We start from the raw sequence: 57150 nt of genomic DNA, 5'->3' as shown, positions 1-57150 counted from the left end.
AGCTTTTTCGATGCCCAAAACTCACCATATGTCGTAAAATGAACATCTGAATAAAAAAAGAACTCTGTTCTTTTTGGTGCATCAGGATCGGAATCCATTAGGGTACGAAGATTTAAAATATCAACGCCATAGGCGCAAAGAGAAGCCATAAACTCTTTACTAATATGCCCTGCAAAATACATGTTATCTGATAAAGAAAGCTTTTCATCTTTGTTAGGAATCTGAAGAAAAACTAAAGGTATATCATTTTCTGTACAATATTTGCTCAAAGAGAATATGCTTTTTTCAAAAGGTTCAGTATCAGGATAATTTCCAAAAACCTGCATAATTCCATCGTTATCTTTTACAAATTCGAAATTACCTATTATTTTTTTATTTAGTATGCGCATACATAAACCGTAAATATCTATTAACTTTGGTCTTCCACTAAATTGATTTTTAAGTTCACTCTCTACAGAAGATGTAGCTGACTTCCACGTCTGAAATGAAATATCCTGCTTATTAATTATTCGATTCAATTTTTCTAAGTTTAATATATTTCCAGCGCCAAGTATTATACAAAAAAAGATAATTAGAATTAAAGAAAGAATCTTATTTTTTTTAGATTGCGCCAGCCTTTTATGCTTTTCCTGCAAGACAAAAATTCCCCTTTAATTTAAAAATTAAAATATATAAATGGATCGTAGGCGGTATTAACTACATAAGATACGCAGACAATCAACATTATAACTTCAATAATATCTGTTGCACAGCGCACATTAAATAAATACTTTTTAGGAATATGATTCATTAGCGCTTTTAAAATTGGCGTTGCAGCAATAACGGAAATTATTATCGTGATGGCACTGTCGAAAAAAAGAAATTGTGAAAGGCTGTCGGAAATAGAGTTACCCATTAATCCAAACATACTACCAAGGTATCGAAATGCATTCCATGTGCCTGGAGCACGAAAAAACACATCGGCAATTAAAACAAGAAATAGTGTACGGCAAATTTGGATACCTTTAAACCAATAAGATTTTGTATTTATTTTAAGTTCTTCAGTAATCTTTTTTATAATAGGTTGAAAAATAAGCGAAAGTATTAATAAAAAGCCGTAAAAGCAACCCCAAATAATATACCCCCAACTTGCCCCATGCCACAGACCAGTTAAAAACCACACTATGGCGAGACCAACGACCGCAGGAACCACTTTGCCTGGAGTTCTTCCCCATTTTTGGCGAGCAAATTTTCCGAGGTTCATTGACCATCCGGAAATAGAGATAGGATAAAAAAGGTAGTCTCGGAACCAAGAACCCAATGAAATATGCCATCTTTGCCAAAACTCAGGAATGGTTTTGGAAATATAAGGATAATTAAAGTTTTCATTAAAATGAAAACCAAACATTAATCCCAAGCCGATAGCCATATCAGAATAGCCTGAAAAATCATAATAAACTTGAAAAGCATAAGAAACCAAACCTAGCCATGCCAAAGAAACCGTAAGCTGGGTAAAATCTGTATATCCAAATGCCTTATCCGCAATAATTGCAAGACTATTCGAGAGAATAAGCTTTTTGCAGAGACCGATAATAAACCGTCTTACACCAGTAGAAAAATCGTTTAAATTTTCTTGTCGTGAATTAATCTCCAGAGCAACAGTTTCATAACGGACGATCGGACCTGCAATTAGCTGTGGAAAAAAGGAAATGTATAAAGCGACATTTAAAAGATTTTTTTGAACTTTTCCTTTCCCGCGATAGACATCAAAAACATAAGACATTGCCTGGAATGTAAAAAAGGATATCCCAATTGGTAAAGCAATATTAGTTTGGGGGATTTTATCATTTAACAAAAAGTTAAGGTTTCGTATTGTAAAATTCAAATATTTAAAGACAAAAAAGAGGGAAAGATTAAACAACACCATAAAAGTTAGAATAACACGTTGATGAGGCTTATTTCCTTTTTCTCGATCAACAAGTAGCCCTAAAGCATAATTTATTACGATAGAAAACATCATAATAAAAACAAATTTGGGCTCACCCCAAGCATAGAATAACAAAGAAGCTATTAATAAGAATACATTCTTATAACGTCTATCGAGTAAATAGTAGCCTAATAAGGTTATGGGCAAATAGAAAAAAAGGAAAATCGTTGAGGAAAATACCATTTTTTCGTCCTACATTTCTTTATTTTTACTTGGTTAGCATTCTATTGATAAGGGCGTGTATCGATTTAGCCGAATTAAAATTTTTAGCTTCAATTTCTTCAACGGGAATAGTAACCCCGAATGCATCAGTTAGTTCGGAGATGATACTTACAATATCGAATGAGTCGATTAACCCATCATCAACTAAGTTTTCTTCTTTTTCAAAATTAACATCCGGAACAATTTCAGTCAAAATTTTTAAAAGCTTTTCCATATTATTATCTCCTTTACTTGGTTGGATCAAAAATTAATTTTTCCGATATCTTGCCATCGAAATTAAACCCTAAAGATAAATGTAACTTTTCAGAAGGTATATTCCCTTCATTAACCCATGCATAAGCACGTTGCACTCCCTGCTTTAAACCTAGATTGAGGCAGGAGTGTACCAATAGTTTCCCAAGCCCTTTTGAACGGTCGCTCGGTCTAACCCACTCATGCAAAGAAATCAAATATTTTTTATTGCAAAAAAAATGAATAAAAGCAATTAATTCTCCTTGACTGTTTATAAAACCAAATAACCGCTTATCTCCAATTGCCTGTTCCAGTTCCTGCTGAGTAGGAAGTTGATCTGTAATATGGTTAAAAGAGTCATAGAGATGCTCCGTAATTTCTGGTAAATGGTAGGATTTCAAAAACATAAAACCGTTGGGGAATTCAGCCAACTCAGTCTCCAAACAAAGTTGTTTTACCATACGCCGTGCTATTTTATTTTTATAAAATCCATTGTTAAACCAAAAATTACGTTCATATTCAATACGGTTGGATCCAATCTGATAAATCACACTAATTTGTACTGGTTTGTTCGAAACGATCTCAACTAAATCATTTTTTCTTTCTCCAATGTAATACCACATTTCATAATAAAAGTTGTTATTTTGAAAAAAGGCCAAACAATTTGAAGTTTGAATATAATAAAGCAATCCATCTTGAATTAGTTTTAGTATTTTATTGGGAAGCAATGAACAATTAGAGTGCGTCTTTAAATGATTGTTTTGAAAAGAGAGAACAAGACTATTATAAAGATCCATGCTGGATACTTTGTACATCACAGCATCCCCTTAAGTAATACTCGATCTATCTTCCCATTTCGATTCATAGGAAGTTTTTCCTTTTGTACTAACCTGTTTGGCAGCATATATTTGGGTAACAACCTTCGCAATGCAGTTAATATGTCCCGATCAATATTTTGGATTGCCTGATAGAAAAGAACTATTTTATCTTCTGCATCGTCGTATATGATGCAACCATTTTGAACATCTGGCAATGACAATACGGCCGTTTCAATTTCTCCAATTTCTATACGATGTCCCATATGTTTTATTTGAAAATCTTTGCGGCATAAATAAATCAACTCGCGATTTTCATTATACTTCACTATATCACCGGTTCGATAAATCAATTCAGGATAATGGGAATTCAAAGGATTCTGCACAAAAGAAGAAGCTGTTTTTTCTGGATTATTGTAGTAACCTAGTGCTAATGAGGACCCTCTAACACATAACTCTCCTTTCTCTTCACCTATGACTAATTCATTTTTATCATTTAAGACCAATATATCTGTGTTACGGCAGGGAATACCAATCGGCAAAGGTTCATTATCTTCCATTGGCCTGTCTACAATGAAAAATGTACAAGCGTCAGTAATTTCTGTCGGTCCATAAAGATTTGCATAGAGTGCTTCGGGTAAGGCTTTACGCCAAATATTCAGCTGCTTATTTGGCATAACCTCTCCACAAAAAAGAACCTTTTTTAAATGCTCAGGCTTCATCTTGTTAAAAACTCCTGAATTAGCAACGTAAATAAGGGCGGAAGGGACCCAAAATATAGTATTAATTCTTTTCTGATTTAAATACTCAATAAGTTTAATGGGAAACATGAATAGCTTTTCTGGTATTAAACACATGGTTGCACCAGTTTTTAAAGTGGAGTAAATATCAAGAATTGAGTTGTCAAAATATAAGGGGGCCTGATTACCAAAGACATCATTTTCCGAAATAGAAAATGTTTCGCATACCCATTCGATATAATCAATTACTGAACGGTGACAGATTGTTACTCCTTTTGGAGTTCCTGTGGACCCAGAAGTAAATAGAGTGTAAATTGGATCTGTATCCAATTTTCTATCTAAAGCATGTTTAATCATCAATTCGTCGTATGCTTCCAAAATTACTTTTTCATAAATTAAAATTTTTTCACTAGAGAAACCAATATCCTGGGCTTTTTTTACATACTTGTCACTGACTAAGATTGCTGTGGGATTAAGAACATCAACAATCTTTTTTAATCTTGAGACAGGAGAGGTCGTATCAAGAGGAGTATAAAAATTTGCACTATATGTTACTGATAAATATGCTTGAATCATATCCGCACTCTTATCCATTAAAATTGCTATGGGTTGATTTATCTTTTCTTTTACGCAAATAAGAATTTGTGTGGCAATATTCTTCCCTTGTAGTAATAGTTGTCCAAATGTAATTGATTTCTGTTCATCGACATAAGCCGGTTTATCCGGAAATCTATGGACAATATTTTCCAAGTACTCAATAAGATTATTCATAAAACTCTCCTAACATACAGTAAAAAGTTGCAAATTGTAAAATTTTACAAAAAATCAAAATATTATTTATGCGTAGCATATAATAACACAAAATAAAATATATCGCAAATATAATTTATATATTTGTAGGGTTTATTCGAATTTTAGCAATTAATTCGTTTTGCTTAGTATTAAGTACCCATTTTTTATCTGTATTTTTTTATGTTTACTTTTATAAACTCTAACAGCATCATGAATAACACCAAATTGGGGTTGGCAAGGTAAACGACTAAGTATTAATTTGACAACTATGGTTAAATCTTCCTTCTATAAATACTTAAAATATCTGGGTAATGAGAAATACCAGGGTCAGGATAAAACTACTATTTGCACTCTATCTTATATACCAATGATAACATCATGCTGCTCGTTATGGAAAAGAGCGTGTGCAAGTATATCTACTAATTTTCAAAATCACTATTTACTAATGACAGAATTTTTGTTAATATCCTCATTAAATATTTTATTATTGGGTTGACTTTGATGAACCGTATCAGTTTGAACCCGCAATTTACTCATTAAACTAATTATGTGCATAAAAAAAGCCGCGGCAATGCCGCGGCTTTTTTCGTTCTATTTGGGTATCAATGGTTCTTACTTGTGGTCGACCTTGTTCATGTGCTCGATGAGCATCAGGACCTTGTTGGAATAGCCCCACTCGTTGTCGTACCAGGAAACCAGCTTGACGAACTTGTCGGTCAGGGCGATACCGGCCTTCGCATCGAAGATGGAGGTGTGCGGGTCGGTGATGAAGTCGGAAGAGACGACCATATCCTCAGTGTAAGCGAGGATGCCCTTCATCTCGTTCTCAGAAGCCTTCTTGACCGCGGCGCAAATCTCATCGTAGGAAGCGGGCTTCGCGAGGTTGACGGTCAGGTCAACGACCGAAACGTCCAGGGTCGGAACGCGGAACGCCATACCGGTCAGCTTGCCGTTGAGCTCGGGGATGACCTTGCCAACCGCCTTCGCAGCACCGGTGGAGGACGGGATGATGTTGCCCGCAGCGGCGCGGCCGCCTCTCCAGTCCTTCTTGGAAGGGCCGTCAACGGTCTTCTGGGTGGCGGTGGTGGAATGAACGGTGGTCATCAGGCCGTCGACGATACCGAAGTTGTCGTTGATGACCTTGGCCAGAGGCGCCAGGCAGTTGGTGGTGCAGGACGCATTGGAAACCACGTCCATGCTCTTGTCGTATTTATCATTGTTGACGCCCATGACGAACATCGGGGCATCCTTGCTGGGGGCAGAGATGACAACCTTCTTCGCGCCGGCCTTCAGGTGGGCGGAAGCCTTGTCGATGGTGGTGAACACGCCGGTGGACTCCACGACGTACTCAGCGCCGCACTCGCCCCACGGAATCTCCTCAGGGTTCATCTTGTCAAAAACGCAGATCTCCTTGCCGTTGACGCAGAGCTTGTCGCCCTTGATCTCGGCGGTGCCGTCGAAACGGCCATGGATGGAGTCATACTTGGTCATGTAGACCATGTAGTCCAGCGCGATGAACGGATCGTTGACACCCACGACCTCATACACATCAGGCTGCGCCATTGCCGCGCGGAAAACAAGACGTCCGATACGGCCGAAACCATTAATACCAATTTTAATTGCCATTGGAATCTACCTCCCATATTTTAAGCTGATTCTATTCTATACCATATTTGTGAAAACTACAAGCCGATTGACAAACTTTTAACCTCTTTTTTAAAATTTTGTAATATCTGCGCAGCGCCGTCCCGGCCGCATGCAAGCGAAAAGATTGCAAGCCCGGCGCACATCATGTATAATGGGTTCCGGAATACATAAACAAATAGAGAGAAAAGCAAAAATCAACACTGTTTGGGGAAATGAAAATATGGGAATATGGGAGGACTGCCCGCATGCGCGGACGGTTATTGATCTGTATGACGACTCCAGCCAACCGACCGCGGTGGTGGACGAAGAACTGCGTATAGTCTGGACGAACAAACGCGCGCTCGCGCTCTACGGCAGCTTCAAGGTTCCGGACGGGCTTTCGTCCATGCTCTCGGCGGAGGACCGCCATCGGGTGGGCGAGGAGCTTTGCGCAGACCGCAGCGTGACGGTCAGCACCGGGCGGCTACCGCTGGGCACCACCGAGCTCTTCTTCGTGCCGTTTTGCACATTCGGGGGAACCCGATTTGCGCTCGTCCACCTCAGCCCGGCCAACGCGCAGGGCACCGCGCTCGACCCGCTGGGTGCCAACCGGGTGGTGTCCACCTTCTCCAACCAGCTGCGCGGGCCGCTCTCCTCCATCTTCGCCTCCCTCTCGGCCATGTCCCGGATGGAGGAGCTCAAAAAGGAGCGCTCGCTGCGCGAGCATCTGCTGCACATCAACCAGAACAGCTATAAGATTCTGCGCCACTGCGTGAATCTCACCGAATATACCCGCTTTACCAGCGCCATCAACCCCTTCGAGCCGGTCACGGTCGACCTGCGCGAGCTGCTGCGCCAGCTCGGGGATGCCGTCCAAATGCTGGCGCAGGACCTGGGAATCCCGCTGCACGTCTCGCTGCCCGAGAGGCCGCTGCTCTGCCAGTGCGACCAGGAAAAGCTGCAAAACGCCCTGCTCAACGTGCTCTCGAATTCGCTGCGCTATACCCGCTCGGACAACGAAATCACCCTCGCGCTCGAGGAGGTTTCCGGCAGCGCTCGGATCACCGTGACGGACCGTGGGCTCGGGATCGAGCCGGAAATCTACCCTTATATCTGCGACCCCTTCTTCAGCCACGATCCGACCGGCTACGAGGCCGCGGGCGGAGGCTTGGGGCTGACGGTGGCCAAGCTCTCGATGGCCGCCCACGGCGGGACCTTGATGATCGACTCGGTGGAGGGCAGCGGCACCAAGGTGGTGCTCACCCTCCCCCTGCGCCAGAAGCAGGAGGGCTTTTCGGGCGAGGGCGTGCTGCGCGCGCCGAACAGCGCCGACTATATTTGTGACCGCTTCTCGCCGGTGCACATCCTGCTCGCCGACGTCTGCCGCACCCCCGAGCCCTGATTTTGCCCGGCTCCTCTTGCAATGCGGTGGTGAATCCTGTATAATTCTGGTAGACGCTGCCGGATTTTAGGGGTAAGGCCCGGCGGCGCTTGGGGATAGGGCGGTGTCCGATGGGGGGATCGGTGGCTCCGCCTTCAAAATTGGGGGCAAAATTGCATATGCCGGCTGTGCCGTAGTATACGGCAGGCTTTGCCCATCCATGTTACCCGGTAAGATGGATGGGCTTTGTTGTCTTGCGCCTTGCCGGGCGCAGCGGCCGGTGGGCCGGGCCCGTCATGGCGGGCCCGGGTGTATGGTTTGTGCCACCAAACAAATTGGGGGCATTTTTATGTGGAAAAAACTTGGTTCGATTCTTCTTTCTCTCACCCTGGTCCTGGGAACGGTGTCCGTGGCGGGGGCCGCCGGGGAGACTGTCGGCTCCTCCATCGAGGTGGAGACCGCGCTGCTCGACGAGGAAACCCTGCCGAGGGTGCAGGCCTCCCCAAAAGCGCAGGCGCGTGTGGCCGCCGCGCTGCCGGTGCGCGGGCTGACGGTGCGCTTTACCGGGAGCGGGCATGCCGGCTCCTATACCTTTACCCTGCAAAGGAAGGGCAGCGGTACCATCCTCGATTCCGTCGAGACAAGCGGCGGCACCTCCGCCGTCTTTTTGCAGGCGGACTTTAGCCTGGCCGGGCCCGAAACCTTTGTCATCACCGCAACGGCCAACGTGCCCGCGGCGCAAAGCGGCTTCCATACCGCCGGGCGGATCACCAGGGAATACACCACCGGCTATGTCTGCGGGTGTGATTCCAGCGCTCAGGGCGGCTACTTTTTCGGGGACGGCTCCCCGGGCAATCCGTTTTTGATTGCCTCCCCCGCCCAGCTCGCACACATCGAGCAGCACAATGCCAGCAGCCTTAAGCAGGTACAGGACATCGCGCTTGGCGGGACATGGACGCCCATTTCGTCCTTTGGCGGCGTTTTCGACGGGAATGGTTGTTCCATCAGCGGCCTTCGGATCACCGACGCCTCCCTCTCCAGTGATGCCGCGGGGATGTTTGCCAGTGTCTCGGGAAGCGGCTGCATCGTCAAAAACGCCGCCTTAGTTTCCCCCTATGTCGCCGTGTCGTCCGCCCATGCCGGCTCCCTCGTCGCCCAGCTGAGCGGCGGCGCCGTCCTCCAGGATTGCACCGTCACCAACCCGACGGTACAGGCAAGCGGGGAATGGTATAAAGTGGGCGGTCTGGTATCCAATGTCTTTTCCGGCAGCGCCCTGCGGTGCAAGGTTATCGGCGGCACGGTGAAGCAGCTGCATACCTACGGCACCGCCGGGGGCATCACCGGTTACAGCAAGGATTCCTCCTTCGTCGAATGCGCCTCGTCCGCGGCCAACACCGCCGCCTACACCGGAGGGATTTCCGGATACGCGGAAGGGTCCATCGTCCTGCAAAACTGCCGCTGGACGAGCCCCAGCCACGCCGTCTATCTCTATGGTTACGGGAATTATACCCCCAACAGCGGCGGCAGCTTTGGCAACTCCCAGGTCAGCAGTATCGGTTAACCATCCCGCAAGGGGCCGCATAGCGCTGCTATGCGGCCCCTTGTTTTCGATTGCTATGAAAACAATGATCCGCTCATTCATTTCATAGTATATTGCGTTTTGAGAGCGGGCGAATTATGATTTCTACAGAAGAACGGAAAGGGTGGTGCTCCCATGAAAATCACAAAAATTGATCTGCTCCTCGCAAAACCGGTCGAGCTCGGCTGGACCCCGCCGCTCTGCCGCGTGTATACCGACAGCGGGATCTACGGCGACGGCGAGGCGGCCCTCTCCTACGGCGGCGCGCAGCGCGCCGCCTTTGGGATGCTGCAGGACCTCGCCCGGCGGCTGATTGGCCTGAACCCGCTCGAGCACGAGGCCGTCTGGCAGAAGCTCTACCGGGACTGCTTCTGGGGACGAAACGGCGGACCGGTCGTTTTCGGCGGGATCAGCGCCCTGGATATCGCTTTGTGGGACATCAAGGGCAAGGCCTACGGCGCGCCGGTGCACGAGCTGCTGGGCGGCAGGCAGCGCCAGAGCCTGCGCGCCTATGCCAGCCAGCTGCAAAACGGCTGGGACGGCAAGCCGGCCAGGAAGCCGGAGGACTATGCGCGCGAAGCCAAAGCCGCGGTGGACAAGGGTTTCGACGCGGTGAAGATCGATTTCTTCAACTTCAAAGAGGATGCGGGCCGCTTCACCGACGCCGAGCGCACCGGCCTGCTCGCCCCGCGCCAAATGCAGATGCTGCGCGCGCGCATCGCCGCCACCCGCGAGGCCGTCGGCCCTGGGGTGGACATCATCCTGGAGAACCACTGCTACACCGACGCGCAGTCCGCCGTGCAGATGGGCAACATGGCCAAGGAGTACGGGATATTCTACTTTGAAGAGCCCACCACGCCCCACGCCGAGCTGCTGCGCTATGTGCACCGGGAGACCGGGTTGCCCATCGCCAGCGGCGAGCGGATTTATTCGCGCTGGCAGTACAACAAGTGCTTTCGTCAGGACGCGCTGCAGATCGCGCAGCCGGACATCGGCACCTGCGGCGGGATCACCGAGGCGAAGAAAATCTGCGACCTGGCCTATATCTACGAGGCCGGCGTGCAGATCCACGTCTGCGGCAGCCCCCTGCTGACGGCGGCCTCCCTGCAGCTGGAATGCGCCATCCCGAACTTCGTCATCCACGAGTACAACGTGAACACCATCGGCCCCAGGATGCGCGCGCTGGCCGTTTTCGACTACCAGCCGGTGGACGGCCAATGCACCGTGCCCGACCTCCCGGGGATCGGCAACGAAATTTCCGATGCCGCCTTTCGGGACGGCGAGGTGGTCACCATCGGATGACCCGCCGCGAAAAGCCCTCCTGCCGGCATGCCGGCAGGAGGGCTTTTATGCTTTTTATGCGCGCTGCGCCTTTTTCATTTAGCGGATTCTCGACCCGTTGGGCACGTCATGGTCGATAAAGACCACCCGCACGTCACTGTCCCCGGCGTCAGCGGCAAGGATCATGCCGTTCGATTCCACCCCACGCAGCTTGGCGGACTTTAGGTTGGCCACCACGACCACCTTTTTGCCGATGAGGTCCTGCGGCTCGTACCACGGGTGGATCCCCGACACCACCTGCCGGCCGCCCTGCCCGTCGTCGAGCTCCAGACGCAGCAGCTTGTCGGCCTTGGGCACCGGCTCGCAGGCAGTCACCTCGGCCACCCGCAGCTCGACCTTCATAAAGTCGTCGATGGTGATGATCCCGGGGACTTCGGCCTTCGCTTCCTTCTCCCCGGGCTTGGCCTCTGCCTTGGGCGCTTCCAGCGCCGCCTTGGCCGCCGCCTTCTGGGCCTCCACCAGCGCGTCGAGCTCCTCGAGCTCCTTCTTCGCATCGATCCGCGGGAAGAGCGCCTCGCCCTTGCTGGTCGTCACATCGGGCGGCAAGAGCCCGAACTTCCCGGCGCTTTCCCAGGAAGAGATTTCCTCCCCGGCCCCGATCTGGCAAAGGATCCGGGGCCCTGTGGCGGGCATGCAGGGGGTGATCAGGACCGCGATGATCCGGATGCACTCCAGCAGGTTATACAAAACGCTCGCCAGCCGCGCGCGTTTCTGCTCATCCTTGCCCAGGCTCCAGGGCATGGTCTCGTCGATATACTTGTTGCAGCGGCTGACCAGCTTAAATATCTCGGTCAGCGCGACCGGGAACTGCATCCCGTCATAGGCCGCCTCGACCCGCCCGCACAGGCCCTGCGCCAGGGTTATCAGCTCGTCGTCCAGCGCGTCCGCTTCCCGCTCGGCGGGCAGGGTGCCGCCGAAATATTTCCCCGCCATCGACACGGTGCGGGACACCAGGTTGCCAAGGTCGTTGGCAAGGTCGGAGTTGATCCGCCCGATGAGCGCCTCGTTGGAGAAGACGCCGTCCGAGCCGAAGGGGATCTCCCGCAGCAGGAAGTAGCGGATCGCATCGGTGGAGTACCGCTCGCAGAGCAGGAACGGGTCGACCACGTTCCCCTTGCTCTTGCTCATCTTTCCCCCGTCCATCAGCAGCCACCCGTGGCCGTAGACCTTCTTGGGCAGCGGCAGGCCCAGCGCCATCAGGATGGCCGGCCATATAATCGCGTGGAAGCGCATGATCTCCTTGCCCACCAGGTGCACGTCGGCAGGCCAGTACTTGTCAAAATCATCGTATTTTTCGTTTTCGTACCCGAGCGCCGTGATGTAGTTGGAGAGCGCGTCCACCCAGACGTAGACCACATGTTTTTCGTCGAAGGTCACCGGGATGCCCCACTTGAAGGTGGTGCGCGAGACGCACAAATCCTCGAGCCCGGGCTTGATGAAATTATTGACCATCTCGTTAAAGCGGGCTTGCGGCTCCATGAAATCGGGGTGCTCCTCGTAGTATTTCACCAGCCGCTCGGCATAGGCGGACAGGCGGAAGAAATAGGCCTCCTCGTGCGCCTCGGCGACCTCGCGCCCGCAGTCGGGGCACTTGCCGTCGACGAGCTGGCTCTCGGTCCAGAACGCCTCGCAGGGGGTGCAGTACTTACCGACGTACTCGCCCTTGTAGATGTCCCCCTGCTCGTAGAGGCGCCGAAATATCTTTTGCACCGCTTCGACGTGGTAGTCGTCGGTGGTGCGGATGAAGCGGTCGTTGGAGATTTCAAAGCACTCCCAGAGCTTTTTGAAATTGGCGACGATCCTGTCGACATACTCCTTGGGGGTGACCCCGGCCTCCTTGGCCTTGTCCTCGATCTTCTGGCCGTGCTCGTCGGTGCCGGTGAGGAACATGACATCAAACCCCTGCATTCGCTTATACCTCGCCATAGCGTCCGCCGCGACGGTGCAGTAGCCGTGCCCGATATGCGGCTGCCCGGACGGATAATAGATCGGCGTGGTGATGTAGAATGTCTTGCTCATTTTACTTTCCTCCAAATTCGGTTTGATGCGGGGGCTGCTTGCAGCTGTTTTGTTATTTTACCACTTTTGCCCTGATAATACAACCTTTCCCTGACGGAAGGCGGCGAAATTCCATCCCCCGCCGGGAGGGCGAAAAAACAAAAAAGACCGCTAGCAAGGACTGCTTGGGGCCTTTTTTCTCGCCAATTTTTCCAGTTCCTTCATAATCCGATCCAGCAACTGGTAATGTTACTCTAATTATACCCTTTTCTGGCGGGTTTTGCAAGGAAAACGGCCAAAATCCACCCCCTTCCCGCCCGGTACAGACCGCCAGCAGTCCTTGCTAACGGTCTTTTTCTCTGCCCCAAATCAGGAGGGGTCCCCTTTGAAAAAGCTGATGATTGCCGTCTGCCTGCTGATCCTGCTCGCCTGCCCGGCGCGCGTCCACGCCGCGGCGGGCTTGAGCGTCGAGCTCCTATCGGGCGAAGAATGCGACTACGGGCTCAATATTCCTTTCACCCGCTCGCCGCGCACAAAGGACTACACCTTCGAGGTTTATCCCGGTGCCTCGGCCGCCGGCTCCCCCATGGTGCAGGCCCGGGTCACGATCACCGCCGCCGGGCAGGTCACGGTCCATCTCCCCTGCGCCGTCGATCCCGCAGGTCCGGCGGACTATACGCTGAAGGTCACCGCCCATGTCGCCCCCGGCCGCGCGGGGCTGGACCGAGAGGGGACGCTCAGCAAAACCTTCACCACCGCCCCCACCTGCGGCTGTGCCGCCGGGACGGCCGGGGCCTTCTACGCCGGAAATGGCACCATGCAAAGCCCCTACCGGGTCAGCACCCCGGCGCAGCTGCAGCATCTGAACCGCCACCTGGATGCGGGACTTTGCTTTTTGCAGATCAACGACATCGACCTTACCGGCTACGACAGCGACGGCAACGCCGCTAACGGCAACTGGACGCCGATCGGCATCTCCTCCGCCCTCTTCTCCGGCACCTACGACGGCGGCGGTTACACCGTCAGCCACGCCACCTGCTCCCTAACGCAGAATTATCCCGGGCTGTTTGGCCGCAACAGCGGGACTATCCAAAACCTCGGTGTGACCGACTCCTCCTTTTATACTTCCAGAGACAACGGCGGCGTCCTTTGCGGCCTCAGCACAGGCTCCATCGATCGCTGCTATGCTCAAAACTCGTCCATTACCGTCGGCGGCCTCACCGCCGGCGGACTGGTCGGCTATTATTCCGGTGGCCAGAAGGTCAGCGACTGCTACACCATCTCCTGCACCGCAAACAACTCGGGCAGCTTTTCTGGAGGGCTGGTCGGCGCAATCGACTCAGGCAGCATCCTGCGCTGTTACTCCTTAGGCTCCACCGTATCCGGCCCCGCTTCCGGCGGGCTCATCGGCGGCGTGCAGCCCAACAGCGGCGGGACCGCCTCCATTTCGGGCTGCTACTGGCAGAGCGCCAGCGCCTCTCACGCCTTCGGCCTGTCCAACGCCGGCGGGCTGGATGCGGGCTGTGTGCAGCTCGCCGCCTCCGGCTTCGCCACAGCCTCCAACCTGCCCGCCCTCTCCATCGGGCAGGAGGGCAGCGCCTGGGAGCTCCTGCCCGGGGCCTCCCACCCCACCCTCAAGGTGTTCCAGACCCACTGAACCGGGCTGAAACCACAAACCGCGCACGGCAGTATCCCCTGCCGTGCGCGGTTTTGTCAGGTATCGTTGCGGATAAACTCCCGGATGTTCTTGTTGCGGTACACCAAATCCTCACGGGACGTGAACCCGTTCGCCTCCCAGAACCGGTTGCCGTCCCGGTTGCGTCCGAACACGACGAGCGCGACCTTGTTGATCCCCTCGTGCTCCAGCGCATCGAACGCGGCGGCGAGCAGGGCGCTGCCGATCCCCTGCCGGCGCTCGGGGACGGCGACCGCCGTGTGGTAGATATAGCCCCGGCGCCCGTCATGTCCGCTCATGATCGCGCCGACGATCCGCCCCTCCTTCTGCGCGACGAAGCAGGTCCCGGGATTGCGCCGCAGGTACCGCTCGATCCCCTCGCGCGAATCGTCGAGGTTGTTGAGTCCCATTCCCGGCGTGTCCAGCCACAGCCGGTAGACTCCGTCGTAGTCGTCCGCCGTCATTTTCCTGATCTCCATGTTATCCACCCTCTCATTTCTTGACCGCCTTCTGAAAGCTGATCTCCCCGGCGAAGGGCGAGAAATAGATGCCGCTCACCTTTTTGGGGGTCACATAGTAGCTGGTCTGATAATAAAGCGGCACCAGCACCGCATCCTGATAAAGCAGCTCCTCAGCCTCCTTGCAGGCGGCGAGCAGCTCCTCCTTGCCGCGGGCCTTTTCAGCCCTCTCGAGCAGCGCGTCGTAAGTTTTGCTTTGGTACCCCGCCAGGTTGCGCCCCGAGCCCGAGCGGAAGTCCGCGAGCATCTCCTCGGGCCGGGAGGAGGCCGGGCGCATGGGCAGGATGGCGATCTGGTACTGCCCGTCCTGCACCAGGGCGCTCAGCTCATCGAGCGGGTGCTGCTCCATGTTGACCACCAGCGCCAAATCGTCCCGCCAGCTCTTTTGCACCGCCCCGGCGGTCATCGGGTGGGAGGAGCCCTCGGCAGTCAGCAGGGTGAGCACCGGCGGCTCCCCGGCCTCCTGCAGCGCCCTGGCCCAGCTCTCTTTGGCCTCCTTGGGCCGGTAGCTGCCCTCCCGCGTAAAGCCGGCCAGCTTGCGGTAGCTCTCCGAGTAGATCGTCAGCGATGGGGGCAGGAAGGTGGCCGAATCAATCAGGTCATTGCCCAGCAGCGGCGCAAAGGCGGCATGGTTTACCGCCCCCGCAAGGGCCTTGCGGGCGTTGCGGTTTTCTAAAAACGGCACCCGTTGGTTGAAGACCATCACCCAGACGGTATCCTCGAACTGCTCATAGTTTATCTGCTGCGTCCTCAGCTGCTGCAGCTCATCATAGCTGAGCACCGCCGCATCGGTCTTCCCGCTTTGGAAGCGCCGCAAATGCTCCTGCCCGTCTGTGACGCTGAGCGTCACCCGCGCGGGATAAGTCTCCTGCGGCGCGCGGTAATCATCGCTCTTGCGCAGCTGGATGTATTCCTCCGGCTCCCAGAGCCGCACATAGAAGGGCCCGTTATACAGCAGCATGTCCGCCGACAGGCCGTAGCGGCCCTTGGTCTCGGTGAAAAACACCTCGTTGCAGGGCATGGCGGCCGTCGAGCAGAGCAGCTCGGGCAGCTGGGGGGCGGGGTATTCCAGCGTGATTTCCAAGGTGTAGGTCCCCGTCGCCTTCACCCCCAGCGCGGAGGGCGGCATGCTGCCGCCGAGGATCGCCTGCGCATTTTTCAGGCAGAGGAAATCGTCGGCAAACGGGCTTTGATAGTCCCGGTTATAGAGGCGCTTGAGAGCGAATTCAAAATCGTTCGCAGTGATGGGGGTCTGCGCCTCGTCCGACCAGTGCATCCCCTCGCGCAGCTGGAAGGTGTAGACCAGCCCGTCGGCCGAAATCCCATAGCTCTCGGCGGCGGCGGGTACGGCTTTGCCCTCCTCGTCGTAGCAAAACAGCCCCTCGAAGACGTTGCGGATGACCATCTTGGCGTCCTCCCCGTCGGCGTACTGCGGGTCCAGGTTGGTAATCACCGTGGAAATATCATAACGCAAGGCGGCCCCTGTGCCGTCGCTGCAGGCGGCCAGAGGCAAGATCAACGAGAATATCAGAAATAAAGACAGGATTCTTTGCAGATACTTCTTCATGCCCTTATTATAGCATGCGGCTTGTCGAAAGCAATGAACCGATTGTTAAATCGGGTCGGACCGGCATGGTAGTTTGTGGGGACAGCGAGCTCCACCCTTCCGCCGGCCGCAGGCTGGGGTTCGCCCGTACAACGGCGCCCCAGCCCGCAGCCGGGCAAACCCTGCGGCCGAGGGGAAACCCCTTGATAGGGTTTCCCCTCGCAAAAACCTCCCACTGGGAGCTTTTTGCTCCCTTCCTGATCCTTGGAAAGATTTCGTCACGGCGAGTACCAACAATCCGGAAAAGTCACGGGCTCTGCCCTCACCCGCCCAAAGGGCATGGCGCCATCGGCGCCTTGGACCCTTGGAAATCCTATTTATCCGCCTTACTGCCACTCTTCCTGCGGCACCGGCTTCCCTTCCTCCAGCGAGCGGCGCACATCCAGCACCCGCTGGTTGCGGCTGCCGGCAAAGCGCTTTTCGAGGGTGCGCTCGGCCAGGATAAACCGTCCGTCGATCAGCACGTCGCAGAGCTCTAGGAGCTCTTTCACCGGCGGCCGGCTCTTCCCCATCTCCACCAACTCCTCAAAGGTGTACCCGCTGTAGGAGCAAAGGTGCAGCCCCTTCCCCTTGACCAGCTTCGCCAAGGGGAGCAGCGCCTCGGCCTGGCAGAAGGGCTCGCCGCCCGACAGGGTCACTCCCGAAATAAGCGGGTTCTTTTCCATGTGGTTGAAGATTTCCCCGGCGCTCAGCGCCTTCCCCCCCTCGAAGGGGTGGGTCTGAGGATTGTGACATCCCTCGCAGTGATGGGGGCACCCCTGCACGAAAACGGTGAAGCGCAGCCCCAGCCCATCCACGATCGACTCGGGCACCAGCCCCGCGACCATGATCTTCTTTTCCTCCATCCCTCTTCCTCCGAATAAAACGGGGCGGCCCGGCGCCCATGCGGGAACCCGGACCGCCCTCAATCATTTTTTTACAGGGCCACGCTGTGCTTGACCCGGTCGTGTTCCTCGGCGCGCTTGGCGTTGTTGAAGCGTTCCACCGTCCCGACGAGGTATCCGGTGATCCGGCGGATCCGCTCAAAGTGCGGGCCCTCCTCCTCGGCGCGGTGGCAGTGGGGGCACTCGTCCCCGATGATCCCGGTGTACCCGCAGACCGGGTCCCGGTCCACCGGATGGTTGATCGACCCGTAGCCCACGCCGCTCTCCTTCATGCAGCGCACGATCGCCTCGAAGGCGTCGAGGTTCTGCAGCGGGTCGCCGTCGAGCTCGACGTAGGAGATGTGCCCGGCGTTGGTCATCGCATGGTAGGGCGCTTCGATCTTAATCTTGTCAAACGCCGAAATTCCGTAATAGACCGGCACATGGAAGGAATTGGTGTAGTATTCCCGGTCGGTCACCCCTTCAATCACGCCGTAGCGCTCCCGGTCGAGCTTCACAAACCGTCCGGAGAGCCCCTCCGCCGGAGTGGCGATCAGGGTGTAGTTGAAGCCGGTCTCCCGGGTGTAGTCGTCCATACGCTTGCGCATGTAGCCCACGATATCCAGCCCCAGGTTCTGCGCCTCGGGGCTCTCGCCGTGGTGCTTGCCCACCAGCGCCTTGAGGCATTCGGCCAGCCCGATGAAGCCCAGCGTCAGCGTGCCGTGTTTGAGCACCTCGCCCACCGTGTCCTCGGAGCCCAGCTTATCCGAATCCAGCCAGACGCCCTGCCCCATCAGGAAGGGGTAGTTTTTGACCTTCTTGCCCGCCTGGATTTTGTAGCGCTCCATCAGCTGTTCGGCGATGAGCTGGATCTTGTCCTCGAGCATCTCGAAGAAGAGGTCCACGTTGCCCCCCGCCTTGATGGCCAGCCGCGGCAGGTTGACCGAGGTGAAGCTCAGGTTCCCCCGCCCGTTCACGATCTCGCGCGACGGGTCGTAGTTGTTGCCGATCACCCTCGTGCGGCAGCCCATGTAGGCGATCTCGGTCTCGGGATGGCCGGGGCGGTAGTACTGCAGGTTGAAGGGCGCGTCGAGGAAGGAAAAGTTCGGGAACAACCGTTTGGCCGAAACCTTGCAGGCGAGCTTAAAGAGGTCGTAGTTCGGCTCGCCGGGGTTGTAGTTGACCCCTTCCTTGACCTTGAAGATGTGGATCGGGAAGATGGCGGTCTCGCCGTTGCCCAGCCCCGCATCGGTCGCCATCAGGATGGAACGGATCACCAGCCGCCCCTCGGGCGAGGTGTCCATGCCGTAGTTTAAGGATGAAAAGGGGATCTGCGCCCCGGCGCGGGAATGCATGGTGTTGAGATTGTGCACCAGCGCCTCCATCGCCTGATAGGTCGCATCCTCGGTCTCGGCCTTGGCCTCCTTCTCGGTAAAGCGCAGCACCTTGCCGGCCATGCGCTCGTCGCAAAGCTCCGCGAGCTTTGCGAGCAGCAGCTTGCCGAAGCCGTTGCCGTTTTCCAGCAGCGGGCTCTTGCCGCTCTCCTCCTCGATGGCCCGGATCAGCTCCTTGGCCTTTTTATGCGGCTCCTCACAGTCGATCAGGATTTCCAGCGCCTTGCCGAGGTTCTGGATATACTGCTTGCGGTAGGTCTTCGCCACCCCCTTGGCCATGGCGTAATCGAAGTTGGGCACGCTCTGCCCGCCGTGCTGGTCGTTCTGGTTCGACTGGATGGCGATGCATGCCAAGGCCGCGTAGGTGCGGATCTCCCCCGGCTCGCGCAGGAAGCCGTGCCCGGTGCAAAAGCCCCCGGTAAAGAGCTTGTCCAGGTCGATCTGGGTACAGGTGGTAGTCAGGGTATAGAAGTCCATGTCGTGGATATGGATGTCCCCGTCCGCGTGCGCTTGGGAAAACTTGGGATTGATAATGAACATCTGATAGAACTGCTTGGCGCCCTCGCTGCCGTATTTGAGCATAGAGCCCATCGCGGTGTCCCCGTCGATGTTGGCATTCTCCCGCTTGATGTCGTTGTCCTTGGCGTCCTTGAAGGTGATGTCCTCATAGATTTTCATCAGCTTGGTGTTCATCTCCCGCACCCGCGAGCGCTGGGCCCGGTAGATAATGAACTCCTTGGCGGTGCGCGCATGGCCGCTGTCCACGAGCACCTCCTCCACCGTATCCTGGATATGCTCCACGCTCGGCGTGGTCGCCCCCTCCTCCTCGAGGCGGCGCACCACCTCTTTTGCGAGCTCCAGCGCCGTGTCAAAGTCCTGCCCGCCCAGCGCCTGCGCCGCCTTGAAGATGGCCTGCGCGATCTTCTGGATGTCAAAGAGCACCGTTCTGCCGTCGCGTTTCACAATCGTCGTAATCATTGCCGCAATTCCCCTTTGTCTTAGTAAAGCCGGTTTCCCCGTCTAAAATTCTCCAAATGATATTCTACCTCCCGGCACCTACTTTGTCAACGGACAAACCATACATTTTGATATTAAATTTTTATATAACCACAATATATTGTGGATAACAGCTATACGGCTGGTATAAAGCCCCTCCCATTTTATGTCTGCTCCCGGACGGGATTCGCCCCAAAACGGCATGGTATCACGCCGCGGGGCAGCTTCCACCGATAGCGGTCAACCGCAAAAAAATTTATCCCAACCACCATATCTTGGGGGTGTCCGTCATAGCCCTTCCAGCGCCCCGCCCTGCCGGCCTCCCGCGCCGTCCGGCGGCTCCCTTCTCCCGAATCCGTGCGGGAATCTACCCGCGGCAGAACCTGGCTGCCACAGGCAGCCCGGACGCGCCTTGCTGCCTGTTCGATTCCCGTACGGGCAAAAATAAAAAAGCCATCCGAGGATGGCTTTTTATTTTTGGTGACCCGTGCGGGAATCGAACCCGCGATACCGCCGTGAAAGGGCGGTGTCTTAACCTCTTGACCAACGGGCCATGGCGTCCCGCCATATCGGCAGGCATATATGAAAAAAACCGTTTGACACGGTTTTATTCGCATGGTAGCGGTAAGTGGACTTGAACCACCGACACTTCGGGTATGAACCGAATGCTCTAGCCAACTGAGCTATACCGCCATATGTTTGTCCGTTTTTCAGAACGAGTATTATTATACCCGAAAAAGCGCTTTAAGTCAACGTCTTTTTTACAAAAAATTTTCCAATCTTTTTTCGCTTTGTCCCAGCGTCAAGAGAGCGAAAACGGGGCCCTGCCGCGGCCCCGTTTACCCTGTGATCATATGCAGTACCAGGATCCCGATCACCCCCGGCACCCCATAGAGCACCGACGTGATTGCCGAAAAGAGGTTGAAGGTCACCCCCAGCGAAAAGGTGCCCGACAGGAGGCTCACCACCCCCAGCGAGCCCAGCCCGCTGACCGCGCTGAGCAGCAGCCCCCGCACCAGGATCCGCTGGCGGATCAGCGCGGTGAGCATGACGACTGCCGAGACCAGTAAAAATCCCCCAAGATAAATGGTGTCCAGCATGTTTTGCCTCCCCGTTGTCATTTTTCGTCTTTCAAAGGGTCACGCAGTCGGGCAGCCGCTCCCGTGGCACCGTGAGCCCGTCCTGCTTGGCCAGCTTGATCAGGTAGCGGTACCGCGCCATCAGCGCGTTCTGCTCGTAGATGATCGACTCGAGCAGATCGTCGTCGCAGACCAGGTCGAAGCGCGCGCTGCTCTCGCGCAGCTGCCGCAGCACCTCGTCGATATCCTCCAGGATGGGGCTGCGCACCACTCTGAGCCTGCCCGCCGCGTCCTTTGGCGTCCCCTCGCCCTTGGCGTTTAAAGAAACGAATCTCAAACAACAACCCGTCCTTTCGTTATCCATTCTATTTGCAGTTTTGGCATTTTATTCCGCCTTATGCAAATTTGGGATAAAATGGAAGTCTCATAGAAAGAGAAGGCTCTCCCGGGCTGACGCCCGCCGGGAGAGCCTTTGTTTTCTGCCTAGTCCAGCTAATCCAGCACATAGACGTTGACGTACCGCACCCCGTTGAGACAGCTTTCGGTGTAGCTGTCATAGAACAGGTCGAGGTCGATGCTGCCGTCGATCAGCCCGGTGCCGGTGTCCGCCGCGATGGCGTAGCCATAGACGAAGGAATTGTCGGGCGAGGCGATGTACAGCTTGGTGCCGTAGGGGATTACCTCGGTGTTCACCGCGACGTGGCCCGCCACGGCGTACCGCCCGCTGGCCGTCTTGGTGCCGGGGCGCGCGCTGTAGCCGGTGGCCTTCTGCTCGGTGAGCAGCCGGGTATAGCCGACCGGCGCGCCGCTTTCATCCATCTCATAGCCGAAATCCAGCGGCGAGACCGCCGCCGCGGCGCCGACAAGCACCTCCTGCGCGACGGGCTCGGCCACCACGCGGGTGGAGACCTCCTCCTCGCTTTGCAGCTGGCCGTCGCAGAGCTTCTGGGAGTAGGTGGTGACCTCCTTGCCGTCCTGCCCAGGGGTCAGCACCTTGGTCTGCCCGGGGCGCAGCAGGGAGGTTTTGGTCGCAACGGTCTCGAAGGGGATTTCCCGCTCCTCGACCCGGGTGGTAAAGTCCACCCGCTGCACGACGACATGGTCGTCCTCGCACAGCGCGCGCTTCATCGGCAGGTTTACCTTGTCGCTGCCGTCGAGGGTGATCCCCTCGCTCTGCAGCAGGTCGGCCACCGTCTTATCGGCCACCTGCAGGGTCCTGGTCTCCCCGTCGGCCGTCAGCTTGACCGGGAAGGCCCGCTTGATCTCGACCTCGGCCGTGCTCGAGGTGAAACCGGAAAACTCGACGACGTCGCTCCCCGAGACTTCAATCCCTTCCTTTTGCAGAAGGTCCTCAACGTCGTCGCTCATGGTGTAGGCGAGCGTGACGCTCTCGCCGTCGCGGATGTACACCGCGTGCGTCAAATCAGATATTTCATAGATTGTAAATGCCATTACTACCGCCAGCGCACCTACTGCAAAAGCACGGGAGCGCAGGGCCTTGCAGGCGCTCAGTGCTTTTCGTAATATGCTAACCATAAACCGCTCCTTTTTTGAAAGCAGCCTCGTTGGGCGCGCGCGGGCTTTCACCGCGCTTGCTTTCGCTCTTGTTGTGAATAATCTGTCCGGCAGGTTCTCCCGCTTTTGGATTTGGGAGCCCGCCACACTAACTATTTTTACCAAGGCAGTTGCCATTATATTCAACCCGCAAATTTTTGTCAAACTTCCGGTACTTGTCCGAAAACGGCATTTTGAGGGACACTTTGTCCAAAACCGGCCCAAATTCCAGAGAGATCACCAAAGGCTTTCTGTATGTGGCAAAAAAAATCATGAAGTTTTCACGAATTTCACAATTTGGAATATTTTAACATTTTCTTCCTTTTCGACCCGCACCTCCCGATTTCGCCAAAAGCTGATCACAAAGCCATTTAAGGTAGCCTGAACCGCCTCGATTTTTTCCAGTCCCAGTCGATTTCCAGTTCTTCGCGGACGAGCGCGGCTTGTACAGTGTCCGCCCTTTACGTACAAAGCGGCCCGGCCCCTGCCACCCAATGGGCGGCAGGGGCCGGGCCCTTACCTATATATATGCAATTTTCTACACAAAAAACGGACCCGTCAATGCGTATAGTCCAAAAGCCTAATGCCTTCCCCCAAATCTTTTGCGATCAATTCCTTCATCTTTTTGGCGAACGGGCAGGGGTAGCCGATCGGGGTCCCCTTCTGGACGCAGCTCGCAAAAGCGACCGTATCGGCTCCCCTTTTGACAAGCTCCCGCGCTCGCAGCACGGCTTTCTTCCCCGGGCAGCCGCCGCAGCCGATAAACCCGATGATTTCTATCTCCTCCGATACGCCTTGAAAGGCCCCGGTCTTTTCTTTGATTGCGCGAAAGTCCGTTGTACCCGGGCAGTAGTCCTCTGTTTGCAGGCACCGAATAATCCCCAGTTTCATGGTCCTATCCTCCTTTTTTGTTACAGCTCCCCGGCGGCAGCCGGGGCTTCCTCCTCTTCCTCCCGGCGCAGGTCGCTGCGCCCGAAGAGCACCAGCAGGCAGCCCAGCACGCACAGCAGGATGACCAGGATCAGCGGGTAAACCTGGTTGGAGTCGCTGAGCGCCCCGATGATCGACCCGAAGGGCGCCGAAACGCCCAGCACGATGACATAGAGCATGCCGAACACCTTCGAGCGGTCGTGCTTATCCACAAAGAGGGTGAGCAGCGCATCCTTGCGCGGCATGACGAAGGCGTAGGCCACCGCCTCGAGCGGGATATAGATGTAAAGGCCAATGAGGCTCTCGCGCGCCAGGATCAGGCTGACGAAGCCCACGATGTAGATGAGCAGCCCGATGATCATCACCGGCTTATAGGGCAGGGAGTTGATCCAGTGCTGCACGCCGAACATGAAGAGCAGCAGGATGGCCGCGCGCGCCAGCGGCACATAGCCCACAACGGCGTCGGACACGCCGAGGGTATTGGAGATGTAAAGGGAAAAGAAATTGTTGCACACCACCGTGATCACGTTGGCGATGATCACGATCGCCAGCAGCAGGAAGGTCGCGGGGGTCTTAAAGATGATCCCCAGCACCCCGCGGTAGCCGGCGAACATCTTGTAAAGCGGGATGTCGCGCGTCTCCGCCATACGGCGTTTGCCCATCTCGGTTTCATGGTCGAAGTGGTAGAGCAGCAGGATCTTCATGCTGATGGTCACGGTGGCGATCCCGTAGATGACCCGCATGGTGGGCACCAGGTCGTAGCGGTCGATGAAGAAGATGGCGATCGGCGCCAGGAAGGTGGTCAGCAGCTGGATGACCTGAAGTCCGCTGAAGACCAGCGAAATCTTGTCCGGCTCGCAGTCCTCGCCGATCAGCCCGTTCCAGGCGTTGTTCGAGGCCTGGAACAGCCCGTAAAACCCCTGGGCGATGACGAAGTACCAGAAGTTGTGGGCCACCGCCATCAACAGGGCCGAGGTGACGTAGGCCACCGCGTCGAAGAGCAGGTTGCTTTTTCGCCGCCCGATCTTGTCGGTGACCATTCCGCCGATGAAGGAGCTGGCCATCTGGGAGATCAGCCCCACGGTGACCACCGTGCCGATCTGCGAGTCCGAAAGCCCCAGCTCCTTCATATAGAGGGAGGCGAAGGGGGTGTAAAGGGAATAGACGATCATCTGAAACGGAAGGGTCAGGATACAGTACTTCGCGTTGCCTTCGATGCTCAGCAGCTCGTCGAGAAACCGGTTCCGGCGCAGCAGAGCGGAAATTGCCTTCATGTTGACCACCCTTTACCTAATAGAATTGTTCCATCGCTGGCGGGACCGCCGTCCCGAGCGCGGCGATGGCGATGAGCATACGCCCCTCCAAAGGTATCTAATCTTTTTATATCAATATAGCACATATTCTCCTCTGCGCCTATCACTTTTTCCAGCGGGATAAAAATTTTTCGCCTTTCCGCCGGGCCGCTCCCGGCAGATGACAGGGCGCGCGCGCAGTGGTATAATGGTGGCAGCAAGCCGCCGCTGCCGCGCGGCCAACATCGAAAATGGGAGGTAGGGTATCCATGCCGATGAAGAAACTGAGCCTGATCGACCCGCCCGGGGCCGAGGGCGTCCACCACAAGCTGCCGCCGGAGGCACAGAGCGACCTTTCGGTGGATTTTATCTGCGCCGAGGTGAGCGACAAGCCGGCGGAGCGCGCGCTCATCAAGAGCCTGCTGACCGGCAACCTGACGTCCGACCCGCGCGCGGTCGAATACCGCTGCGCCATCTTCGAGGACGTCTACCGCTTCCCGGGGCTCTGCGAGCGGGTGCAGGAGCTCCTGGACAAGATCGACTTTCTGCGCAGCTACGGCAGCTTCCTCAAGGAAAACGAGGAGGCCTCCAGCCTGTGGGAGCTGATCCACCGGCTCAACGAGATCGGGGACTATATCGTCTGCATCGAGGAGCTCTATGACTGCCTTTGCGGGGAGGAGCTGCGCTCCGAGGGACTCTGCCTGCTGCGGGACTATGTGCGGGAGATCTACGAGGACAGCGGCTTTGCGCATCTCAAGAAGGACATCGCCGCGCTCAAGCAGGATACCGAGCGGATCCGCAGCGTCACGCTGGGGGTCAACCTCAACGAGCGGTACGAGCCCAACGGGGTGGGGATCATCTCGGTCAACAGCCGCAGCTTTCAAAAGACGGGGATCATCTCCAACTTCTGCGACTTCCTGGGCCGGGAGGACGACATCCAGGATTCGCTGGAGGTGAAGCCGGGGGCCGCCATCCGCGCGGTGAAGGACGAGAACAAATTAAACCGCAAGAAGGTTTTGAAGCCCCTGATCCCCACCCTGCCCGAGGACCCCGAATCGGGGAATTTGATGAACGTGCTGGACCGGGTCGTCAGCCACATGCTCGCGGGGACCACCAAAAAGCTCAAGCGCATGCTCTCCGAGCATGTGGAGATCAGCAGCTATGTCATCACCTCGCTGATCCCCCAGTTCATGTTCTACGTGCGCTTTGCCGCGTACATCCGGAAATGCCGCTCGCAGGGCTTCGCCTTCTGCCGCCCGCAGGTCAGCGGGGAGGGCGCGCGGGACATGCAGGCCGAGGGGCTCTATAACCTCAAGCTCATCAAGGGGGCCAGCGAGGGGGAGGGCCCCGCCTCGATCGTGCCGAACGATCTCGACTTTTGCGCGCAGCACCGGCTGTATATCCTGACCGGGGCTAACCGGGGCGGGAAGACCACCCTCACCCAGGCGGTGGGGATCGCCTTCCTGCTGGCGCAAAACGGGATCTTCGTGCCGGCGCAGAGCTTTCGCTTCTCCCCCGCCGACAACATCTTCACCCACTTCCCGGCGGACGAGAACAAGACGATGGACCTCGGGCGCCTGGGCGAGGAGGCCAAGCGCTTCCGGGAGCTGTATACGCAGGCGGGCGCGCACAGCCTCATCCTGCTCAACGAGTCCTTTTCCTCCACCTCCTTCGAGGAGGGGTTCTACATCGCCTACGACGTGGTGAAATCCTTAAAGCTCCTGGGGGCCCGCACCATCTACAACACCCATATGCACAAGCTGGCCCAGCAGGTCGACGAGCTCAACGGCACGGTGGAGAGCGACAGCCAGGCGGCCAGTCTGATGATGGGGGACCAGAGCGGCAGCCGCTCCTACAAGGTGCATGTGGCGCCTCCCGAGGGGCGCAGCTATGCGCAGGACATCGCCCGGAAGTACGGTGTCACCTTCGAGCAGCTCACCGGGCGCGCATAGTCTTTTGCCACCCAATGTATACATCCCGGGGAAAGAAAAAAGCACCGCTTTGACGAGCGGTGCTTTTTGTAATACTATCTCTTGGAGAACTGGGGCGCGCGACGGGCCGACATTTGCTTCGCAAACATCAGTGCCCCCGCTCGCTTACGCTCGGGGATGGCAAAAAGCAACCCGTCGCAAAAAAAGAACCACTCTGACGAGTGGTTCTTTTGAATGATTATCTCTTGGAGAACTGGGGCGCGCGACGGGCCGCTTTGAGGCCGTACTTCAATCGTCTGAGCGATGATTTTCCTTGATATTCCGGGCTTTTTTGAGCCTCGGCCCCTCGGTTGTCCTATTCCTTAACCAAAAAACAGGCCACTTTTACGAGGGGACAGCTTGATGAAATGCAGAATTTACTACATCGAATAGCTGTTCTGGTTTATTATACTTTACTCTTGCATAGATGTCCATAGTTGTCTTGCTGTTCTCATGTCCGGCAAGGTACTGGACCGTCTTGGGGTCAACACCTGCATACAGAAGATTGGTGATGTAGGTATGCCGCAGCAGGTGCGGTGTCACATCGAAGTCCAGGCTATACACAATGTTGGGATTGTTTTTCTGATGTCCTCCCAGACTCGGCTGAACAGTGTACTTGATGCTCTGTCCGTTCACATACTTATAATAGGTACGCTCCTTGGTAGACCGAACAACGATGTACTGCCAGACACGTTTGAACTGCGAATATGACAAGGGCTGTCCCTCACTATCGGCAATCACATATTCCGATTTGGAGGCAGCCTTGGCTTCCCGCAGACAATTCACAAGGCATTTGGGAATGGGAATATCCCTTCTTGCTGCTTTCGTCTTAAGCGTTGTAGAGATAACCGGTCTGTTATGCTCTGATCGCCATGCGCGCCGCACAGAGATATATGGAGTGGGTGCATCGAGGAACACACAATCCCATTGCAAGGCGAGAGCTTCTTCTCGGCGCAGACCGGCATATAAGCCGATCATGGTAAACAGATACGGCGGAAGTCCTTTGACGGTTTCCAGCAGCACTTCCACCTGCTGGTCTGTCAGCGAATCTTTCTTTTGGGTCGGTTTCCCTCCTTTTGCCGAAATCCCCTCACACGGATTGTATTCCAGCAACTGGCTCCGCTCTGCCGAGTAAAAAATGCACTTGAGGAGCATATTCACCGTATTGTGCAGGCTCTCGGACTTATTGGACAATGGGATCAGCGCCAGACGAATATCATCCGCTGTTACTTCCTCCATATACATATCTCCCAAAGGCTTGATAATGTAGTTCTTCATATTGGAGGCGTAGCCCTTCAGTGTAGCCGGCGACACTTTTGCGGATTGCATCAACAGCCACTTCTCACAATACTCGGCCACAGTAGGATGCTCCCGGTGGAAGATGATCTCCGCTACCTGGCGTCTCGCCTCCTGCTCTTTATCGTACAGTTCCTCGCAGGTAGTCCCATACAAGCTCACCTGCTTGCCGTCTGCGTCCAGAATCCGGGTTCTGTAATACAGGACACCCTTTCGTGTGACGGTTCCATATTGAGGTATGTTTTTTTTCTTCTTTGCCATAATTAATTTCCTTTCTCGCGTGGTGATGTATCTACACCTCCTTTTTATCAGAGATTTCAAATTGAATCAAAGATACGGCCAAGGAAAAACTAAGAGCGAGACATCCTTGTCTCGCTCTTACTTCATTTTCTGAATTGTTCGGAACTTACACAGCGTCCCATAAGTCAAAGGCACAGCCCATTGCTTTGACAAGATCATCCGGCCTGTTGTATTTGACCTTTGCGTAAATGTCCATCGTGATTTTGCTGCTTTCATGGCCCGCCAAATATTGTACCGTTTTGGGGTCCACCGAAGAATGAATCAGATTGGTGATGTAGGTGTGCCGCAGCTGATGCGGTGTCACTTCAAAATCCAGGCTATATACCACATGGCCGTTATTCCTGGCTTTTTCTCCAAGTTTCGGGTAAAGCATATATTTTACATACTTTCCGTCCACAAGTTTTCTGGCCATTCTCGGCTTTGCAGTCCGCGTCACAATATACTGCCACAGCCGCTTAAACTGTGTATAGGATAGCGGATCACCGTCCCGATTGGCAATCACATAATCCGAAGTGGATTTTTTCTTTGCATCTTTCAGACATTCAACCAGACAGACCGGGAGAGGAATGTTTCTTTGTGCCGCTTTGGTCTTTAGCTCGGTAAGAATGACCGGCCTGTTATGTTCTGTGTGCCATGCCCGCCGTACCGTTAAGTACGGAGCCTCTGCATCCAGATACACAGAATCCCATTGCAGCGCCAGGATTTCTTCCCGGCGCAGACCGGCATATAAACCGATCATCACAAATACATAGGGCGGCAAATCCCGGATCGTGTCCAAAAGCCGCTCAACCTGTTCATCCGTCAATGCCTGTCTTTCTTCCTGGGGAACTCCTCCCTTTGCATCCAGGTATATGGTCGGGTCCTCGTCAATCACATGGCTCTCCTTGGCCGCCCGGAAAATGGACTTGCAGAGAATCACCACAGACTTATAAACCGAAGCCGACTTCTTGGAAACAGGTACGAGGGCAAGTTGGATGTCATCCAGGGATACATCAGCCATTCTCTTGTCTCCCAGCCCTCCAATAATGTGCCGCCGCACCTTAGAGGTATAATCTGTCAAGGTGGTGGCCCGAACATGGACGGACTGCATCAGCAGCCACTTCTCACAGTACTCAGCAACCGTAGGCGATCTTCGACGAAACGTAGTACTGTCAATCTGCTCTAACGCCTCCAGTTCCTTGTCATAAAGCTTTTCGGGCGTCTTTGCATAAAGCGCCACTCTGTTTCCATCCGAATCTTCGACTCTGGTTCTATAATATTCAATGCCGTTAAGCACGACCGTACCATATTGAGGAATTGCCCTTTTTCTTTTTGCCAATTCCGTCACCTCCTAAGAATAATGTCCAGCGCTGTACCTTTGTTTTATCAGACATATTAGGTTCCAGCAAGGATACGGAACAGCTCAAGCTCGGACACTTCGCAGCTTGCGGTATGTAGCGCTTTTTTCCACTGGCTTTGCACGATGGGTGCATTTTGCGATATACTCCTGAAGGCCAGCATCTGTAAAGTACACGCAACCATTTTGCACATACTGAACATAGGAAATTAGCCCACTGTTTCGAGCTGCATCCAAAGTGGCAATGCTAATCCCCAGTAATTTGGCAGCCTCTTTCCGCGAAATCAATTTTTCCATAGGTGGTCCCCCTTTCTGTCAAAGATGTGGTTGTTGCTTTCAAAATCACATGAATGCGCTGGCAACCGAAGCTGCCAGCGCATGGTATCTGACTTTGAAAAATTTACTCGCCACATTTGCCACGCACCCCTGGCGATGGGGACATTCCGGTCTCCGCTGGCGCGGCTGTCATAACTCCACAGCGTCGTTTTACTCGTGCGCCGCAGAGTTCCCCCCAAGTCTTTAGGAGGCCGTGAGGAAGTATCTTTAACCCCTATGCAGTCATCGCGCCCTGAAATGCCACTTTCGGGTATCAGGCTGACGTGGATCGCTCGGAACAGTCCTATTCATCACCTCCTGGGGCTGTCCATCTTCGCGGCGTGCCTGATTCGCTCGTACATAGGTTATGTACCGGAAATGCCGTCTATGAAATTGTCAAGCTCCACATTGGGAGAATGTTCTTCCCTCAATGGGTAGGCACTGATACGCTTCATTTGTTAAGTGTTATTCAAAAATTTTTTTATTTTTTTAAATCTTTGTGCAACAGCACTTCTGGAACAATGCCAAAGACGTGCTACATCAATTTGACGATAACCATCCACAAAAAGTAATGTCAATAGCTCCAAATCTTTCTTCGACAGCTTCTTCAATCTCAACAGTAGTTGTTCGTTTTCCACCGAAGCCAACCATCCATATCGCGTTTGATCAATCTTATCAACATCCCATTGATAAGATAACGATGCAAACTTTCGGAACAGCTGTGATTGACCACATACTTCATCATATTGTTCACAAGGTATTGGTTGCGTATGGTTTTGAAAAACCCTTTGACTGCAAAACCATGCCCAGTCATATTCTTTCATGGCAGCAATCTGTTCTTCGCTCATCCCTGCATCACAATACTCAACTTCTAAACGCTTCCATCTACTATCAAACTTCTTTTTCTCATATCCATAATTAAATCCCATTATTAACCTCCTGTAGATTCAATTTGCAAAATTCACCATGCAAACTAAAATCAGGAGGAGATCGACAACGAGAATCTCTGGGTTGTTTTCCATCCCCAGAAACAAAAATGCCAGCTGATCTTAAGGACCAACTGGCATTTTTATTCGCGCACAAAGAAAACGCATTATTAAGATTTTATAAGTACAACAAGTATACCAAGCACAATTCGATACCAACCAAACACCTTAAAATCATGTTTTTTGATAAAGTTCATTAGGAATTTAATTACTAAGACAGATACCGCAAATGCCACAGCCATACCGAGAACAAGAGCGAGCAGTTCTGCACTTGTAAATTCAAACCCGAATTTTAACAGCTTAAAAGCACTTGCTCCAAGCATAGTAGGTACTGCGAGGAAAAAAGTAAACTCTGCTGCTGCCACTCGTGAAACTCCTATGAGTAAAGCACCTATAATCGTTGCTCCCGACCGTGATGTGCCGGGTATAAGTGATAACACTTGAAATGCCCCTATCAAGATTGCTGTTTTATAGCTGATGTCAGAAAGTGCCATAGTAGTAGGAGTACGCTTTTTATTCCAATTTTCTATGAGAATGAATAACAAACCATAAAAGATTAACATGATTGAAATCACAATGGGGGTTTGGAGGTAAGCATCCAAATAATCATCAAATAGAATCCCCATAATAGCTGACGGTACACAAGCTACCGCAACCTTGAACCACAACGAGAAAGTATCCTTTTTAACAATTGACTGTGCTTTGTTCTTAAATTGAAAGGGAAACATCTTGTTCCAAAACATTACAACCACTGCGAGTATAGCTCCAAGTTGAATAACAACAAAAAACATTTCTTTAAATGCTTCGCTCATATTAAGTGTGATAAATTCGTCCACAAGAATCATATGTCCTGTGCTGCTGATAGGTAGCCACTCAGTAATACCCTCAACAATTCCAAGAAAATTAACTTTTAAAATTTCTATAAAATCAAGTACCATTATTTCAAATCCTCCTTTTTAAAATGATGAAAGGTCATAAGAAAACCAACTGCTGATACAAGAATAATAATAGATACAGACAGCAGTGTAGGATAGCCGGTACTCTGAAGTTTACCCTGCACCAAGAAATAGGTGGCTGTCCACGGATACAACGCTCCCCATTCTTGATTTGAAAGTGCGGCACTTCCCATGACAATCACGGCAGAGCCAATCATCGGGGCGACAAATCCTTTTGTTTTCATAGCAACAAACACAAAAGGAGAAACTGTTAAAAACATCAGGATACTGCCAAACAAAAACTTGGGGAGCCATACTATTGCCACTAGTAAGCTATATCCCTCCAATGTAAAGACAGCGTCATATAGCCCACAAACGATAAATATACCTGCCCATGTTACAAGGGTTAGCATAACAATCCAAAGAAGCAGGGTGCAAAATTTTCCAATTAATAGTTTTGTCCTTGAAATGGGTATGGGCAATATGGTTTTGAGGGTGCTTTCTGTGTACTCTCTGCTAAACAAGTAAGCTGCAATTGCCACATATATCATAATGTTTACCAGCAGCATGATATACAGTACACTGTCGCTGTATATGTCAGACAAGGTAAAGATAATCTCCGGCTTATCAAAATGTGTTTGCAAGGCTTCTATTAACATCAAAAGTGGGGTAGATAATACCCCTGCCACACTAATTAGCACCATTTTTGAACGCTTTAGTTTTAATAATTCACAAGAAATAAGATTAAGCAATACCGCCACCTCCAATCAGTTTAGAAAAGTAGTCCTCTAAGTTTTCCTCACTATCATTTATCCTTGTCACGAGCAGTCCATTTCGTGCAAATTCTCGATTGATTTCTCCAACACTTTGGCTAAAGTCATAAATTCTCACCGTACCGTCCTGCACTGTAAAATCCGTCATGTGGTAGTGGTTTTCTAAAATCTTTCCGGCTATCTCACTGTCAGATAAATCAAATTGAATGTATTTTCGATTCCTTTTGTGAAGCTCGGATATATTCACTTCCTCTACTAAATGCCCCTCGTGCATAACGCCGATAATATCTGCTATCTGTTCAATCTCGCTTAAAACATGGCTTGAGATAAAAATGGTAATGCCATGATTGTGACTAAGTTCAGATAAAAATGAGCGTATTTCAACTATTCCAATGGGGTCAAGTCCGTTAATCGGTTCGTCAAGTATTAAAAGCTCCGGCTCGTGCATAATGGCGGCGGCAATACCAAGCCGTTGTTTCATTCCGAGGGAATAATCGGAAAAGACTTTTCTTTTCTCCTTATGCAGCCCCACAACTTCAAGAGCTTTTTCTACTCCACTTTTAGATACTCCCCCTCGCAGTTTAGCGAGAATTTGCAAATTCTCATACCCTGTTAAATTACTGTAAAATCCCGGTGTTTCGATAATAGAGCCTACTTTGCTATAAAGGGTATGGATATTTTCCTTATAGTTTGTGCCAAACAAGCGTACCGTTCCCTCCGTTGGGAAAGCAAGCTGCAACATCATTTTCATTGCTGTGGTTTTGCCTGCTCCGTTTCTGCCGAGCAAACCATAAATTTTGCCCTTTGGCACATGAAGATTTACCTTATCGACAACGGTGGCTGTTCCGTATCGCTTCGTAAGATTTTCTGTTTCAATGATATAATCCATATTTGATTCTCCTTTCCGTGGGTTGCTGTTCTTGTTTTCGCTGACCACAATCTTATTATCCACGAGTATTGCATAGAAGCCAAGAAATCTACCGTCACAATGCCGACACAATAGATGTCAGCACGAAAAAAGCTCCGACACTTATCGTGTCAGAGCCTATTTTAAAGGGTTTATGGCATTTTACTTTGTTTGGGTTTGCTTTATCCAGACAAATATTTTAGCAACAAATAGCAGAAACATAAGGGCGGTTACATAGGGTTGTCTTGCCGCAGCGAAGAAGCAGATAAAAAGCGTACTCAGCACGAGAGAGCATTTTGTGATTATGTTGCTCCATGATTCCTTTTCAAAACAAACACACATCAGTTTCGCTATCCCAAGTGCAATCAAAACAATAAAAACAATCCAATAGATTGCAAGATATATTGGGGTAGTGTCTGTAAATGAAAGTAGATTGACAGAATAAATATATCCGTCAACAAGGTTATCATACAACGGCAAAAGTATAAAAGTAACCGCCATCATATCTAATATTCCATAAATGAAACTGTAAATTTTTTTCAAGTTGGAACGATTTTCAGTTTCGGCAAGTGTAATCAGTTCTTCGCCCGATAGCAGTTCATCTATGGTCACAGAAAAGAATTTAGAAATACACTTGAGCGACTCAATGTTAGGGTAACCCTTGCCGCTTTCCCATTTTGAAATGGCTGTTCTTGATACATATAATTGCTCCGCAAGTTGTTCCTGCGTTAAGTTCTTTCCAGTCCTAAGCTGTTGTAGCTTTTCATTAAATTCCATGATTCTCCTCCTGTTTGTTCCTTGTTTTCATACGTCCATCAACGGGTTTTTCTGCATCTTTTGGTATCATCCATGCACGACCAAATTTTTCAGTTCCGTCAATGCGATTTTCCTCACATAATTTTTGTATCCGTCTTTCCGATATGCCCCATTTTTCAGAAGCGGCTTTCACAGAAATGTAATTCATAATATCAACTTCCTTTCGCAAAGAGTATATAATTATTATATACGGAATGACGAATAATAGCAAGTTTCTCTCCACTAATACGAAATTATACACTACTAAACATAAAATCATACTTCGTTCAAATATCATCACCCGAAATGTACAATGATATAGGATGATATTAAAATGTACCAAGATGAAAGAAAACTTGATTTTAAGCCGTTAGGTATAGCGATAAAAAAAGCTCGGGAAGCAAAAGGGTGGACACAGGAATATCTTGCCCAACTGGTAGACCTTACGCCACGCTCTATTATGTATATAGAGAACAGGGGGCAGCACCCAAGGCTTAACAAATTTTATCTCATTACTACCTTGCTTGACATCTCTGTAGACCAGTTCTTTTTTCCATGCAATGAAGATGGCGACAACAATCGCCGCAAACAAGTTGATGTACTGTTGAATGATATGGAAGAAAAGGAGCTTATCGTGATGGAAGCTACGGCTCAAGGCTTGAAAAAGGCAAGAGAAACTGCGGAATAATTAACGCTGTTTTCGTAAGCCAAGCCAACTGAAAAAAGTGCGACACCTACACAGGCTATCGCACTTTTTAGGTTATTTTTTTATTCTCCACACAAATCATAAAGCTGTTCACATCGGTTTTGAATATCTAAGATTTCTGTTTCGGTTAAACTCCTGCGGTTATGAGTAAGTTGTTGCTCTAAAAAATCACGATAGCCATCAAGTAAGGCATCCCGTAAAAGCTCGGGGGCTTTGCAATGTTCCACACCAAACCATTGCTCATCTTTTTCATCCCAAATCATAACGGTGTATCCTCGCTTAGTGTTCACCACCTCCAAAACACTATCTTTATTTAGGTAATCGTTGAATACTTCTAAAACCTTTTCAAAGGTCATCATTTTATCAGCCCTTTCATATTTTAGGTGCTTATATGTAAGTAGTTTATATACTTATTACGACTATGATAATAAAAGTAAATCATCGTGTAAAGGATACGGATATTGTTTGCGAACAAAAGTGGCAAGCAATGCCGGTGTTAATACACTCGGCCCACAGAGGGAAAAATCCTGACGTGATTTCCCCCTCTGCTTTGCTTGTTGAGGGCAGCGCCCCCAAGCCCCTTTGAACGCAGAATTTCATTCTGCGGCTACGCGTCCGATGGACGCTTATGACCATGACCGGCTTACCGCTGGCCGTGGTCTTTTTCTTGTTCTTTTTTCTGTTCCTCATCCATTTTCAGCAGCCGATCCACATTGGCCTTTGCCGTCAAAAGTTCCCGCATTTCCTCACGGGAACGCCGGTACTCGGCGTAGGTTTTCTTCTTTTCCTCCAGCAGTTTGGCATACTCAGATTGCAGGTCTTTGACCTTGGGCAGCTTCTTCACTCCCATCTCATCAAAGGCATTTTTTGCCGCCTGATGGAGCAGAATTTCTTGCTCATGTTCCTCCCGAAATTTTCGGGAATAACCGGCCTTGCGATAGGCAACATAGGTCTCGCGGGTCTTGGCATAATTAACGATATGGGTACGCAGGACGGCGATCTCTGCCATGCGTTTCTCCGTCGCCTTAATCTGCGCTGACAGCTCATTGTGATGGGCGGTAGCCGCCACCGCTTTTTCTTCCAGCTCTGTATAGTCCAGTAGGTGATGTTCGGTAAGAAAATTCACGGTCTGCGCCATCTGTTTTAAGTTAAAAACCTTGGCCCAGCGTGCATATCCAGCACCTTTCCCGGCCTGCAATTTTGCCTGAATATCCACCAGCAAATTGACCTTGGGTGGCTCCGGCTGCACGGTGGATTTCTTGCGGGGCGTGTGCTGCTTTTCTCCAGCCAGCACCGCACGGATTTCTGTTTCGCTGTACCCGGCTCCCAGCTTGTCATCCATACGGGCTACATTCTTCCAGCCGGGAGCTTTAAGGCGGATTGCTTTCCCGCGCCGAGATACCTCGCAGCCCATCTCGGAAAGCAGTTGCAGAAGTGTGTCAAAGTCTGCTGGCTTTTGCTCCAGCGCCCGGTCAATCATCACCCGTAGCTGTTCCCGATGGGAGGGCTTGGCTTGTTCGCCCAGCCACTTGTTGTAGCTTTTTCCGTGGGGCTTGGGGTTCTCCACAATGGATAGTCCGTTCTCGATACAAATGGTGTCACTTAAACGTCGAACAGCTCTGGTGCTTCCCCAAAAGTTACGGAACTTCCGGTCACAATCCATATTGACCGCCGACCAGATGATGTGATTATGAATATGCGATTTGTCGATGTGGGTGCAGACCACAAAGGAATGATTGCCTTTGGTGAACCGCCTGGCAAATTCTATGCCCAGCCGGTTGGCTTCCTCCGGTGTGATCTCTCCGGGCCTGAACGACTGGCGCACATGGTAGGCGATCACATCATCTGTACCGCGCACTCGTCCGGTGGCGGCAATATACTGCCGCTTTGCCAACAGAAACTCTGCATCAGCAGTGCGGCTGTCACATCCATAGCTGGTAATCAATTTTCCGTTGTCGGTCTTTTGGGGATTTGCCACATAGTCAATAATATCGCTGATGGCACGGCTCTCAGTCCGACCCTTGCCGATATGCAGCGGCATGATGCGTGTGGTTGCCATAAGGGAGACCTCCTTTCCAAAAAAGAAACGGCCTGCATGGTGCAGACCGCTTTTGTTATTCTATTAAATCGTCCTCATCGAGAAAATCAAAATTGTCCTCGATGTCCTCTAACCGCTTCGGAGGAAACCTCATCTCGTATTGTTCTTTTGCCAGCGCACGAACTTCCCGGCGCTTATCTTTCATTCGGTTCTTCAGCCAGGAAATCTGCTCCTTTGATAATCTCCATGGGAGATTCAGCAAGCGGTTTATTGTCATTTGCTCCGCTTGCTTCTCCGGCGGCAAAGAAGCACAGGATTTACAGACGTGCGCCGCATGACCTTTGCCGGAAAATTTTTCATTAGCCTTATATTCTCCGCAGACTTTACAATAATGGCCGTGCTTCTTCATAGGCTCGATTCCTTTTCACTGAGAGCGTATAAACTGCGCACCGCCCCCATGATGATGTTCCACTCCAGATCTGCCGCATAGGAAAATTTTTTGCGGTACGATTCCCAAAGTTTCTGCATAACCGAGCTGTTCTCCACTTCCTCAAAAACTTCGGCAGCTTCTGCAAGATGTCGTTCTGTCCCGCGTTTGTGAGCAGTGGCCCGCAGCGCATCATGGAGAATCTGAGGGTCCAATGTATTCCCATGCAGCTGTTCCAGAATATAAATGTCATAGAAATCTCTCATGCGGGTGTTGGTGGTAGTTCTGGTAATGATCGTTTCCAGCTTTTCGGCCAGAACCGTTTCCAGATTGTACGCCCAAATATCAATGGAGCGATCTTCCAGCATCAGCTTGAAAGAGTAGCGGATCTCCCTGGGGGTAATGGCATCCCCTGTGGAAATGTCAATCTTCAAAGGCGTCACCACACCGTCAAAGGTTGTAGTCATATTTACGCGAATCCCCGGATATTCCGCCTCATCCATAATCTCCGAAATACTTTTCAGCTGGAATTTGACGCCATCATCAAGCGGGACACTCACAATAGCGGAAATCAAATTCTCTATGTCCTCCACATTGACATTGGCTCCTTTTACAGTAGCGTCCAAATCCATCGTGGAACGGGCATCCAGACCAACCATAGCCGCTACCAGCATACCGCCTTTCAGAATAAATTTGTCACGATATTCAGAAAGGGAGATACGCTCCAGAAAACGCTCCATCATGTAGTTCCGCATCAAGAGCTGGGCGTCCGCAGATTTTTTTCTGGAAAGATTGCGGATCAGATCCTTCAACTGCCTTGCTGTTTTTATCATAAAAGCACCTCCAAATACTGCCGCAGAATTTTTTCTACCCGGAACATACCGGCATACCGCATCAATGTCCGCAGGTCTTTGTCTTTTCTTCTGGCATACATCTTTAATGCCCCTTGAAAAGTCTGCATCTCCATGTTGTTCCTGCTGCGGAGCAGGTCGCAGATGGTGCGCTCCAGGTCATAGACAGGAACTGTATGCCCAAATGGTGTCTGAGCCGTTGTCAGGCCCACCCCATGCAGTTCCGCCTTAATGGTGAATACCTGTACGCCCTCTGCTTTCAGCTTGGAGGGATTATATCCGGTCTTGACTGTGACCGTATATTCCAGCGGCTCGCGGTCTGTCAGATCGTGAAAAAATAAAGCTGTCTCATGGGAAAACACTGCCTGTTCGACCCGCAGATGAAGTAAGTACATGGCATCGACCCAGGCATCCTTGGAAAGATAAATTCCATGCGCGACCCGCTCCAATTCCCGTGAGTGCACATAATCATAAAAAACAGGCTTAGAAATACCAGCAGATACTACTTGAGCTGTTCGCAGCATCCCATCCTGTGTTTCCAGCAGCTGATCCAGCTGTTCAAATTGTCCCACCGTACCACTTCCTTTCACACTAATATTATAAGCAATATTAGTTCAAAAGTAAAGTGATGAAAATTCGGCATAATTTTACCGACAGCTTAACGTTCAACAGTTTTGGAAATATGAAGTGGCAGCAAAATAGACAACCTCAGCTGCCCATTTCATCACGATATGAAATAATCTGCTTCTTTTTCTGTTTGGCACACCGTAACGTTGTGGCTGCTCCGCCCCAATCATGGAGAACATAGGCCACCACTACATCGGCGGACTCTACCATCCAGCGATTTCTATGAGAAATCGAAAAACGGCGCGGTACGTTTTCCAGCGGTGGATACACGGTACTGTCATAGCCAGAAACATCCCGGCCAGTGTTCAAATATGCCAATACAAGAACCAGCTCGATTTGCGGATACTTTTTCTTTTGTTCCCGTAAAATAGACGCTGCTAAACTGTCGAACTCTCCATATCCTCCAAGATAAAAAGTTGTTGCTCCTTGCTCAATTAGGTCTTGTGTTACATTGCGAAGCCAATTCGCAATATTGTCTGCCTTTGTGATTTGCGAATGGCCACAAAAAGTTACGTTCATACGATGGCACCCCTATTACCATCATACTGCAAATAGCTCTATTAGTACAGGTACAGGGACTAATTTTAGCAAAACTGCCCATATACTAAATATAGTACAGTCACAGGGGCGGTGTATAGAATGAAGCTAAACGAGGCGGTAAGCAAACGTCTGTTAGAATTACTAGATGAAAGAAAAATGACACAATATCAACTGTATATGAAAAGCGGTGTTCCCAAGTCTACGATTGGAAATGTCATCAACTGCTCGTATGATTCGGTTAAGCTACGGATCATTCATGAGATGTGCCAAGGAATGGGGATTGGGATAGATACCTTTTTTGCATCGCCGCTTTTTCAAGAAGATAACCTAGAACCATAAAACCTCCGACGAAATTCGTCGGAGGTTTTCATATTATCCATAAACCAAATCTTGAATGATAAACTTCAAGTCCTGTACCTTGCCCAGTAGCCAGATTGCAGCCATTGGCAAACCATAGGGACTAATGAGAAATGCTATCACCAGCAGGATAATGCCGTTTTGCAAGGAGTAAGTAATCAGAACTGCCACACCCAGCAGGGCAACCACCATGCTGATAAGCCCCAGCACCAAACCGGAGACATAGACAATCCCCACACAAATCCAGACGAACAGGGTCAGCGACAGAATCACCGGAGCCATTAAAATCTTCAACGGCAGTTTCAGAATGAACCAGATCGCCCTCATTTTTCTTCCTCCTTCCATCGTTCCCGAAAGCTCTGACAGAGAATTTCTGCCTGTCTTTCATCTTCTTCCGTCACTTCTCGGCATCCTTTGGTTAGCCGCAGTTCCTCATAGCTGCGATAATCAGATAACAGCACCTCGAATAGTTCGTCCGGTGTCCGGCTGAGAAGTCCATCCACACAGTAGCGGGAATCTCTTTGCCGAGCTTTTGGTAGTTAAGAGAATGGGATGTCTCGCGGCCCCGGCTCTCGCCGGTGTTGTAGGTGTCGATGGTCTCCTTGCCCAGCACGGCGGCCAGCTCCTTGAGGGTTGTCGGCTCTTTGCCGCCCAGGAAGATGGAGGTATCCATGTTGCCGATGATGGTATCGGCGTTGTCCTTGTAGATAGCTTTGAGCTGGGACTGTGCTTGCAGCACCAGGCAGGCGGAAATCTCACGGCTTCGGATGGTGGCAACCAGCTTTTCCAGCCGAGGGATCTGTCCAATATTGGCGGCCTCGTCAATGAGGCACCGCACATGGACCGGCAGCCGCCCGCCGTACACATCGTCCGCTTTTTCGCAGAGCAGATTGAACAGCTGGGTGTAGCACATGGAGATCAGGAAGTTAAAGCTATCGTCCGTGTCGCTCATAATCAAGAACAAGGCGGTTTTCCGGTCTCCCAGGGTATCCAGCTCCAGCTCGTCGTAGGCCGTGACCTCCCGCAGCTCCGCGATGTCGAACACGGCAAGGCGCGCACCGCAGGAAATCAGGATGGATTTTGCGGTTTTGCCCGCAGCCAGCTTGTACTTTTTGTACTGACGGACGGCGAAGTGGTTGGGCTTCTCTGCCTCCAGCGCGTCAAACATCAGGTCCACGGGGTTCTTGAACTCCTCGTCATCCTCCCGGACCTCCATCGCGTTGATGAACTCGATGAGGGTGGAGAAATTCTGTTCCTCCACCGGGGCCTCGTAGTGGATATACCCAATGAGGGCGCAGTACAAAAGCGTCTCGGCCTTAACCCAAAAATCGTCCCCGGCCTTGCCCTCGCCCTTGGTGTTGGCGATCAGCGTCGTGACCAGTTTCAAGATGTCCTTTTCGGAGTGGATGTAGGCAAAGGGATTATAGTGCATGGACTTCTTGAAGTTGATGGTATTGAGGACTTTGATCCGATAAGGCTCATAGATGTCCTTGCCGTGCTTATCCTTCATGGGCTTGCCGTCCTTGCCCAGCTTGGGTGTGCCGCGCTGAAGCATTTTGCCGCACTCCACCAGGATGGTGCCTTTTGGGTCTGTCACCACATAGGAGCTGTGCATCTGCATCAGGTTCGGTTTCAGCCAGAAGCGGGTCTTGCCGGAACCGGAGCCACCGATCACCAGCACATTTTTGTTTCTGGCGGTCTTGGGGTCCTTGGGGCGGCTGTTCATGGTCAGGCTCTCGGTTTTAGTCAGAATCACATTGTTCTGGAACACCGGGTCGATGTAGGGTGCGATGTCCTCATGGGTGCCCCAGCGGGCGCTGCCATACTCCATACCGTGCCGGTACTTCTTGGCGTTCTTGCTTTTGAGATACACGGCCAATCGCAGGCCAGCGCCGCAGCACAGCCCCACCAGCAGGTCCAAAGGGTGCAGGCTGGGCCACCAGCTGGCCAGCGCCACCGGCAGCGTGGAGAAGAACGAAAGCATTTTTGCCGAAGCGTCCGCACCCACGGCCATCCGCCATCCTTCACCGAAGTTGGTTGCGAACAGCCCCATCAGGATATAGGGCATATTCAGCAAAAGGAGCTTTTTGATGTCAAGTTGCTTTTTCATCTTCATCGTTCCAGCTCCTTCCGCTTGTTCCGGTCCACAACGGCGTGTTTCACCAGCTCTTTGAACTGGCTCAGCTTTGCCAGCACGGACGGACGCTCTGTTTTCTGCGCCTTTCTGACCTTCTTGCCGGTGTACTCGGTAAAGGCAGCGGTCAGGGCATCCGCATCGCGGCCTTTGAAAAAGATCAGGTACTTGGGCGGGGAGCTGCTGCGGTCCTTCTTCACCGCATAGTCAACGCCGTATTTCCGGGCGATCTTTTCAAACTCCTTGATGGAGGGGTCGGTGATCTCGATGTTGGAAACGCCCTGATTCTGGCCGATCAGCTGCTTCACCGTCTGTTTGCCGTGGGGAATCACGGGGGTATCCCGGCTTTTCTGCTTTTGCAGCTTCTTTTCCTTGCGGTGGGCAAGGTACTTGGTGATGGCGGCCTTAAACAGCCGCCCGGTAAACTTTGTTCCGCTGACTACCAGCGTCAAAGTCCTGTTTTCCACTTCCTCCTGCATAGGTCATCGCCTCCTTTCCACGGATTTTGCAGGGGTGGCGCTTGATACTAAGGCGGGACCACCAGCCGCCGCAGCAGGTATTTCATCATGGCAGGCTCCTTTCAACGCAGCTGATCGGAGCGGTCATAGTACAGATGTCCCTGGCGCACCTTGGCATGGCTGAGAATCTTGATGTGGCCCTTTTCCTGGTTCTCCAGGCTTTTCTGGTATCCGGCCTCCGTCAGAAACAGGCGGGTCCGTTCGCCTTTCCAGCCCACCGGCGAATCGTGGGTCAGCACATCGAAGATAATCATGTGCCGGGTGTCCTCGGCAAACCGCTCCAAATCCATGTACTCATGGCCGTGGTAGTTCTGCGCCCCGGCCTTGAGCCGCATTTCCTCCATCAGCTGGCCCACGGTCTTACGCTCAGGCATGGCGCGCACCTCCTTTCCCGCGTCCCTGGCCTTTCACAGTCAGGATACCGTCCAGGGTGGTAGCGGTGATCCGCAGGCGCTCAGCGGTGGCGATGTCATTCTTCACGGTCTCGTCGATGCCGTGGCCGCAGACCACCAGCACATGGGACCGGCGCAGATAGTCTCGCGCCATATCCAGCCCGTCCTTGTGTTCCTGGGGAATCTCGTCCTTGAGGAAGGTGGACAAGAACAGAACCGGGCAGATGGGCGAATACCCGGCGTCGTACACCTGGCGGCAGTAGGTGGCAGCGTTCTCGGCGTTCTCATACTGGTTGTTGCTCCAGGGAGCCGTAATGTAGGCAAGAGGTCGTTTCATGGCAAAATCCTTTCTCCCGGTATTGCCGGGCAACAGAAAAGCGGCTGTTTACCAGCCGCCTGTGTTCATATCGTGATTGACTTGTACGGTGTAGTGATTGCTGATCGTGGTGGGCGCGTTGAACAGCACTGCAAGCAAATACTGTTTCATATTGCGGACCTCCGTGGTGTTTTTCTGCATACCGTCCATGACAAATCGGATATGCTCGCTATCCAGCTTCAAGAACCGGGAGCGCACGACTTCATGGGGAAAGTCGCTGCCAGCGATCCGAGTGGTTTTACGTTTGGCACAAACGGTCTCCACCATCAGCTCCACAATCTCGTCCAGGTCCTCACGGTAGGTCGAAAACTCTCTGCACAGATAGTCATACTCGATGTTCTCCAGAATCAATTCCCGATAATTTTCTATCTCTGAGACAGACATCGCATCCCTTCCTTTCCGTTCCGGCAGCTGTGCTGCCGCTGTTTCCCGGAAGGGAATGGAATCGGTACTTGCTCCATGAGTATTTTGTTTTTGAGTATTTGGTTTCTCTATATTTAATTCTGCGGGCTTTTCCGTATCCGGTTTATCCAGATACGGGTTTTCCGTATCTGGTGAAGCCGTATCTGGTACAGCCGTATCCGGCCTTGGCGTTTCTGGCTGCCTGGGCTGGGGTTTCTCATAAATCACATACTCGGTGTCGCTGATCCGGCCTTGTTGGTCCCGCAGCTGGTTCCGCACGATGTAACCGGCGGTTTCCAACTCCCGCAGCGCACTGCCGATGGCATCAACGCCCTCCTTGCAGATTTTCGCAAGTCCACGGGTAGTATAGTTCCAGTCATCAGGCAGGGATAACATCATGGAAAGAAGCCCCTTTGCCTTGAGGGATAGTTCGTGGTTCCGCAGGTGATGATTGCTCATCACGGTATAATCTTTGGTCCGTTCAATGCGAAAAACGGCCATTGACTTCACTCCTTTCTAATTTTAGGGCATGAAAAAAGCCACAATCCTTCGTGAAAAAGACTGTGGCTTTCAGCTGTTTTTGTTGTTCTGCCAGGGCCGGTAAGGACGCTTGTACTTCGGCGGATGACTGAACATCGGCTCATGCTCCGAAAACGGGAGGGTCTGCAAAACCCGGTCAATGTCGGTGGATTCCATATCATACTGGGACTGGCAACTTTCCCGGATGGCATCTTTGATGCTCTGGACAGTACACATATTCATTCCTTTCCTTTCGTAGTGATAATGAGTTTACGGGTGGCGGCGGCGCTTGTCCGGTTTGAAGTCGAGCACATGGCCCTCGATCACACGGGCATACCGCTTGATTTTGATTTCCCGACGCTTCTGGCTTACGAGGGCGGCCTGATACCCGTCCTCCGTAAGAAACAGCCGCATATCATCGCCGGGGCAGCCGTAGGAACAAGGGCGCTGAACGGAAAACTCGATCATCCAGCGGGTGCTGTCCTGAAAACGCTCTACGGCCAAGATATTGTGTCCTTTCAGCTCACGGGCTGAAATATCCCTCATAGGCGGCTCCTTTCATCGTTCCTGGTCTCTCTGGCGCTTCTTCTGCCACGCCTCCAGCAGTTTGATAATGGTTTCCTGCATCCGCTGGGGCGTATAGCTTTTGGGGAAATACTTCCGCAGGGTGTCGGAGGTGAAAGTCACTTTGTCGAGATCACTTTTCTTTTCCTCACCCATGATGACGCGCATCATATCGAGGGTCAGATGTCCCTCCTGGCTGTATTTCTTGAGTCGCTGAGCCTGGGAGAGAGAGGGGGTAGCCTGTTCGCTGTCCATCGCGTCCAGCAAATCCCGCTGTTCTTCTTTTTTGAGAAAGGACAGCTCATAAGCCGGATTGAGGGCGATTTTCTTTTCATCGACCATATCCAGCAGTTCGGGAATCAGCTCCGTCAGGCGGATATAGCGCTGCACCTGGTTCCTACTCGAACCAGCCTGCTGCGCCAACAATTCATCTGCACGCAACTTCGTCCCAAGTTGGGACGAAGTTAAGTCCCCCCGTGCGCCTTGGTGTTTCATAGCCTCCAGCTTCATCTTGTAAGCAAAGGCCCTTTCGCTGGGGAGCAGGCTTTCACGTTGTAAGTTGCTGTCCACCATGATGATAGTGGCAGCATCATCGTCCAGGTCTCGGACAATGACAGGCATGGTTTCTTTCTCGGCCAGCTCACTGGCCCGGTGCCGCCTGTGACCGGCAACCAGCTCATAGCCGCCCTCCGGGTCCGGGCGGGCGATCGCCGGAACCAGAACACCATACTGCCGAACGCTGTCGGCGGTCTCCATCATGGCCTCGTCATCCTTGACTTTGAAGGGATGCCCCTTAAATGGGTGCAGCTCAGACAGCGGAATTTCCTGTATCTTCTCCAGCTTGGCATCCTGGCGGCTTTCCTCGGTGGAAAACAAATCATCGTATGGAGCCAGCTCTACTTTTTTCGCGCTGCTTTTCAAGTTTTATCACCTCCTTGGTCAGATTCTTATAGCCCTCGGCCACCTTGCCATTAGGGTCATGGGCAAAAATGCTTTTGCCCTCGGCGCTGATCTCCTTTGCCCGGACAGAATGGGGAATCTCGGTGCCGAACACCTTGATTTTGCTGCCATAGGTCTCCCGCAGCAGGGCGGCAATCTCCTTGGCGAAGTTGGTGCGGTTGTCCACCATCGTCAGCAATATGCCGTCGATCTGGAGCTTGGGGTTGATCTGCCGCTTCACCTTGTTTACGGTCTGGAGCAGCTGTTCCAGGCCCTTGGCGGGCAGGTACTCCGCCTGAACGGGGATTATGACCCTGTTGGCGGCGGCCAGGGCGTTGACCGTGAGCATACCCAGGGATGGCTGGCAGTCAATCAGGATATGGGAATACTGTCCCTTGAGCGTGTCCAGATACTGCCGCAGGATGGTCTCTCGGCTCATGGCGTTCACCAGGGAGACCTCCATGCCGGAGAGCTGGATGTCTGCGGGCATCAGGTCAACGCCCTCCGGGTGGTGCAGGATACCCTCGCCGGGGCGCAGCGGCTCGTCCATCAGGATACGGCCCATCGCGTCGGACAGGGTAAAGGGCAGCTTGTCCGGCTGGGGGTGGCCCAGGCTGATGGTCAGGCTGCCTTGCGGGTCCCCGTCGATCAGCAGCACTTTCTTTCCGGCCTGCGCCAGCCCAATCCCCAGGTTCGCGCAGGTGGTTGTCTTGCCAACGCCGCCTTTCTGGTTGGCGATGGCGATGATTTGCGTGTTCAATGACTTCACCTCATTTCTGAATTGTTCTATGGCTTCTGGAAATAGAAAAAGCCGCCACTTCAAAAATTGAAAGTGACGGCCTTTTCTTATCCCGGAATGAAATTCCCCGGAAACGCAAAAAGCGCCCAGTAGAAAATACTGAGCGCTTGGCGATTAGATTTATTCTCTTTTGTTCAAATTAGGTCAAATTCAGACAAACCGTTTTCACGAAAAAGGTCTCTTGGAGATGTATAAATAAACATCCCCTTGGCATCCCAAAATCGCGTCTCGGTTGTCCTATTTTTTAACCCATAAGCCCTCTTTTTGGGGTGGTTGTCCACCATTTAACCCATAGAAAACGGGTTAAAAGAGGCTTCGTTCTGTCAAATTGCGTCAAACCATTTGAAAAGGAAAAACCCCGGAAACCGCGTAGTTCCGGGGTTTTTGACCACTTTTGATAAAGTTTAGCGCTTGCTGAACTGCGGAGCGCGACGGGCAGCCTTGAGGCCGTACTTCTTACGCTCTTTCATTCTCGGGTCGCGGGTCAGGAACCCGGCCTTCTTGAGCGCGGGGCGCAGGGCCTCGCCATTAAACTCGAGAAGAGCGCGGGAAACGCCGTGACGGATCGCGCCGGCCTGGCCGGAGACGCCGCCGCCGGTGACGTTGCAGACGATGTCGAACTTACCGGTGGTCTCGGTCAGCTCAAGCGGCTGGCGGACGATCAGCTTGAGGGTCTCGAGCCCGAAGTAATCGTCAATGTCTCTGCCGTTTATGGTGATGGCGCCGTTGCCCGGATAAAGGCGGACTCTGGCGACCGAGTTCTTTCTTCTGCCGGTGCCGTAGAAAAACTGTTTGGTATCGTACATTCCTTATTCCTCCTCCCGATTAAAGGGTGTATTCCTGCGGATTCTGCGCTTCGTGCCGGTGCTGGGCGCCGCGGTAGGTGCGCAGCCTGGTCAGTGCATGACGGCCGATCACGTTGTCCGGGATCATGCCCTTTACCGCGAGGGTCATCGCCTTCTCGGGATTCTCTTCCATCAGGTGGCCGTAGCTCATTTCCTTGAGCCCGCCGACCCAGCCGGAATGGCGGCGGTAGAACTTCTGATCGAGCTTCTTCCCGGTCAGGACCGCCTTGTCGCAGTTGACGATCACCACGTGATCGCCGCAGTCCACGTTCGGGGTGAAGGTGGTCTTGTGCTTGCCGCGCAGCAGCACGGCGGCCTTGGCAGCGACACGGCCCAGCGGCTTGCCGGCTGCATCAATCACATACCACTTGCGGCCGAGCTCAGCGGCCTTCGGCATTGTAGTTGACATTGTGTATACCTCCATATTACCTTAACTCTTTGAAAGCTCCTATCGTCCCGTGGGGGGAACCTTGCTCCCTTTTGGACAGACCTTCAAACCAACAGGTATCATTATAATGGCTTTATTATGCGCTGTCAAGGACTTTTTAGCAATTTTTTAATCCGCGTCCTTCAATCTCTATTTTACTCCTGTTTTCTTTTGATAACTCACGAATCCTCACGATTCATTTTTATTTTTTGCCAAAGAGCACGCCCGCTTCGAGCATGGACTGCGCCGCCAGCAGCACCCCCAGCTTCCCCGAGGGCCAGGTCAGCCCCCCCTGCAGCCAGCAGGCGTAGGGCTCGCGCATCGGCGCGTCGGCCGACAGCTCGATCGAGGCGCCCATGTTGAACGCCCCCGCCGCCATGATGACCGGGTCGTCGTACCCCGGCATGTCCCACGCCTCGGGGGTGACGAACGAATCCACCGGCGCGCCCTGCTGCACCCCGCGGCAGAAGGCGGACACCCGCTCGCCGCTGCCCAGCACGATGGTCTGGATGATGTCCGCGCGCCGCTCGTCCCACCGGGGCGACACCCGGTAGCCCGCCGCCTCGAAGAGGGCGGCGGCAAAGGTCGCCGTCTTGACGGCGCCGGCCACCACGGTGGGCGCGAAGAAGAGGCCCATGTACATCGAGCGCAGCTGCCCGAGGGTGCAGCCCACCTCCTTGCCGGTGCTCGGCGAGGTGAGGCGGCAGGCGCAGAGCTCCACCAGGTCCTCCCGTCCCGCGATGTAGCCGCCGGTCTGGGCGATCCCGCCGCCGGGGTTCTTGATCAGCGACCCCACGATCAGGTCGGCCCCCACCTCGGTGGGCTCCAGCGTGTCCACGAATTCGCCGTAGCAGTTGTCCACCACCACCAGCACCTGCGGGTCGGCGGCCTTGACCGCGGCGGCCGCCAGCCGCACGTCCTCACAGCTGAGCGACCTTCGCAGCGAATACCCGCGCGAGCGCTGGATGTAGGCGATCTTCGCGCCCGCCACCGCGCCGCTTACCGCGCCGAGGTCGATCTGATCGTCTTTCAGTTCGATTTGTTCATATTGAATGCCGAAGTCTTTTAGCGTCCCGCGCCCGGCGTGCTCGGGCAGCAGCCCGATCACCCCGTGCAGGGTGTCGTAGGGGGTCCCCGTCAGGCAGACCATTCGGTCCCCCGGGCGCAGCACCCCGAACAGCGCGCAGGTGAGTGCCGCGGTGCCCGAAACGAAGTTGTGCCGGTAGAGGGAATCCTGTGCCCCCACGACCTGGGCGAAGACCCGCTCGAGGGTCTCCCGTCCCCGGTCGTCGTAGCCGTAGCCGCTGGTCCCGGCGAAATGACTCTCGCTGACCCTCTGGTCCGCGAAGGCCCGCTGCACCTTGCAGGTGTTATATTGGGCGATCCCGTCGATGTGTTTCAACTGAGGCGCGATCTGCTCCTCAATTTGCTCCGAGAGCGCGAGAATCCGCTTGTCTATCTGAAAAAATGGCTGTTCCATCCCGTTCTCCTATCTCTATGTATTCTGTGCCAATGCGCAGGCCCACTCGTCATACTGTTCAAAACCCAGGCCGCGGTAGTACCCCAGCAGCTCCTCCCCGGCGCAGCAGAGCACCGGTAGGCGCCGGTGCTCCTGGGCCCTTGCGATCAGGAAGCGGACCATCCTCTGCCCGAGGCCGCGGCCCCGATGGTCCCGCCTCACCACGATCCCGCCGAGGTCGGCGCACCGCCCGCTCGCGCAGGTCAGCGCGCCGGTGGCCACCGGCGCGCCATTTTCGCAGTAGGCATATATCTGGCAGACCCCGTCGAGGCGCTTGAAGCGGTAGTCCGCCAGCCACCCCTCGTAGCCGCCGCAATCGAAGAAATGGTCGTAGTTTTCTCCGATCATCCGGTAAAGCCCGGAAAAGTTCTCCTCGACCGGCAAAAACGCCGGCTCATCCGCCGTCAGCGCCCCGCCGCGGTAGACCATGGCTGGGGCCAGTTCGTCCACTCTGAGCCCCGCACCCGGGGCCAGACGCCGCAGCAGCAGCCCCCGCCCGCAAAGCACCTCACAGCCGAGAAAGCGCAGGAATTCCTCAAGCTCGTCCGTCTTCACAAGGCCACGGTCGCAGAGCAGCACCTCGTCGTAAATGGACAGAAGCGCCGCGCGCGGCTCCTCCCCTTCGTAGCAGACCCAAAAGCGCAGGTCCTTCCCCACCCTCCGGCTGCCATTATAATAAGAAGAGAGCATGCAGGCATGGATCAAATCCTCCCCCGCCAGCACCTTCTCAAGGTCGGCCTGCCGCGCGGGGGAATCCACAAAGCGGATCACTGCCCGCCCGCCAGCGCGATGGCGGCGCGCAGCAGCCGCAGCGTCTCACAGAGGTCGCTCTTTTGCAGCACGCAGCTGGGCGAGTGCAGGTAGCGGCAGGGCAGAGACACGGCCAGCACCTTGACCCCGGCTTTACTGGAGATCAGGCTCTGCGCCTCGTTCCCGCCGTAGACCCCGGTCTTGGGCTGGCAGGCGATTCCCTCCTGCCGTGCGCGCGCGAGCAGAGCGCGGTAAAGCTCCATGTTGTAGACCGTCCCCCGGTCCATGAAGGAGACCACCGGCCCTTGACCCAGGCGGCAGACCTTCTTGTGCTCGGGGGTGTCGGGCAGATCGGCGGCGGTGGTGGTCTCCACCGCGATCGCAACGTCCGGGGCCACGGTGTAGCCGGCGGTCATCGCCCCAAAGCAGCCGTTTTCCTCCTGCACCGTGAAGGTGAAGGCGGTATCATATTCGATTTCCCCTTTGATCAGCTCGATGAGCAGGGCGCACCCGGCGCGGTCGTCCAGCGCCTTGCACTTGAAGAAGCCCTCGCCGAACTCGATGAATTCGCTCTCGAACGCTGCGCGCTCGCCGACTTCCACCAGCCCCGCCGCCTCTTCCCGGTCCTTTGCACCGATGTCGATATAGAGCTCGTCCATCTTGGGCGGAGTGTTAAATTCCTCCTCGCTCACCAGGTGGATCGGCTTTAATCCCACCACGCCGCAGAGTCTTTTTCTCCCGATGCGCAGCCGCTTGCCGAGCGTCACCCGCACGTCGATCCCGCCCACCGGCGCGAAGCGCAGCAGCCCGTCCTCGCCGATGTGGGTGATGATGAAGCCGACCTCGTCCATATGGGCCGAAAGCTGGATTTTCTTGTCCGTGGCGCGCTTCCCCTTTTTGAGCGCGATGATGTTCCCCAGCGGGTCCACGCTCCACTCGCATTTCCCGTCGATCTCTTTGATGATCCGCTCGCGCACCGCGCCCTCGTCGCCCGACACCCCGTCGAGCAGGGAAAGCTCTTTGATCAGCTCTAGCATCCGAATCCCTCCAATGAAAAGTTGTCGCACAGATAGGCCGCGATGAGGTTTGCCACCGCCTCGATGTCGGCGGTGTCCACGATCTCGACGGGGGTGTGCATGTTGCGCTGCGGGATCGAGAGCAGCGCGGTGCGCACCCCGCCGCGCGAGGCAGCGATGTTGTCGGCGTTGGTGCCGCTCTTCCCGCCCATCACCTCGGGGGTGTGGGGGATCTTATGGCGCTCGGCGGTTTCTATCAGCCCCCGGCTCATCTCGCCGCAAAGGGTGGGGGCAAAGCCCACCATCGCCCCGCTGCCGAAAGCTGCCTGCCGCACCGGCCCGAGGCCCGGCGCGCCGGCGAACGAGACGTCCACCACGATCGCGTGGGTGGGCGCGAGCGCATAGGCCGCGCACTGCGCCCCCTGCTCGCCCACCTCCTCCAAGGAGGAAAGCACCACGCTCAGTCCACAGTCCAATGAAGACTGTGCCAGCAGCTCGCCCGCGCGCATCACCGCCGCGCACCCGGCGCGGTTGTCGAGGCTCTTTCCGGTCACCCTGCCGCCCAGCATCCCGGCGAAGGGCGCGTCGATCGTCACCCGGTCCCCCGGGGCGATCAGCTTTTGCGCCGCCTCGAAGCCCAGGCCCGCGTCGAGGGTGAACTCCTCGATCTTCTGGGTCTTTTTCTGTTCTTTATCCTGCAGGTGGGGCGGCACCGAGCAGACCACTGCCTTCAGCGGCTCCCTGCCGTGGATGGTCACCTGGCAGGCGGGCAGGATCCGCCGGTCGATCCCCCCGCAGTTCGAGACCTTCAAAAAACCATCCGGCAGGATGGCGGTCACAATCAGCCCGATCTCGTCGAGGTGGGCGTCCAGCATGACGTGGGCTCCCCCCGCCTTGGGCTCGCGAATTTTACAGATCAGTGAGCCGAGGGGGCTGACTTCGCACTTCCCGATTTTCAGGAGCTCCTCCCTCGCCGCGGCGAGGACCCCGCTTTCGCTTCCCGCCACGCCGACCGCTTCGCTGAGTGTGCGCAGCAATGCTGACGTTTCCATCTTATCCGCTCCTTTTCGATTACTTTTTGTATATTTCAATGTTATTTATACGGTTTTCGACTGTTATTGCAGCGCATTGACCAGCTGCTTGAAGTGTTTGCCCCGCGCCTCGAAGTTCGGGTATTTATCAAAGCTGGCGCTCGCGGGCGAGAGGGAGACGACGTCCCCCGGCACGGCCGCCGCGCGGGCGAGCCGCACGGCCTCTTCCAGATCGGCTGCGTGGAGGATCTGCAGCTGCGACGGGTCGTAGGTCGGGTGCTCTACCACCGCCTGCTCGATCTTTTCGGCGGTCGCGCCTGTCAAGACAAGCACCTTTACATGTTTGTTGATTTCGGGGGCCAGCGGCAGGTAAGGGATCTTCTTGTCGTACCCGCCCGCGATGATGATCAGCTTTTGATCAAACGAGCGCAGCCCGGCGATGGTGCGCGTCGGGGAGGTGGCGATCGAGTCGTTGTACCAGCGCACGCCCTGAAGCTCCCGCACGAATTCGATCCTGTGCTCCACCCCGCCGAAGGTGCGCGCCACCTCCCGCATCTGCGCGGGGGTGACGTATTCGCAGACCGCCGCGATGGCGGCCAGATAGTTTTCCACGTTGTGGATCCCCGGCAGGCGGATGTCCTCCCGCTTCATCAGACAGATGCTCCCCGCGCGGGTATTGAGATACAGGTTCCCGTCGTCCGCCAGATAGCTGCCAAACCGGGGCCGCTCGCGGCGGGAGAACCAGAAAAGCCGTCCGCGCACCTCATCCTGGAAGGTGCGGGTGATCTCGTTGTCGAGACCCAGCACCGTTTTGGAGAAGGCGTTCTGGTGCAGAAAGATATTGCGCTTGGCGGCGATGTATTCGGCCATATCCTTGTGCACATCCAGGTGGTTGGGGGCGACGTTGGTTACCACGCTCACATCCGGCGCGCAGCGCATCGAGATCAGCTGGAAGCTCGAGAGCTCCACCACCGCCATATCCTGCGGGGTAATCTCTTCGATCCCCGGCAGCAGCGCCTTGCCGATGTTCCCGCCCAGATGCACCCGGTAGCCCGCCTCCCGCAGCATTTCGGCGATCAGGGTGGTGGTGGTGGTCTTGCCGTCCGAGCCGGTCACCGCGAAGGTGGGGCAGGGGCACAGGTCGAAAAAGATTTCCATCTCGCTGGTCACCACCGCGCCGTCCTGGCGCAGCCGCTCCAAAAACTCGGATTTAAAGTACATCCCCGGGGTGCGCAGGAGGACGTCGCACTCCACCTTTTGCAGATACCCCTCCCCAAGTGCGAGCTTTGCGCCCAGCGCCTCGAAACGATCGCACACCTCGCCGAGCTGCTCGCGGCTGCGCTTGTCGTGCACCGTGACCAGCGCCCCCTTCTCCAAAAAGAGCGGGACCAGATCGGTGTTGGTTACCCCGACCCCCACGATGGAAACCCGATTGCCGCGGATAAAATCAAAAAAGCGCTGCGCCCTGTCGTTCATGCCATACTCTCCTTTATGTCCAGCCTCCCGCGCTCCGGCAGAAGGGGAAAAATCCCATACCTTATTATTATAGTGGACGGAATTTGAAATATCAATCAAATGCGGGATTTTCTCAGGTTCCTTTGTACGCAAAAAGGCCGCCAGAAAGGATTTCCAGCGGCCTAATTTTACCGTGTTTTCGCGCGGGGAGCGAAAAAAATCCCATTCTCTCCCACACTTTTCCTAATTATATCCTCTTTTGGCGGGAAATGCAAGGGAATCCGCCCCTTTTCACCCCCTTCCCCCGCAGGCGGCGACCGGCAGAAATCCTTTCTGCTGGTCTTTTTGTTGCCGCCCAAAAGGAATGGTGATCGAATGAAACGCCTATGCTTTCTCGTCTCTCTGGCGCTGTGCCTGTTGTCCCTGCCCGCCGCCGCGGCCGCCGCGACGGAATACGTCATCCTGACGGTGAACGCGCAGGATGCGGCCATCGGCGGCTTCGATGTGTCGGCCTCGGGCGGCGGGCTGACCCTCGCGCCCGACGAGGGCAAAACTGTAATCAAAGGGGGACAGTACACCTACTACCTGCCCATCCCCGACCCGCCGCAGGAAGACGTCGACTTCACCGTCACCGTGGCCTCGAAGCCCCCAACGGCCCTCTCCGGCCTGCGCAAGGGGTCAAGCAAGACGCTGACCATGACCTACAACGCCATCAAAAGCCTGACGCTTTCCCCCACCCTCCAGCTCCAGACCGACGGCCAGCGCTCCGCCCGCCTGACGGTGCAGAAAAATCCGAGCCTCGCCGCCACCGGCCCCACCGGTCACCCTTATATGACGGTGCGCGACTACGCCGCCCCCGTCGGCTGGCGCAGCAGCGACCCGGCCGTCTGCACGGTGGACGGCACTGGGCTCGTGTCCGCCGTCTCGCGGGGGACGGCGACCGTGACCGCCAGCGTCTATGGCGGAAAGGTGGAGGCGAGCTGCAAGGTAGCCGTCGATCTTCCGGTAGACGACAACGGCGACCCCATCGACTCCTCCTCCCTCGGCCAGACAGTGACTTGGGCGGGGAAGAGCTGGTGGGTGGTGGACGACGATGGAACGAAGTTCGGCGGGAAGCGCTATTCGGTCGTGCTGCTGGCAAACTTCAATGTCATTCGCGGCGAATTTGGAGACAACAACATCTACAGCGCCAGCACCGTCCGCCAGCAGTGCCTGGATTACTACCAAAGCCTGTCGCCCGAACGGCAGGCCAAGCTCTCCCCCCACGCCAAAGTCGGCGATCCGGTCTGGCTGCCCAGCGCCTACGAGCTCTACGGCAGCAGCAGGAACAGCTGGGCGCTGGACTGCTATGAGATACCCCGGCAGTTTGGCTGGCTCGCGGGGGAGGGGGCCACCGCCACCTCCTATTCCCCTATCGGCACGCTCTATGCAAACGCGAAGACCTATTCCTGGCTGCGCTCGCCCCGGCAGGACTGGTCCAACATCGCCTGCACCGTTTCAATCTCCGGCTATCTCAATGACCAGATGGGGGTGTATAATTCCTGTCCAACCCGCCCCGCCATCATTTTAAATCCATAAGAAAAGCCCCGAGAAGCCGTTTCTCGGGGCCCTTTCTATTTTCCCTTGATCTTTTTCCAGTAGCCTTTCGCCGCCTGCTCGGTCCTGTTCTCACCGTATTGGTAGTAGACGCGGTCTTTCAGGTTGTCCGGCAGGTACTGCTGCTCGACGTAGTGGTTCGGGAAGTCGTGCGGGTACTGGTAAAATTGCCCCTTGACCTTCACCTCGGCGCCGTCGAAGTGCTTATTTTGCAGCTGCCGCGGGATTGGCCCCGTGTTGCCCGCGGCGATGTCCGCCATCGCCGCCTCGATCCCCATGCAGCCGCTGTTGGACTTGGGCGCGGTGGCCAGCAGCACCACCGCGTCGCCCAGGGGAATTTGCGCCTCGGGCAGCCCGACCTGCATGGCGATGTCGGCACAGGCCTTGACGATCGGGATGGCCTGCGGATAGGCGAGCCCGATGTCCTCGCAGGCGCACACCAGCATGCGCCGGCAGGCCGAGATCAAATCCCCCGCCTGCAACAGCCTTGCCAGATAGTGCAGCGCCGCCTGGGGGTCGGAGCCTCGGATCGACTTTTGAAAGGCCGAGAGGATGTCATAGTGCTCGTCCGCCGAGCGGTCGTAGCGCATGACGCTCTTGGTGGTGACCTCCTCCACGCTCCCGTCCGCCACCCGGCGCACCCCGTCCGCGCTCTCGCCCGAGAGGGCCAGCAGCTCAAAGGAGTTAAGCGCGCGGCGCACATCCCCGCCCGAAAGGGTCGCTATCTTTTCCAGCGCTTCGCCTGAAATTTCGATTTTCTCCCCCAGCTCCCCCTCGAGCAGCGTCCTGGCGCGCCCGAGCGCCGGGAGGATCTCCTCCTTTTCCACCGGCTTAAATTCAAAGACGGTCGAACGGCTAAGGATCGCGTTATAGATATAGAAGTAGGGGTTCTCGGTGGTGGACGCGATCAGGGTGATCGACCCGTCCTCGATGAATTGCAGCAGGGTCTGCTGCTGCTTTTTGTTGAGGTACTGGATCTCGTCCAGATAGAGGATCACCCCGCCCATCGCCTCCAGGCTGCCCAGGTTCTCCACGATCTCCCGGATGTCCGAGGTGGAGGCGGTGGTGCCGTTGAGCTTGTAGAGCTTCTTGTGGGCCTTCTCGGCGATGATCCGCGCCACGGTGGTTTTTCCCACCCCCGAGGGCCCGTAGAAGATCAGATTGGGGATCGTGCCCCCCTCGATCAGCCGGCGCAGCACCTTGCCTTGCCCCAGGATATGCCGCTGCCCCACTACCTCGCCAAGGTCCTGCGGGCGCAGCCGGTCCGCCAGTGGGCTTGTCATCCTCTCACCTCAATCCATGAAACTTGATATGATAGCTATTATACCGCGCTTTTCCCCCTTTGCCAACCAAAAAAACGCCGGGACGCGAACGCGTCCCGGCTCTCGTCAGCTCTCCAGCTCATAGATGGTCGGCACGAAGCTACGCTTTTCACGGATCACCGCCGCGCGCGTGCCGTCGGGCGAGAAGCGCGCCTGCACCGGGCGGGTGAAGCGGTCCAGCTCCTGGAGCTTCTTCTCACGGTAGTCATACAGGTAGAGCACCGGCTCCTGGCTGTCGGAGAGCAGCAAAATTTTCGATTTGTAGGTGTCTTGGATCACCAGGTCGTTCTCTTTGAGCGTAAACTTGGAGATCAGGGTCGCGGAGGGCGCGTTGTAGACGTAGTACTGGGTCTCATAGGAGCCGTACTCCTGTGGGAGGTACACCTTGGCCTGTACCAGGATCCGGTCCGAGGCGCGCATCCAGCGCATGTTCTTCTCGTTCCCCTTGACCTGGAAGGGGAACCCGATCATGGCGATCTCCTCCCCCTGGTTGTCCCCCCGGTTGGAGTAGACCATCAGCTTGTCGCAGACGGCCTCCCCCTTCATTCCGAGGCCCCGGGCCATCCGCTCGCAGAAATAGTATTCCTCGCTGGAGTTAAACTGTACCCCCTGGTAGAAGTATTCCCCCTTAAATTCGGGCAGGTAGTCCCCGTAGAAGTCGGCGCGCTCGGTGCGCAGCACTCCGCCGTCGGGCAACTCCAAAGAAAATTGATTCTCTCCCAGCAAAAATTCCGCCCGGTCGTCGTACAAGCGGCTTTTGAAGCCGAGCTCGCCCTTCTTGGCGGTGCT

58 protein-coding genes, 2 tRNA genes and 1 pseudogene (2 of these 61 only partly in view) are annotated in these 57150 nt (G+C 54.0%); 9 read left to right on the top strand and 52 right to left on the bottom strand.

Going from position 1 to position 57150, the window contains the following annotated elements; genetic code table 11:
• From B5477_RS14825 to gap, 6 genes are all read right to left on the bottom strand, one after another.
• A protein-coding gene (locus B5477_RS14825) for a hypothetical protein (protein WP_143533541.1) crosses the window boundary here: on the bottom strand, window positions 1–635 show its 5' portion. The gene continues 550 nt to the left of window position 1, outside the view; 635 of the gene's 1185 nt are visible here — the first part of the coding sequence; its start codon is at window positions 633–635; its stop codon lies beyond the left edge, outside the window.
• A 20-nt stretch (window positions 636–655) separates the two neighbouring features.
• The gene (locus B5477_RS04815) at window positions 656–2149 is read right to left on the bottom strand and encodes an MBOAT family O-acyltransferase (protein ID WP_079698653.1); all 1494 of its coding nucleotides are present in this window, start codon (window positions 2147–2149) and stop codon (window positions 656–658) included.
• A 25-nt stretch (window positions 2150–2174) separates the two neighbouring features.
• Window positions 2175–2402, bottom strand: coding sequence for an acyl carrier protein (locus tag B5477_RS04810; RefSeq protein ID WP_079698652.1), 228 nt, complete (start codon window positions 2400–2402; stop codon window positions 2175–2177).
• Window positions 2403–2415: 13 nt separating this feature from the next.
• Complete coding sequence (locus tag B5477_RS04805; RefSeq protein WP_079698651.1) at window positions 2416–3234, bottom strand: GNAT family N-acetyltransferase; 819 nt, start codon at window positions 3232–3234, stop codon at window positions 2416–2418.
• The gene (locus tag B5477_RS04800) at window positions 3234–4745 is read right to left on the bottom strand and encodes an amino acid adenylation domain-containing protein (protein WP_079698650.1); all 1512 of its coding nucleotides are present in this window, start codon (window positions 4743–4745) and stop codon (window positions 3234–3236) included. Before B5477_RS04800 ends, B5477_RS04805 begins: the two co-directional genes overlap by 1 nt.
• Before the next feature lie 633 nt (window positions 4746–5378).
• Complete coding sequence (gene gap, locus B5477_RS04795) at window positions 5379–6392, bottom strand: type I glyceraldehyde-3-phosphate dehydrogenase (protein ID WP_079698649.1); 1014 nt, start codon at window positions 6390–6392, stop codon at window positions 5379–5381.
• Window positions 6393–6633: 241 nt separating this feature from the next.
• On the opposite strand from gap, the gene B5477_RS04790 reads away from it, so the two are divergent.
• The 3 genes from B5477_RS04790 (at window position 6634) to B5477_RS04780 (ending at window position 10654) form a co-directional block, all read left to right on the top strand.
• Entirely contained in the window at window positions 6634–7794 is a 1161-nt protein-coding gene (locus B5477_RS04790; RefSeq protein WP_159448935.1) for a sensor histidine kinase, read from the top strand.
• 328 nt (window positions 7795–8122) lie between these two features.
• Window positions 8123–9334 (top strand): hypothetical protein, encoded by a 1212-nt coding sequence (locus tag B5477_RS04785; protein ID WP_143533540.1) that lies wholly within the window; start codon window positions 8123–8125, stop codon window positions 9332–9334.
• A 153-nt stretch (window positions 9335–9487) separates the two neighbouring features.
• Window positions 9488–10654 (top strand): mandelate racemase/muconate lactonizing enzyme family protein, encoded by a 1167-nt coding sequence (locus B5477_RS04780; RefSeq protein WP_079698646.1) that lies wholly within the window; start codon window positions 9488–9490, stop codon window positions 10652–10654.
• A 78-nt stretch (window positions 10655–10732) separates the two neighbouring features.
• Here the strand turns inward: B5477_RS04780 and metG are convergent, their stop codons facing one another.
• Window positions 10733–12727, bottom strand: a complete 1995-nt coding sequence (metG, locus tag B5477_RS04775; protein ID WP_079698645.1) for a methionine--tRNA ligase — start codon at window positions 12725–12727, stop codon at window positions 10733–10735.
• A gap of 349 nt (window positions 12728–13076) precedes the next feature.
• On the opposite strand from metG, the gene B5477_RS04770 reads away from it, so the two are divergent.
• On the top strand, window positions 13077–14348 hold the full coding sequence (locus tag B5477_RS04770) for a hypothetical protein (protein ID WP_079698644.1): 1272 nt from the start codon (window positions 13077–13079) through the stop codon (window positions 14346–14348).
• A gap of 56 nt (window positions 14349–14404) precedes the next feature.
• Here the strand turns inward: B5477_RS04770 and B5477_RS04765 are convergent, their stop codons facing one another.
• The 9 genes from B5477_RS04765 to B5477_RS04725 all read right to left on the bottom strand — a co-directional run bounded on the left by B5477_RS04765 (window position 14405) and on the right by B5477_RS04725 (window position 22274).
• Window positions 14405–14845: a GNAT family N-acetyltransferase gene (locus tag B5477_RS04765; RefSeq protein WP_079698643.1), complete on the bottom strand. Its 441-nt coding sequence runs from the start codon at window positions 14843–14845 to the stop codon at window positions 14405–14407.
• Window positions 14846–14858: 13 nt separating this feature from the next.
• Window positions 14859–16358 (bottom strand): peptide ABC transporter substrate-binding protein, encoded by a 1500-nt coding sequence (locus B5477_RS04760; RefSeq protein WP_159448934.1) that lies wholly within the window; start codon window positions 16356–16358, stop codon window positions 14859–14861.
• 458 nt (window positions 16359–16816) lie between these two features.
• Window positions 16817–17335: an anaerobic ribonucleoside-triphosphate reductase activating protein gene (gene nrdG, locus B5477_RS04755; protein ID WP_079698641.1), complete on the bottom strand. Its 519-nt coding sequence runs from the start codon at window positions 17333–17335 to the stop codon at window positions 16817–16819.
• Between the two features lie 71 nt (window positions 17336–17406).
• Complete coding sequence (locus tag B5477_RS04750) at window positions 17407–19725, bottom strand: anaerobic ribonucleoside triphosphate reductase (RefSeq protein WP_079698640.1); 2319 nt, start codon at window positions 19723–19725, stop codon at window positions 17407–17409.
• Window positions 19726–20221: 496 nt separating this feature from the next.
• Window positions 20222–20296: transfer RNA gene (locus tag B5477_RS04745), tRNA-Glu, on the bottom strand.
• 63 nt (window positions 20297–20359) lie between these two features.
• Window positions 20360–20436, bottom strand: a tRNA-Met gene (locus B5477_RS04740).
• A gap of 146 nt (window positions 20437–20582) precedes the next feature.
• A complete protein-coding gene (locus B5477_RS04735; protein WP_079698639.1) occupies window positions 20583–20843 on the bottom strand; it encodes a pro-sigmaK processing inhibitor BofA family protein in 261 nt (86 codons plus the stop codon).
• A 31-nt stretch (window positions 20844–20874) separates the two neighbouring features.
• Window positions 20875–21159, bottom strand: coding sequence for a DUF2508 family protein (locus B5477_RS04730; RefSeq protein ID WP_159448933.1), 285 nt, complete (start codon window positions 21157–21159; stop codon window positions 20875–20877).
• Between the two features lie 155 nt (window positions 21160–21314).
• Complete coding sequence (locus B5477_RS04725) at window positions 21315–22274, bottom strand: 3D domain-containing protein (RefSeq protein ID WP_159448932.1); 960 nt, start codon at window positions 22272–22274, stop codon at window positions 21315–21317.
• Window positions 22275–22320: 46 nt separating this feature from the next.
• On the opposite strand from B5477_RS04725, the gene B5477_RS15020 reads away from it, so the two are divergent.
• On the top strand, window positions 22321–22761 hold the full coding sequence (locus B5477_RS15020) for a hypothetical protein (RefSeq protein WP_159448931.1): 441 nt from the start codon (window positions 22321–22323) through the stop codon (window positions 22759–22761).
• 173 nt (window positions 22762–22934) lie between these two features.
• Here B5477_RS15020 and B5477_RS04720 read toward each other — a convergent pair whose 3' ends face one another.
• Together B5477_RS04720 and B5477_RS04715 are read right to left on the bottom strand one after the other, a co-directional pair.
• On the bottom strand, window positions 22935–23267 hold the full coding sequence (locus B5477_RS04720) for a CGGC domain-containing protein (RefSeq protein ID WP_079698636.1): 333 nt from the start codon (window positions 23265–23267) through the stop codon (window positions 22935–22937).
• 20 nt (window positions 23268–23287) lie between these two features.
• The gene (locus B5477_RS04715) at window positions 23288–24580 is read right to left on the bottom strand and encodes an MFS transporter (RefSeq protein WP_079698635.1); all 1293 of its coding nucleotides are present in this window, start codon (window positions 24578–24580) and stop codon (window positions 23288–23290) included.
• A 287-nt stretch (window positions 24581–24867) separates the two neighbouring features.
• On the opposite strand from B5477_RS04715, the gene B5477_RS04710 reads away from it, so the two are divergent.
• Window positions 24868–26550, top strand: a complete 1683-nt coding sequence (locus B5477_RS04710) for a MutS-related protein (protein WP_159448930.1) — start codon at window positions 24868–24870, stop codon at window positions 26548–26550.
• 363 nt (window positions 26551–26913) lie between these two features.
• Here the strand turns inward: B5477_RS04710 and B5477_RS04705 are convergent, their stop codons facing one another.
• The 9 genes from B5477_RS04705 to B5477_RS15440 all read right to left on the bottom strand — a co-directional run bounded on the left by B5477_RS04705 (window position 26914) and on the right by B5477_RS15440 (window position 34380).
• Window positions 26914–28125 (bottom strand): tyrosine-type recombinase/integrase, encoded by a 1212-nt coding sequence (locus B5477_RS04705; RefSeq protein ID WP_002576318.1) that lies wholly within the window; start codon window positions 28123–28125, stop codon window positions 26914–26916.
• A 145-nt stretch (window positions 28126–28270) separates the two neighbouring features.
• On the bottom strand, window positions 28271–29482 hold the full coding sequence (locus B5477_RS04700) for a tyrosine-type recombinase/integrase (RefSeq protein WP_002576319.1): 1212 nt from the start codon (window positions 29480–29482) through the stop codon (window positions 28271–28273).
• Window positions 29483–29566: 84 nt separating this feature from the next.
• Window positions 29567–29797: a hypothetical protein gene (locus B5477_RS04695; protein ID WP_002576320.1), complete on the bottom strand. Its 231-nt coding sequence runs from the start codon at window positions 29795–29797 to the stop codon at window positions 29567–29569.
• Between the two features lie 476 nt (window positions 29798–30273).
• Window positions 30274–30744, bottom strand: coding sequence for an RNA polymerase subunit sigma-73 (locus B5477_RS04685; RefSeq protein WP_002576321.1), 471 nt, complete (start codon window positions 30742–30744; stop codon window positions 30274–30276).
• A gap of 167 nt (window positions 30745–30911) precedes the next feature.
• Window positions 30912–31739, bottom strand: coding sequence for a bacitracin resistance undecaprenyl-diphosphatase BcrD (gene bcrD / locus B5477_RS04680; RefSeq protein WP_079698633.1), 828 nt, complete (start codon window positions 31737–31739; stop codon window positions 30912–30914).
• Window positions 31739–32488 carry an ABC transporter permease gene (locus B5477_RS04675; RefSeq protein ID WP_002576323.1) on the bottom strand — a complete coding sequence of 250 codons (750 nt, stop codon included), beginning with the start codon at window positions 32486–32488 and terminating at the stop codon, window positions 31739–31741. Before B5477_RS04675 ends, bcrD begins: the two co-directional genes overlap by 1 nt.
• Window positions 32481–33398: a bacitracin ABC transporter ATP-binding protein BcrA gene (gene bcrA, locus B5477_RS04670; protein WP_002576324.1), complete on the bottom strand. Its 918-nt coding sequence runs from the start codon at window positions 33396–33398 to the stop codon at window positions 32481–32483. The genes B5477_RS04675 and bcrA overlap by 8 nt, the downstream gene beginning before the upstream one ends.
• A gap of 180 nt (window positions 33399–33578) precedes the next feature.
• Window positions 33579–34193 (bottom strand): bacitracin resistance transcriptional activator BcrR, encoded by a 615-nt coding sequence (gene bcrR, locus B5477_RS04665; protein WP_079698632.1) that lies wholly within the window; start codon window positions 34191–34193, stop codon window positions 33579–33581.
• Entirely contained in the window at window positions 34183–34380 is a 198-nt protein-coding gene (locus tag B5477_RS15440) for a helix-turn-helix domain-containing protein (protein ID WP_009246557.1), read from the bottom strand. The genes bcrR and B5477_RS15440 overlap by 11 nt, the downstream gene beginning before the upstream one ends.
• 159 nt (window positions 34381–34539) lie before the next feature.
• Between B5477_RS15440 and B5477_RS04655 the strand changes: the two genes are divergently transcribed.
• Window positions 34540–34899 (top strand): helix-turn-helix domain-containing protein, encoded by a 360-nt coding sequence (locus B5477_RS04655; protein WP_425330774.1) that lies wholly within the window; start codon window positions 34540–34542, stop codon window positions 34897–34899.
• A gap of 80 nt (window positions 34900–34979) precedes the next feature.
• Here the strand turns inward: B5477_RS04655 and B5477_RS04650 are convergent, their stop codons facing one another.
• The 6 genes from B5477_RS04650 to B5477_RS04620 form a co-directional block, all read right to left on the bottom strand.
• Window positions 34980–35276: a hypothetical protein gene (locus B5477_RS04650; protein WP_002576327.1), complete on the bottom strand. Its 297-nt coding sequence runs from the start codon at window positions 35274–35276 to the stop codon at window positions 34980–34982.
• A 284-nt stretch (window positions 35277–35560) separates the two neighbouring features.
• A complete protein-coding gene (locus tag B5477_RS04640; protein WP_002578499.1) occupies window positions 35561–36976 on the bottom strand; it encodes a relaxase/mobilization nuclease domain-containing protein in 1416 nt (471 codons plus the stop codon).
• A gap of 55 nt (window positions 36977–37031) precedes the next feature.
• Complete coding sequence (locus tag B5477_RS04635; RefSeq protein WP_002578498.1) at window positions 37032–37364, bottom strand: hypothetical protein; 333 nt, start codon at window positions 37362–37364, stop codon at window positions 37032–37034.
• A complete protein-coding gene (locus B5477_RS04630; protein ID WP_002578497.1) occupies window positions 37361–38215 on the bottom strand; it encodes a nucleotidyl transferase AbiEii/AbiGii toxin family protein in 855 nt (284 codons plus the stop codon). Before B5477_RS04630 ends, B5477_RS04635 begins: the two co-directional genes overlap by 4 nt.
• The gene (locus tag B5477_RS04625; RefSeq protein WP_002578496.1) at window positions 38212–38805 is read right to left on the bottom strand and encodes a type IV toxin-antitoxin system AbiEi family antitoxin domain-containing protein; all 594 of its coding nucleotides are present in this window, start codon (window positions 38803–38805) and stop codon (window positions 38212–38214) included. The genes B5477_RS04630 and B5477_RS04625 overlap by 4 nt, the downstream gene beginning before the upstream one ends.
• A 136-nt stretch (window positions 38806–38941) precedes the next feature.
• Window positions 38942–39379, bottom strand: a complete 438-nt coding sequence (locus B5477_RS04620) for a hypothetical protein (RefSeq protein ID WP_002578495.1) — start codon at window positions 39377–39379, stop codon at window positions 38942–38944.
• Between the two features lie 120 nt (window positions 39380–39499).
• Here B5477_RS04620 and B5477_RS04615 point away from each other — a divergent pair, with 120 nt between their 5' ends.
• Window positions 39500–39739, top strand: a complete 240-nt coding sequence (locus B5477_RS04615) for a helix-turn-helix domain-containing protein (RefSeq protein ID WP_002578494.1) — start codon at window positions 39500–39502, stop codon at window positions 39737–39739.
• 33 nt (window positions 39740–39772) lie between these two features.
• Here the strand turns inward: B5477_RS04615 and B5477_RS04610 are convergent, their stop codons facing one another.
• The 17 genes and pseudogenes from B5477_RS04610 to murD all read right to left on the bottom strand — a co-directional run bounded on the left by B5477_RS04610 (window position 39773) and on the right by murD (window position 53464).
• The gene (locus tag B5477_RS04610) at window positions 39773–40084 is read right to left on the bottom strand and encodes a CD1845 family protein (protein WP_002578493.1); all 312 of its coding nucleotides are present in this window, start codon (window positions 40082–40084) and stop codon (window positions 39773–39775) included.
• A gap of 187 nt (window positions 40085–40271) precedes the next feature.
• Window positions 40272–41867: pseudogene (locus tag B5477_RS04600) on the bottom strand (VirD4-like conjugal transfer protein, CD1115 family); the annotation flags it as partial.
• A gap of 2 nt (window positions 41868–41869) precedes the next feature.
• Complete coding sequence (locus B5477_RS04595) at window positions 41870–42370, bottom strand: PcfB family protein (RefSeq protein WP_002576352.1); 501 nt, start codon at window positions 42368–42370, stop codon at window positions 41870–41872.
• Window positions 42371–42471: 101 nt separating this feature from the next.
• Complete coding sequence (locus tag B5477_RS04590) at window positions 42472–42783, bottom strand: DUF5720 family protein (protein WP_002576353.1); 312 nt, start codon at window positions 42781–42783, stop codon at window positions 42472–42474.
• Complete coding sequence (locus tag B5477_RS04585; protein ID WP_002576354.1) at window positions 42776–43138, bottom strand: DUF7768 domain-containing protein; 363 nt, start codon at window positions 43136–43138, stop codon at window positions 42776–42778. The genes B5477_RS04590 and B5477_RS04585 overlap by 8 nt, the downstream gene beginning before the upstream one ends.
• Window positions 43139–43186: 48 nt before the next feature.
• A complete protein-coding gene (locus tag B5477_RS04580) occupies window positions 43187–44080 on the bottom strand; it encodes a DUF6017 domain-containing protein (RefSeq protein WP_002576355.1) in 894 nt (297 codons plus the stop codon).
• Window positions 44081–44149: 69 nt separating this feature from the next.
• The gene (locus B5477_RS04575; RefSeq protein WP_002576356.1) at window positions 44150–44341 is read right to left on the bottom strand and encodes a hypothetical protein; all 192 of its coding nucleotides are present in this window, start codon (window positions 44339–44341) and stop codon (window positions 44150–44152) included.
• A 27-nt stretch (window positions 44342–44368) separates the two neighbouring features.
• The gene (locus tag B5477_RS04570; RefSeq protein ID WP_002576357.1) at window positions 44369–44644 is read right to left on the bottom strand and encodes a DUF5720 family protein; all 276 of its coding nucleotides are present in this window, start codon (window positions 44642–44644) and stop codon (window positions 44369–44371) included.
• 12 nt (window positions 44645–44656) lie between these two features.
• Window positions 44657–45583, bottom strand: a complete 927-nt coding sequence (locus tag B5477_RS04565; RefSeq protein WP_002576358.1) for a ParB/RepB/Spo0J family partition protein — start codon at window positions 45581–45583, stop codon at window positions 44657–44659.
• Window positions 45540–46361 (bottom strand): ParA family protein, encoded by an 822-nt coding sequence (locus B5477_RS04560; RefSeq protein WP_002576359.1) that lies wholly within the window; start codon window positions 46359–46361, stop codon window positions 45540–45542. The genes B5477_RS04565 and B5477_RS04560 overlap by 44 nt, the downstream gene beginning before the upstream one ends.
• A 443-nt stretch (window positions 46362–46804) precedes the next feature.
• Window positions 46805–47206, bottom strand: a complete 402-nt coding sequence (gene rpsI / locus B5477_RS04555; protein WP_079698631.1) for a 30S ribosomal protein S9 — start codon at window positions 47204–47206, stop codon at window positions 46805–46807.
• Window positions 47207–47225: 19 nt separating this feature from the next.
• The gene (rplM, locus tag B5477_RS04550; RefSeq protein ID WP_079698630.1) at window positions 47226–47654 is read right to left on the bottom strand and encodes a 50S ribosomal protein L13; all 429 of its coding nucleotides are present in this window, start codon (window positions 47652–47654) and stop codon (window positions 47226–47228) included.
• 220 nt (window positions 47655–47874) lie between these two features.
• Window positions 47875–49152 (bottom strand): methionine gamma-lyase family protein, encoded by a 1278-nt coding sequence (locus B5477_RS04545; RefSeq protein WP_079698629.1) that lies wholly within the window; start codon window positions 49150–49152, stop codon window positions 47875–47877.
• A gap of 15 nt (window positions 49153–49167) precedes the next feature.
• Complete coding sequence (locus B5477_RS04540; protein WP_079698628.1) at window positions 49168–49962, bottom strand: GNAT family N-acetyltransferase; 795 nt, start codon at window positions 49960–49962, stop codon at window positions 49168–49170.
• Entirely contained in the window at window positions 49959–50978 is a 1020-nt protein-coding gene (locus B5477_RS04535; RefSeq protein ID WP_079698627.1) for a M42 family metallopeptidase, read from the bottom strand. The genes B5477_RS04540 and B5477_RS04535 overlap by 4 nt, the downstream gene beginning before the upstream one ends.
• Entirely contained in the window at window positions 50972–52009 is a 1038-nt protein-coding gene (locus B5477_RS04530; protein WP_079698626.1) for a M42 family metallopeptidase, read from the bottom strand. The genes B5477_RS04535 and B5477_RS04530 overlap by 7 nt, the downstream gene beginning before the upstream one ends.
• Window positions 52010–52072: 63 nt before the next feature.
• Window positions 52073–53464, bottom strand: a complete 1392-nt coding sequence (gene murD / locus B5477_RS04525) for a UDP-N-acetylmuramoyl-L-alanine--D-glutamate ligase (RefSeq protein WP_079698625.1) — start codon at window positions 53462–53464, stop codon at window positions 52073–52075.
• 354 nt (window positions 53465–53818) lie between these two features.
• Here murD and B5477_RS04520 point away from each other — a divergent pair, with 354 nt between their 5' ends.
• Window positions 53819–55021, top strand: coding sequence for an Ig-like domain-containing protein (locus B5477_RS04520; RefSeq protein WP_079698624.1), 1203 nt, complete (start codon window positions 53819–53821; stop codon window positions 55019–55021).
• 35 nt (window positions 55022–55056) lie between these two features.
• Here the strand turns inward: B5477_RS04520 and B5477_RS04515 are convergent, their stop codons facing one another.
• Complete coding sequence (locus B5477_RS04515; protein ID WP_079698623.1) at window positions 55057–56322, bottom strand: replication-associated recombination protein A; 1266 nt, start codon at window positions 56320–56322, stop codon at window positions 55057–55059.
• Window positions 56323–56427: 105 nt separating this feature from the next.
• On the bottom strand, window positions 56428–57150 hold the 3' portion of the coding sequence (locus B5477_RS04510) for a hypothetical protein (protein WP_079698622.1). The gene runs 264 nt beyond the window's last position; only the last 723 of its 987 coding nucleotides appear in the window; its start codon lies off the right edge, out of view; the stop codon is at window positions 56428–56430.

It is taken from the genome of Provencibacterium massiliense (genome assembly GCF_900169495.1).
Lineage (GTDB): Bacteria > Bacillota > Clostridia > Oscillospirales > Ruminococcaceae > Harryflintia > Harryflintia acetispora.
This window is presented reverse-complemented; position numbering and strand designations above follow the sequence as displayed.

Excerpts from the sequence above, each read along its gene's own strand:
- B5477_RS04725 (WP_159448932.1), bottom strand. The coding sequence starts at position 22,274 with ATGGCATTTACAATCTATGAAATATCTGATTTGACGCACGCGGTGTAC.
- B5477_RS04765 (WP_079698643.1), bottom strand. The coding sequence starts at position 14,845 with ATGGAGATCAGGAAAATGACGGCGGACGACTACGACGGAGTCTACCGG.
- rplM (WP_079698630.1), bottom strand. The coding sequence starts at position 47,654 with ATGTCAACTACAATGCCGAAGGCCGCTGAGCTCGGCCGCAAGTGGTAT.
- B5477_RS04610 (WP_002578493.1), bottom strand. The coding sequence starts at position 40,084 with ATGAGGGCGATCTGGTTCATTCTGAAACTGCCGTTGAAGATTTTAATG.
- B5477_RS04710 (WP_159448930.1), top strand. The coding sequence starts at position 24,868 with ATGCCGATGAAGAAACTGAGCCTGATCGACCCGCCCGGGGCCGAGGGC.
- B5477_RS04520 (WP_079698624.1), top strand. The coding sequence starts at position 53,819 with ATGAAACGCCTATGCTTTCTCGTCTCTCTGGCGCTGTGCCTGTTGTCC.
- bcrR (WP_079698632.1), bottom strand. The coding sequence starts at position 34,193 with ATGGAATTTAATGAAAAGCTACAACAGCTTAGGACTGGAAAGAACTTA.
- B5477_RS04800 (WP_079698650.1), bottom strand. The coding sequence starts at position 4,745 with ATGAATAATCTTATTGAGTACTTGGAAAATATTGTCCATAGATTTCCG.
- B5477_RS04715 (WP_079698635.1), bottom strand. The coding sequence starts at position 24,580 with ATGAAGGCAATTTCCGCTCTGCTGCGCCGGAACCGGTTTCTCGACGAG.
- B5477_RS04815 (WP_079698653.1), bottom strand. The coding sequence starts at position 2,149 with ATGGTATTTTCCTCAACGATTTTCCTTTTTTTCTATTTGCCCATAACC.
- nrdG (WP_079698641.1), bottom strand. The coding sequence starts at position 17,335 with ATGGAGGAAAAGAAGATCATGGTCGCGGGGCTGGTGCCCGAGTCGATC.
- B5477_RS04580 (WP_002576355.1), bottom strand. The coding sequence starts at position 44,080 with ATGGCCGTTTTTCGCATTGAACGGACCAAAGATTATACCGTGATGAGC.
- gap (WP_079698649.1), bottom strand. The coding sequence starts at position 6,392 with ATGGCAATTAAAATTGGTATTAATGGTTTCGGCCGTATCGGACGTCTT.
- B5477_RS04790 (WP_159448935.1), top strand. The coding sequence starts at position 6,634 with ATGGGAATATGGGAGGACTGCCCGCATGCGCGGACGGTTATTGATCTG.
- B5477_RS04515 (WP_079698623.1), bottom strand. The coding sequence starts at position 56,322 with ATGACAAGCCCACTGGCGGACCGGCTGCGCCCGCAGGACCTTGGCGAG.
- B5477_RS04780 (WP_079698646.1), top strand. The coding sequence starts at position 9,488 with ATGAAAATCACAAAAATTGATCTGCTCCTCGCAAAACCGGTCGAGCTC.
- B5477_RS04805 (WP_079698651.1), bottom strand. The coding sequence starts at position 3,234 with ATGTACAAAGTATCCAGCATGGATCTTTATAATAGTCTTGTTCTCTCT.
- B5477_RS04785 (WP_143533540.1), top strand. The coding sequence starts at position 8,123 with ATGTGGAAAAAACTTGGTTCGATTCTTCTTTCTCTCACCCTGGTCCTG.
- B5477_RS04535 (WP_079698627.1), bottom strand. The coding sequence starts at position 50,978 with ATGCTAGAGCTGATCAAAGAGCTTTCCCTGCTCGACGGGGTGTCGGGC.
- B5477_RS04705 (WP_002576318.1), bottom strand. The coding sequence starts at position 28,125 with ATGGCAAAGAAGAAAAAAAACATACCTCAATATGGAACCGTCACACGA.
- B5477_RS04635 (WP_002578498.1), bottom strand. The coding sequence starts at position 37,364 with ATGAAGAAGCACGGCCATTATTGTAAAGTCTGCGGAGAATATAAGGCT.
- B5477_RS04630 (WP_002578497.1), bottom strand. The coding sequence starts at position 38,215 with ATGATAAAAACAGCAAGGCAGTTGAAGGATCTGATCCGCAATCTTTCC.
- B5477_RS04685 (WP_002576321.1), bottom strand. The coding sequence starts at position 30,744 with ATGGGATTTAATTATGGATATGAGAAAAAGAAGTTTGATAGTAGATGG.
- B5477_RS04615 (WP_002578494.1), top strand. The coding sequence starts at position 39,500 with ATGAAGCTAAACGAGGCGGTAAGCAAACGTCTGTTAGAATTACTAGAT.
- B5477_RS04650 (WP_002576327.1), bottom strand. The coding sequence starts at position 35,276 with ATGATGACCTTTGAAAAGGTTTTAGAAGTATTCAACGATTACCTAAAT.
- B5477_RS04640 (WP_002578499.1), bottom strand. The coding sequence starts at position 36,976 with ATGGCAACCACACGCATCATGCCGCTGCATATCGGCAAGGGTCGGACT.
- bcrA (WP_002576324.1), bottom strand. The coding sequence starts at position 33,398 with ATGGATTATATCATTGAAACAGAAAATCTTACGAAGCGATACGGAACA.
- B5477_RS04695 (WP_002576320.1), bottom strand. The coding sequence starts at position 29,797 with ATGGAAAAATTGATTTCGCGGAAAGAGGCTGCCAAATTACTGGGGATT.
- B5477_RS04570 (WP_002576357.1), bottom strand. The coding sequence starts at position 44,644 with ATGAGGGATATTTCAGCCCGTGAGCTGAAAGGACACAATATCTTGGCC.
- B5477_RS04545 (WP_079698629.1), bottom strand. The coding sequence starts at position 49,152 with ATGGAACAGCCATTTTTTCAGATAGACAAGCGGATTCTCGCGCTCTCG.
- B5477_RS04810 (WP_079698652.1), bottom strand. The coding sequence starts at position 2,402 with ATGGAAAAGCTTTTAAAAATTTTGACTGAAATTGTTCCGGATGTTAAT.
- B5477_RS04750 (WP_079698640.1), bottom strand. The coding sequence starts at position 19,725 with ATGATTACGACGATTGTGAAACGCGACGGCAGAACGGTGCTCTTTGAC.
- bcrD (WP_079698633.1), bottom strand. The coding sequence starts at position 31,739 with ATGGTACTTGATTTTATAGAAATTTTAAAAGTTAATTTTCTTGGAATT.
- B5477_RS04735 (WP_079698639.1), bottom strand. The coding sequence starts at position 20,843 with ATGCTGGACACCATTTATCTTGGGGGATTTTTACTGGTCTCGGCAGTC.
- B5477_RS04590 (WP_002576353.1), bottom strand. The coding sequence starts at position 42,783 with ATGCCTGAGCGTAAGACCGTGGGCCAGCTGATGGAGGAAATGCGGCTC.
- rpsI (WP_079698631.1), bottom strand. The coding sequence starts at position 47,206 with ATGTACGATACCAAACAGTTTTTCTACGGCACCGGCAGAAGAAAGAAC.
- B5477_RS15440 (WP_009246557.1), bottom strand. The coding sequence starts at position 34,380 with ATGAATTACATTTCTGTGAAAGCCGCTTCTGAAAAATGGGGCATATCG.
- B5477_RS04595 (WP_002576352.1), bottom strand. The coding sequence starts at position 42,370 with ATGCAGGAGGAAGTGGAAAACAGGACTTTGACGCTGGTAGTCAGCGGA.
- B5477_RS04530 (WP_079698626.1), bottom strand. The coding sequence starts at position 52,009 with ATGGAAACGTCAGCATTGCTGCGCACACTCAGCGAAGCGGTCGGCGTG.
- B5477_RS04620 (WP_002578495.1), bottom strand. The coding sequence starts at position 39,379 with ATGAACGTAACTTTTTGTGGCCATTCGCAAATCACAAAGGCAGACAAT.
- B5477_RS04720 (WP_079698636.1), bottom strand. The coding sequence starts at position 23,267 with ATGAAACTGGGGATTATTCGGTGCCTGCAAACAGAGGACTACTGCCCG.
- B5477_RS04575 (WP_002576356.1), bottom strand. The coding sequence starts at position 44,341 with ATGAATATGTGTACTGTCCAGAGCATCAAAGATGCCATCCGGGAAAGT.
- murD (WP_079698625.1), bottom strand. The coding sequence starts at position 53,464 with ATGAACGACAGGGCGCAGCGCTTTTTTGATTTTATCCGCGGCAATCGG.
- B5477_RS04585 (WP_002576354.1), bottom strand. The coding sequence starts at position 43,138 with ATGAAACGACCTCTTGCCTACATTACGGCTCCCTGGAGCAACAACCAG.